Here is a 57094-nt window from a genome sequence, read left to right on the forward strand (position 1 = left end):
GGCCTACGCGGTGGTGCAGCGCACGCGAGAGCTGGGCATCCGCATGGCATTGGGGGCGAGGGCGGGCCAGCTGATGGGCATGGTGTTGAGCCACTACCTGCGGCTCACGGCGGTGGGGCTGGTGTTGGGGCTGGGACTCGCATGGGGAGCCAGCCGCGCGCTGTCGCACCTGCTCAACGGAGTGCGGCCCACGGATCCGCTCACGTATGGATTGGTGGTGGCGGTGCTCGGCGCGATGGCGTTCCTCGCGGCGCTGTTGCCAGCACGAAGGGCCGCGCACGTGCCCCCGGCGGTCGTGCTCCGGGCGGACTGAGCCCAGGACTATCGCCTTGGGTGAGACTGCACAGGCTTCCGGACAACCCGCTATCCTGCGGAACGATGGCCACTCCTCACGTCCTTCTCCTCACGCTCCTGCTGGACGGAGGCACGCCTCCCGCCTCTTCTGGCACAGCCGCGAGGGACGGGGGCAGCGTCGTGTCTCCGCCCGTGGTGACGAATGCCGACGGCGGTACCACGCCCCGCGCCCCCCTCGTCGCGGAGGGGATTGAATGGCCTGACGACCTGCGGCCCCTGGCAACGCTGGACGGACCGGCGGTTCTCGCCGCCCATGCGGCCTTGCAGCGGCTGCTGGCAGGTTTTCCCAAGGAGTATGCGAAGGACTGCTCATATACCGCCAAGGCCATGGAGGTCTCCGTGGCCCAACACGGCGGGATGTACTTCGTGGAGATCAAGCGAAACGTCGCGAAGTGTGGCTGGGCAGCACCTGGATTCAATCCCTCCGCGCACTGGTACGAATTGTATGCCGTGTCGGCGGACGGGAAGGTCCTGGCGCGCTATCCCTATCATCCCTGAAGGCGCCCCTCCGGCGTGACCTGTGAAACAACACATCTCCGCGTCATTCCATGCGCGCTTCGCTCCGGCATCCCGCCCTGCCCCCGCGCGCAGTGAACGTCAGGGAACGATGCGCTTGAAGTAGAGGACCGTGGGGTGCAGCTCACCATCGGTGTGCCGCGCCCAGTCGGGAATCTCGCCGGCGCGCTGCCACTGGAAGTGCTGGTAGACGGACTCCGCCTTCGAGCCCGCCAGCGTGTCGAGCACCAGCAGCGTGCGCCCCGCGCCCCACGCGTACTGTTCAATCTCCTGAAGCAGCAGCGACGCGAGCCCCTGCCCCCGGGCCCGCGAATGCACGAGCAGCTTCTGCACCTCCGCGCGGTGCAGCCCGTTGGGGCGCAGCGAGGGCGCGAGTTGCACGGTGCCGTCGATGCGACCGTCCACCTCCGCGACCCAGAGCACCAGCCCCGGCCCCAGCGCCGCGAGCACGCCCCGCCAGTACTCCACCGCCGCGTCCCGAGAGAGCGGCGGCAGGAAGCCCACCGACGCGCCTCCGTCGACGGAGTCGATGAGCACTTCGGCCAGCGCCTCCCGCTCCTCGGGGGTCGCCTGTTCGAGTCTCCGGATGGAAATCATCCCCACCAGTCTAGCGGCTCACGGCGTGGCGGGCTTCGGGGGCTTCGGCGCGGGGGTGACGCGGGCACCGGTGCAGCGCAGCAGCTCGTCCATGAGCAGGCGGCGGCCCCGCTCCGGCCGCTCCAGGTGCACGAAGTGCGTCGCGCCCGGGAGCACCACGGCCTTCACGCTGGCCGCGTGGTTCAGGTGCTCCTGGAGGCGCGTGACGTCCTCCGGCCGGCTCCAGAAGTCATTCTCCGCGCGCAGGATGAGCACCTTCGCGGTGATGGACGCTCCGTCCCACAGCTGCCGGCCCGTGGCCAGGTAGAAGCTGTCCTCCAGTGCCCCGGACGGCGCCCGGAAGGCGAACGGCGTGCGTGACGGCCCCAGCGGATCACTCGTGACCGCCTCGCGCTGGAACGACGCAGCCACCTCCGGGTCCCGCCACTTCACCCGCTCCTCTTCCGCCTCGGGCAACTGCCGGTCCCACACGGCCATCAGCGACGCGCCCGTGTTCCACCGGTAGGAGCCCATGCCCTCCGCGTTGAAGTGCCCCGGCCGCTTCGGGTCCTCGAAGTCCGTGCCCTTCCCCAGCATCTTGTGCTCCGCGCTGCCCGCGTACAGCGCGTTGAGCATCACCAGGTGGCTGACGTTGTCCGGGTGGAGGCTGGCGTACATGCCCGCCCAGTGACCTCCCGTGGCCCATCCCACCAACCCCACGCGGCGCTGCCCCGTGCGCGCCTTCACCCAGCCCACCACCGCGTGCACGTCCTGGACGACCTCGTGCGAGCCCACCAGGGGCCGGCCCTTCGCGGGCGTGCTCATGGCCAGGGGCCGCGTGGAGCCGCCATAGCCGCGCGCATCCATGAGGTACACCGCGTGCCCCGCGCGGGCGAGCTCCGCCGCGATGGAGCCGCCCTCGACGGGCAGGTCGAACGAGGCCCGCCCCGGCACCCGCGCGCCGTGCAGGAGGATGAGCGGCGGCAGGTTGGCCACCTGCATGCCCGTGTCCTTCACCTCGCGCACGGACACCTCGATGCCCTCCTCCGACGGCACCAGGAACTCCGCGCGCGTCACCTCCGCCCGCGCGCCGGCCCCGAACAGCGCGCCCAGCACCACCAGCGTCCGGACCACGGCCGCGCCTTCGCGATGCATGACCAACTTGCCCTCCCCGCTCCGTAGACTGATGGCGCGATCCTGCCAGGAGCCCCGCGCGGACACACCTCCCGGCCGCCCCGGCCGTGCAACTCTTGCCGTCCGTGCAAGCCTTGCCGGACCGCACGCGGGGTGGACACGCAAGGCTTGCCGTTCCCCACGCCCTCCCTCGACACGCACCCCAGGGACGCGGCGCTGGCATCCCCGTTGCTCATGTCCCGCCACGTTCCCCGCTGGCGACCCGGCCGGGACGAACCCCGGCCAGCGGACGCATCGCTGGCATTTCCAAACGACGAACGGAGAAGCGACATGCACACGAATCACTTCGCGCGGAAGCTGTTCCTGGCGGCCCCCCTTTGCCTCTTCGCGGTGGGCTGTGGCGGCGACCCCATGATGGACGAGACCCTGGCGGGCGAGGCCCCAGCGGGCGAGGCCGTCACCGAGACCGCCGCCCCCGCCGCCCCCGCCGACGCGGCCCTCGCGACGGCCGAGCAGGGTGTCAACCTGGGCGGGACCTACTGGTGGGGCACCTCCAACAACGGCCTGACCTCCACCGCCATCGGGACCTCCACGGGCCGGACCTGCTTCCTGACCGGCGTCCAGGGCAACCTGAAGGGCACCAGTTGGGCCGGCGCGGGCGTGTACCAGTACGCCGGCAACTGGCAGATCTTCGTCAACCACACCAACAGCAAGGCGCTGAGCACGGGCGTCCAGTGCCTCGACACCGCCACCAACCGCACCCCTGAGATGGCCTGGTACGACGGCCAGGCGGCGAAGCTCCTGGGCGCGGTCACCGCGTCGCGCCGCTGCTTCCTCACGCAGGTGGAGGCCGCGGGCGGCTTCACGGCCAACTCCGACTACGCCCGCGTCTGGAACGACGGCTACAACTGGTACCTGGGCGGCAGCCTGGGCGGCTCCGGCGGCGCCCGCGCCATCTGCGTGGACGTCCCCACGGCCCAGGGCGGCTGGCTGTGGATCGCGGGCAACCCGGGCACCTTCACACACAACCTGGACTACAACCCCGGCGGCGTGGCCTGCCTGCTGTCCGGCATCGGCGGCAACTTCAACACCAGCGACTTCAATGACGGCGTCTCCATCGACTACAACAGCGGCACCCGCTACTGGGAGATGACGGTCAGCAACAGCAAGCGCGGCTGGAGCAACTGCGTCAAGTAGTCCCAGCAAATGTCCGTTTCGCGCGGGGCGGAGGGGGCCCGTCGCGAAACGGATGGCGCATCGCTCGCGCGTGTGGTGTCACCCTCCTGCCGGGCGCATGCACCGCCCGCGCGGGAGGTCACCCACGCCATGCAGGACGTCGACATCAAGACCGCGGATGGAGTGATGGACGCGAAGCTGTTCCAGCCGGAGGGCTCGGGACCGTGGCCGGCGGTCATCATGATTCCGGATGCCTTTGGCATCCGGCCCGTCTTCGAGGACATGGCCCGGCGTCTGTCGAAGTCCGGCTACGTCGTGCTGATGCCCAACGTGTTCTACCGGGACGGACACACCTCGAAGCTGGACCTCCAGGGCTCCTTCGCGGACGAGGCGTTCCGCAAGCGCCTCTACGGCCTCATCGGCGCGCTGACGCCGGAGCGCCTGAAGCTGGACGCGGGCGCGGAGCTGGATTTCCTCTCCCGGCAGCCCTTCGTGAAGGGCCCGAAGGCGGGCGTGGCCGGCTACTGCTTCAGCGGCGGCATCGCCGTGCGCATGGGCGCGGACTTCCCGGAGCGCATCGGCGCGGTGGCGTCCTCCCATGGCGGCCGCCTGGCCACGGACTCGCCCGACAGCCCCCACCGCCTGGTGAACAAGGTGAAGGGCGAGCTGTACTTCGGCCACGCGGACCAGGACAACTCCATGCCCGCGGACGCCATCCACACGCTGGAGGCGGCGCTGAAGGACGCGGGCGTGAAGTACCGCTCGGAGCTCTACCCCGGCGCGCAGCACGGCTATTCGGTGGCGGGCTCGGCCGCGTTCAACGCGGAGGTCGCGGAGACGCACTGGAAGAGGCTCGAGGACCTGTTCGGCCGCACGCTGAAGGCCTGAGCCCTGAGCCCGATGTCCCCTGTGCGGCAGCGGCTGCTCTCCATCTTCGGCGGCTCGGTGGGCAACCTCATCGAGTGGTACGACTTCTACGTCTACTCGGCGTTCTCGCTGTACTTCGCGCAGGCGTTCTTCCCGGACGCGGATCCGCTGGTGCAGCAGCTCAACACCGCCGGCGTGTTCGCGCTGGGCTTCCTCATCCGGCCGGTGGGCGGCTGGTGGATGGGGCTCTACGCGGACCTCCGGGGCCGCAGGTCCGCGCTGACGTTGTCCGTCACGCTGATGTGCCTGGGCTCGCTGGTCATCGCCGTGTGCCCCACGTACGCGCGCATCGGCGTGGCGGCGCCCGTGGTGCTGATACTCGCGAGGCTGCTCCAGGGCCTCTCCCTGGGCGGCGAGTACGGCACCAGCGCCACCTACCTGAGCGAGGTGGCCACCTCCCGCCACCGCGGCTTCTACAGCTCCTTCCAGTACGTCACGCTCATCATGGGACAGCTCCTGGCCACGCTGACGCTGCTGGTGTTGCAGCGGCTGGTGTTGACGGGCCCGCAGCTGGAAGCGTGGGGCTGGCGCATCCCGTTTGGCATTGGCGCGGCGCTGGCCATCTTCGGCTTCTACATGCGCCGCAACATGGTGGAGACGGAGGCCTTCACCCGCGAGGCCGCGAAGAAGTCCGAGCACCACCCCATGCGGGAGCTCTTGCGCCACCCGAAGGAGATCGCCGTCGTGGTGGGTCTCACGATGGGCGGGACGCTGGCCTTCTACACATACACCGTCTACATGCAGAAGTTCCTGGTGAACTCCGTGGGGCTGACCCGGGATGAGGCCACGCTCATCTCCGCGGGCTCGCTGTTCCTCTACATGTTCCTCCAGCCGGTGCTGGGGTTCGTCTCCGACCACGTGGGACGCAGGCCGGTGCTGATGGGGTTCGGCGTGCTGGGCACGCTGTGCACGGTGCCGCTGCTCACGGCGCTGACGCGGACGCGGGACGCCTTCACCGCGTTCCTGCTAGTGATGGCCGCGCTGGTCATCCTCTCCGGCTACACGTCCATCAACGCCGTGGTGAAGGCGGAGCTGTTCCCCGCGCGCATCCGCGCCCTGGGCGTGGGGCTGCCCTACGCGCTGACGGTGTCCCTCTTCGGAGGCACCGCGGAGTACGTGGGCACGCGCCTGAAGCTGGCCGGGCGCGAGGAGTGGTTCTTCTGGTACGTCACGGCCTGCATCTTCTGCTCGCTGCTCGTCTACACGGTGATGCCAGACACGCGGCGCCACAGCCGCATTGACGCGTCGTCCTGAAGCGCTTGGTGGGAATGCCTGTCCCGGGCGGGACGTGATAGACGCGCGCGCCCATGACGTCTCCACTCCTGACGCTTCCCCTGCTGCTGTGCCTGGGACAGTCCCCTGAAGCCACGCCCACCGAACCGCCCTTCCAGGCGCGGCTGTCCGTCCAGGGCCTCGACGAGGACATCGATGCCGATGGCTCGGCCACGTATTTCCATGCGGCGCTGGAAGGCCATACGCCGGAGCTCGCGTCGGGCCTGCGCGCGGAAGCCACGCTGTCGTTCTTCCTCTCCACGCCGGCCACCCAGGGCATTGCCTTGCAGGACTTCGGCAGCAACCTGCGGCTGCGCTACCGGCCCCCGGGCTGGGAGTCCGGAGAGGGACTCGCAGTGGCGGTCCACCCCATCACCACGTCGCGGTTGTACATGGGCTTCACGTACCCGGTCACCTGGGAACGGCAGGCCTTTCCCCGCCGTTCGGGAAACGAGTCCGCGCTGGAACTGCGCCTGTCCCGGCGGCGATGGGATGCGTTCGTGGCCATCAAATCCGCCAACGTGCTTGATGACCTGAGCCTGGACTTCTCACGCCGTTATGCCCTGCTCGCGGGCGGATTCCTGGACGTCACGCCCGAGCTGCGCCTGGCCTTGAAGGGCACGGTGCTCGACCGGGGCCAGGTGCCCGCCGCCGCGAACTTCGGCATCGAGATGCACGTCCCCATGCGCGGCGCCTCGCTGGGCGCGGTCTGGCACCGGGGTGCCCCCATCGGGAACAACGTCGACCTGAAGCTCTACCAGGGCGACCCGACCTTCTTCGAACGCTTCTTCGAGCCGGAGACCTACCCCGGCGGCTTCGCCGCGTCGGTGTCGTTGGAGGGGAGCCTCTTGTCACAGGGACTGCTGGATCCGGATGCCTTTCTCGAACGGACCACGCAAACGGGGGGCGCGGGAGCCCTGGAGGCACGGGTGAAGCAGGGCTTCTGGCGCGCGCACGCGCTGGCCTACGTCCGCACGCTCTCCTTCATGCAGGTCGACGCGCCCGGGCTCCCTCCGTACCAGGCCTTCATGAACGACTCGGAGACGCGCGCGGAGGTATCCGGCACGCTGAGCAGCGACTACCACCTCCAGGACTGGGGCCTGACGCCCGGGCTGCTCGTGCGCCTCACCCGCCCCGCCTCGCTCCGGAACCCGCCGGTGGGCCTCCCGGGCCGCAACTACACCGCCGTGTTCCAGGCGCCCAACATGCTCACCCTTCTGCCCGAAGGCGAGGACCCGGGGCTGGTGGTGACGGTGAAGGCCACGGCCCGCTGGGACCTGGGAGCGGTTGCCGGCGTACTGGCGGAGGTCTCCTACACGCACGACCCGAACCGGACCCTCTTCGAGGATGACGTCACGGGCGTCGGAGCGCCGGTCTTCCAACCTTCGAACGCCGTGGGCTTCAACGTGCTGCTCCAGGCCCGCTTCTGACGCTGGGAGTCAGGAGGGGGGATTGGCGTCCGTGCGCGGCCGGGTGCGAGGATGCCGCTCCGCCCACCATGCGCAACGCATCCGCCCGCCCCCTCTCCGAGGCCTCCTCGGTCCCCGAGTCCCCCGTCGTCCCGCTCGTCCAGCCCGCGGTCCGGCTGATGGCCCACGCCGCGGCGTGGCTGATGCTGGTGGGCCTGCTCACCGGCGGCTACGTCTCCGCGGCGATGACGGGCAAGGTGCCAGCGGATCCGCAGATGGCGCTCGCCGCGCACCTGAACGCGCTGATGGGCACGTTCTTCCTGCTGGGCGTCGCGTGGACGCTGCCCATGCTGCGCTACGGCCCCGTGGGACAGCAGCGGCTGGCCTGGGCGGTCATCGTCGCCAACTGGGCCAACTGGGGCATCACCTGCGTGAAGGCGTGGCTGCGCGTGTCCGGCGTGGACTTCATCGGGCAGCCCACCAACGACGCCGTGTTCGGCGCGCTCACGGTGTCGGTGGTGCTGCCCGCGCTCGTCGCCGCGGGCGCATGGGTGTACGGCTTCCGCCGCGCAGAAGCCCGCTGACGTCAGAAGGCCGTGCGGGTGAGCGCGAAGTCGGAGCCCGCCCAGGCCGTCTTGAAGCGCTGCTGCACGGCGTTGGCTTCTGCCGTGCGCCCCTGCCCCTTCAACGATTGCGCGAGCCCGAAGAGGGCCCAGCCATTGCCGGGGTTGCGGCGCAGGTCCTCCCGGTAGACGGCCTCCGCGGCCTTGTACTGCTTCGCGTCCAGCAGCGCCGCGCCCTGGAAGTGACGCACGGGGTAGAACCAGTCACTGGGCTCTGAATAGGCCAGCTGATCCGCGGCGCGCACCGCGTCCTCCCAGCGCGTCAGCGCGTCAGCGCAGCCCTGGCGCTCGGAGATGGAGGCATCGAGCACGCGGGCCGCCACGTCCAGCACGTCCTTCGCCGAATTGTTTCCGGCGGTCATCGTGTCGGGAACGTTCGCGGCCAGCTTCACCAACTCCGCGTGCTCCGCACGGGCCTCCTTGAACTCCCCATTCGCCGCGAGCGCCAGCCCGTGCGCGTGCAACCACAGCCCCGTCAGCACCGGGTACTTCGGGTCCGGCCGGGGCTCCGTGAGCAGCGCGTCGTAGCGCCCGAAGCGCACCATCGCGAGCAGGGGTTCCGAGGCGAAGAAGTCCATGCCCGGCATCTCCTTCAGCATCTCCGGCGGCAGGACGTTCGCGGACTCGCGCGCGGCGCGGATGGACTCCCCCGCGCGCCCCTCCATGGACGAGGAGAACGACAGAAAGCCCCAGTTGTGGGCCAGGTACATCGGGTAGTAGCCGATGGGCTCCACCTGGCGCAGATAGTCATTGTCCGCTTGGACAGCGCGGCGGTTGCTCTCCGAGGCATCCGCGTACCGGCCTACCCGCTGGTAGATGTGCGCCGGCATGTGCACCACATGGCCCGCGCCGGGCATCAGCCCCGGCAGCCGGTCCGCTGAAGCGAGCGCGCGCTCGGGGTGATCCGAGGCCTCGACGGCGTGGATGTAATAGTGATTGGCGCCCGGGTGGTTCGGCGCGCGCGCGAGCACCGACTCCAATCGCGAGACAATCTCTCCCGTCCCTGGCGCCGGCTTGCCATCTAGCGTCCACAGCTTCCACGGGTTGAGGTTCATCAGGGACTCGGCGAAGAGCACCTGCACGTCGTTGTCGTCCGGGAAGCGCTTCGCCACGTCGCGCATGGCGTTGGCGTAGGACTGGGAGAAGGGCTTCATCTGGTCGGGCGTGCGGGGCTCCGGCCCGCCGTAGCGCTGGGACAGCGCGCCGATGAGCGCCTGCTCCGTGGGAGTCGCCGTGGGGGCGAGCGCCTGGGCCTTTTGCAGGGCCGTCCATGCGGTCCCGGCCCGGTCCGGCAGCATGGGCACGTTGTAGTTGGGCCCGAGCACCAGCGCGACGCCCCAGAAGCAACTGGCGCAGGAAGGATCCAACTGCGCGGCGCGGGCGAACGAGCGCGCGGCCTCGTCGTGGTTGAAGGCATACGTGAGCCGCATGCCCTGGTCGAAGAAGGCCTGGGCCTCGGGAGACCGGGTCGTCACCTTCCGCTGGAAGGTCCCCAGGTTGTCGAAGAGCACCGCGCCCTGGGCGAGCGAGGTCAGGCTCGACAGCGCGGATGGCTTGCCATGCGCCCCGTGCGCGGCCGCGCCAGCATCCGGCGGGCTGGCGTCCTGCGCTCCGGCATACGTCCCCGGAACAATCAAAGACGGGATGAGGATGAACAGGAGTTGCGCGCGCATGAGGTCCCCCCGGGCCTGCGATCTCCCAGGAACGGTGGGGGGACCTGGCGCATGCGGCAATCGGCTCCGGGCGGGGTGTCAATCCAACCGATGAACCCCTTGCCCGGGACGCGTCCGGCGGAACCGGAGCCAGTCATGACAACCATGTTAATTTGGCATTCCCAGGAATCCTCATGCAGTGCCGCATGGCGTCCCTGGGAGGAAAGAGCCTGCCGCCATGTCGTCCCGTCGAAGCCTGTCCTGGAGCGTCGCCGTCCTGTTGTCCTTCGCGGCCACCGCGGCCTTCGCGGAGCCATCCGCGCCAGCCTTGGAGATGGCCGCACAGGCAGTGTGCGCCGCCACCGAGGTCATGTCGTCCGAGCCTAGGCCCGAGGAGGCCGCGAGCCTGATCTGTGTCTCCGTCCGGTGCTCTTCCGAGGACGACTGTTGGAACGCGTGTCCCAACGCGCGGTCCGTGACCTGCGAGCGCAACGCCTGCTCCTACCAGCTCCCGGGCGGTGGCGGCGGTGGTGGCGGCCCGACGTGCCCGTCCACCCGCTGCATCGATGACTCGGATTGCGTCTGCGGCACGCGTCAGGGGTATTGCAACAACCGCGCTTGCACCTACTGACGCGGTCAGAAGTTCAAAGCGATGAGGGGGACGGAGGGGCGGGGCTGCCACTGCCGCGAGCGCAGGCCATCGCGGCGAGCCTGGAGGTCCCGCAGTTCCGTCTCCAATTGGGTCTTCTCTTCGACGAGCGCTGCGCGGCGGGCCTTGTTCTCCCGCGCGAAGCGCCTGGCACCGCCCCCACACGGGCCATGGCACGCGGGCCGCGCTGGCTATAGTCGGACGCCCGATGAAGAAAGCACGCACCGCGAGCCTCACCCTCGATGAGTTCCTCCCCTATCGCCTGTCGGTCGCGGACAACGTCGTGAGCCAGCGCATCGCCCGCGTGTACGCGGCCGAGGACGGCCTCTCCACGCAGGAGTGGCGGCTCATCGCCGTCCTGGGCGAGGACGGGGAGCGCTCGCAGCTGGAGCTCGTCCGGCGCACGCGGATGGAGAAGGTCCCGGTGAGCCGCGCCGCGCGCTCGCTGGAGGAGCGCGGATTGGTGCGGCGCGCCACGAGCCAGAGCGACGCCCGCTCGCGGCGCCTGACGCTGACCGCCTCCGGGCGCAGGCTCTACCAGCGGATCGCCCCCGCCGCGCTCGAAGCGGAGGCGGAGGTGCTCGCGGAGCTGTCGCCCTCTGAACGCGAGGTGCTGCGCTCGCTGCTGGAGCGCGTGGAGCGGGCCGCCATCCGCGCCCTCAAGCCCGGCCCCTGAGCCTTGCCGGATTGGTTACATCTGTTACTATTTCGGGCGCCATGGAAAACGTCCGCCATCTGACAGGCCTTGGAAACGAGCACGCATCGGAGGCTGTCGCCGGTGCGCTTCCCGTAGGCCAGAACACGCCCCAGCGCGTCGCGTTCGGCCTCTACGCCGAGCAGCTCTCCGGCACCGCGTTCACCGCGCCGCGCGGCGTGAACCGGCGCACGTGGATGTACCGGCTGCGGCCCAGCGCGGGCCACCCGGCGTACCGGCCCGTGGAGGCCCGCACGATGAAGAGCGGACCCTTCCGGGAGGTGCCTCCCTCGCCCAACCGGCTGCGCTGGAGCCCGGCGCCCATGCCCACCACGCCCACCACCTTCCTGGAGGGCCTCTTCACGCTGGGCGGCAATGGTTCCCCGGCCGAGAACGCGGGCGCGGCGGTGCACCTCTACGCGGCGACGGCGTCCATGACGGACACGGCGTTCTTCAACGCCGACGGTGAGCTGCTCATCGTCCCCCAGTCCGGGACACTGCGCATCGTCACGGAGCTGGGCGTGCTGGAGGTTCCGCCCGGCCACGTCGCGCTCATCCCTCGCGGCATGCGCATGCGGGTGGAGCTGCCCGGCGGCTCCGCGCGCGGCTACATCTGCGAGAACTACGGCGCGCAGTTCCGGCTCCCGGAGCTGGGGCCCATCGGGTCCAACGGCCTGGCGAACCCTCGCGACTTCGTGGCGCCCCACGCGGCGTATGAAGACGTGGAGCGCCCCACGCGCGTGGTGCAGAAATTCCAGGGGAACCTCTGGGAGACGACGCTGGATCACTCGCCGTTCGACGTCGTGGCGTGGCACGGCAACAACGTGCCGTACACGTACGATCTGGCGCGCTTCAACACCATCAACACGGTGAGCTACGACCACCCGGATCCGTCCATCTTCACGGTGCTCACGTCGCCCAGTGACACGCCGGGAACGGCGAACTGCGACTTCGTCATCTTCCCGCCCCGGTGGATGGTGGCGGAGAACACCTTCCGGCCGCCCTGGTTCCACCGCAACGTGATGAGCGAGCTGATGGGCCTGGTCCACGGCGTCTACGACGCCAAGGCGGACGCGTTCCTGCCCGGCGGCGCGTCGCTCCACAACTGCATGAGCGCCCACGGCCCGGACCGCAAGACGTACGAAGCCGCCGTCGCCGCGGAGCTGACGCCGAAGAAGATCGACAACACGCTCGCCTTCATGTTCGAGACCCGCTGGGTCATCGCGCCCACGCTCCAGGCCATGGAGAGCTCCGTCCTCCAGAAGGACTACGACGCCTGCTGGGCGGACCTGCCCAAGGCGAAGATGCAGTCCTCGGGAGGCGGCCAGTCGTGAAGCTCGCCTCGGTCGACGCAGGAAGAGACGGACGGCTCGTCGTCGTGACGAAGGACCTGTCCCGGCAGGCGGATGCGTCCGCCATCGCGCCCACGCTCCAGGCCGCGCTGGATGACTGGGACCGCCACGCGCCGGCCCTGCGCGCGCTGTCGGAGCGACTGGAGCGCGGGGAGGTTCCGGGAGCCCCCTTCGACCCCAGCCGGTGCGCGGCGCCCCTGCCCCGCGCCTACCAGTGGGCGGACGGCTCCGCGTACGTGAACCACGTGGAGCTGGTGCGCAAGGCACGCGGCGCGGAGCTTCCGCCCTCCTTCTGGACCGACCCCTTGATGTACCAGGGCGGCTCCGACGGCTTCCTCGGGCCGCGTCAGCCCATCCCGCTCGCCGACGAGTCGTGGGGCTGCGACATGGAGGGCGAGGTCGTGGTGGTGACGCGCGACGTACCACCAGGTGCCACGCGCGAGCAGGCCCTGGGCGCCGTCGTGCTGGTGGGATTGGTCAACGACGTGTCGCTGCGCAACCTGATTCCGAACGAGCTGGCGAAGGGCTTCGGCTTCTTCCAGTCCAAGCCCGCGTCGGCGTTCTCTCCGGTGTTCGTCACGCCAGACGAGCTGGGCACCGCGTGGCGGGAAGGCAAGCTGCACTGCCGCCTGGAGGTCTTCCTCGACGGCGAGCCCTTCGGCCGAGCGGACGCGGGCGTGGACATGACGTTCGACTTCGGAATGCTGGTGGCCCACGCGGCGAAGACACGCTCGCTCTGCGCGGGCAGCATCGTGGGCTCCGGCACGGTGTCCAACCGGGGCCCGGACGGCGGTCCCGGTAAGCCGGTGAGTGCGGGTGGGGCGGGCTACTCGTGCATCGCGGAGGTGCGCGTGGTGGAGACGCTCCGGGACGGTGCGCCGAAGACGCCGTTCCTGAAGCGCGGCAACCGGGTGCGCATCGAGATGCGGGACGACTCGGGCGCCAGCATCTTCGGCGCCATCGACCAGTCAGTCGGCGGGTAGGCGGGGAAGAAGGGGCCGCTTTCGTCAGGGCCCCTTGTTCCACCCGTCCGGCGCGCAGCAGGATTCACGCGCGCCCCCATGCTCCTGACCCTATCGACGACCCATTCGCCCGCGACGGACCTGGGCTACCTGCTGCACAAGAACCCGGAACGGCCCCAGTCCTTCGAGCTTCCCTTCGGACTGGCGCACGTCTTCTACCCGGAGGCCTCCGCCGGCCGCACCACGGCGGCGCTCCTCCTGGAGGTGGACCCCGTCGCCCTGGTGCGCGGCCGTCCGTCGTCCGGAGGCCAGGGCGGCACGTTGGACCAGTACGTCAACGACCGACCCTACGTGGCGTCGTCCTTCATGAGCGTGGCGCTGTCCCGCGTCTTCGGCACCGCGCTGTCGGGGCGCAGCAAGGACCGGCCAGAGCTGGCCGCACAACCCCTGCCCTTCTCCGCCCGCCTGTCGGTGCTGCCCTGCCGGGGCGGTGAAACCTTCCTGCGCCGCCTCTTCGAGCCGCTCGGCTACACCGTCACCGCGACCCGCCACGCGCTGGACGAGACGGTGCCCGCGTGGGGGGACAGCCGCTACTTCACCGTGACGCTGGAGGGACACGTGCGCCTGGGCGACCTGCTCTCGCATCTGTACGTCCTCATCCCGGTGCTCGACGACGACAAGCACTACTGGGTCGGCGACGAGGAGGTGGAGAAGCTGGTGCGCCACGGTGAGGGCTGGCTCGCCACGCACCCGGAGCGCGAACAGATTGCCCGCCGCTACCTGCGCCACCGCCACAGCCTGGCGCGCGAAGCCCTGGAGCGGCTCGCGGGCGACGAGGCCCCCGAGCCCGAGGAACGCCAGGAGGCGCGCAACGCCGAGGAGGCCGTGCTCGAATCACGCCTGAGCCTCAACGAGCAGCGGCTCCAGACGGTGATGACCGTCCTCCAGGAGCACGGCGCCGCGCGCGTGGTGGACCTGGGCTGCGGCGAGGGCCGGCTGCTCAAGGCCCTGCTGAAGGACCGCCGCTTCACCGAGCTCGTCGGCATGGACGTGTCCCACCGCACGCTGGAGATTGCCCACGACCGGCTCGGCATCGAACGGATGCCGGACCTGCAACGGCAGCGCGTGAAGCTGCTGCACGGCTCGCTCCTGTACCGCGACCAGCGGCTCGCGGGCTTCGACGCCGCCACCGTCATCGAGGTCATTGAACACCTGGACATGCCGCGCCTCGCGGCCTTCGAGCGCGTGCTCTTCGAGTACACGCGACCGGGCCTCATCCTCCTCACCACCCCCAACGCCGAGTACAACGTGCGCTTCACCTCGCTCCCCACCGGTACCTTCCGCCACCGCGACCACCGCTTCGAGTGGACCCGCGCCGAGTTCGAGGCGTGGGCGGCGAGCATGTGCGAGCGCTACGGCTACACCGTGAGCTTCCGGCCGGTGGGCGAGAACGACGCGGAGGTCGGCGCGCCGACGCAGATGGCGGTATTCACGCGATGAACATCCACATTCCAGAGCTGTCACTCGTCGTCCTGATTGGGCCGTCCGGCTCGGGGAAGTCGACCTTCGCGCGCCGTCACTTCAAGCCCACGGAGGTGCTCTCCTCGGACACCTACCGGGGCGTCGTGTCCGACGACGAGAACAACCAGGAGGCGACGAAGGACGCCTTCGAGACGCTGCGCTTCGTCGCGGCGAAGCGGCTGGCGCGGGGCCTGCTCACAGTGGTGGACGCCACCAACGTGCAGCCGGAGTCCCGCAAGGCCTTCGTGGAGCTGGCGCGCGAGTACCACGTGCTGCCCGTGGCGCTGGTGCTGGACGTGCCGGAGCGCACCTGCATCGAGCGCAACCAGCAGCGGCCGGACCGCGCCGCCAGCTTCCGCTTCGTGCGCAACCAGGTCTCGCAGATGCACCGCTCCATGCGCGGCCTGGAGCGCGAAGGCTTCCGCCACCTCCACGTCCTCAAGCCGGACGCCATCGAGCGCGTGGTGCTGGAGCGCCAGCCGCTCTGGTGCAACCTCAAGCGCGAGCGCGGGCCGTTCGACATCATCGGAGACATCCACGGCTGCCGCGAGGAGCTGGAGGCGCTGCTCGCGAAGCTGGGCTACCAGGTGCGTCCGCGCGCGGACGGCACGCCGGGCGTCGACGTGCGCCCACCGGAGGGTCGCAAGGCCGTCTTCCTGGGCGACCTGGTGGACCGCGGCCCGGACATCCCGGGCGTGCTGCGGCTGGTGATGGACATGGTGGAGGCCGGCACCGCGCTGTGCGTGCCGGGCAACCACGAGATGAAGCTGCTGCGCAAGCTGCGCGGCAGCAAGGTCAACGTGTCCCACGGCATGGCCCAGACGCTGGAGCAACTGGAGAAGGAGCCGCCGGAGTTCCACCAGCGCGTGGCGAAGTTCATCGACGGGCTGGTGTCCCACTACGTGCTGGACGACGGGCGCCTGGTGGTGGCGCACGCGGGCCTGAAGGAGAGCATGCAGGGCCGGGGCTCCGGCCGCGTGCGCACCTTCGCGCTCTACGGCGAGACGACGGGCGAGACGGACGAGTACGGCTTCCAGGTGCGCTTCAACTGGGCGGCGGAGTACCGGGGCCGCGCGTCGGTGGTGTACGGCCACCAGGCCGTGCTGGAGGCCGAGTGGGTCAACAACACGCTGTGCGTTGACACCGGCTGCGTCTATGGCGGCCAGCTCACCGCCCTGCGCTACCCGGAGCGGGAGCTGGTCTCCGTCCCCGCGCAGCGCGTGTACTGCGAGCCGGTGAAGCCCCTGGCCGCTCCGGCTCCGTCCGGCCTGAGCGCGCAGCAACAGGCGGATGACGTGCTGGACCTGGAGGACGTGCGGGGCAAGCGCGTCATCTCCACGCGACTGGCCGCGAACGTCACCCTGCGCGAGGAGAACACCACCGCGGCGCTGGAGGCGATGAGCCGCTTCGCCATCGATCCGCGCTGGCTCATCTACCTGCCGCCCACCATGTCGCCGTCGGAGACGAGCACCGAGCCCGGCTTCCTGGAGCATCCCCAGCAGGCGTTCGACTACTACCGCAAGGAGGGCGTGGCGCAGGTCGTCTGCGAGGAGAAGCACATGGGCTCGCGCGCCGTCGTCGTCATCGCGCGCGACGCGGACGCCGCCCGCCGCCGCTTCGGCGTCACCTCTGGCGAGACGGGCGTCTGCTACACGCGCACCGGCCGGCGCTTCTTCACCGATGAAGCCCTGGAGGCCGCGCTCCTCGCGCGCGTCCGGGCGGCGCTGGACGCGTCCGGCTTCTGGGAGGAGCTGAAGACGGACTGGGCCTGCCTGGACTGCGAGCTGATGCCCTGGTCGCTCAAGGCCCAGGAACTCTTGCGCGACCCATACGCCGCCGTGGGGGCTGCCTCCCGCGCGGCGCTGACGGACGTGGTGTCCGTGCTGGGGCAGGCCACCGCCCGGGGACTGCCGCTGGGCGAGCTGGCCGCGCGTTTCACGGACAAGGCCACCGACGTCCAGCGTTACGTGGAGGCGTACCGGCGCTACTGCTGGCCGGTGACGTCGCTGGACGACGTGCGACTGGCACCATTCCACCTGCTGGCCACGGAGGGCGCGACCCACGTGGACAAGGACCACGTCTGGCACATGGAGACGCTGGCGCGCGTGTGCCGCGCGGACCCGTCGTTCCTGGTGGCCACGCCCTACCGCGTCGTGGCGCTGGAGGACGCGGACGCGGTGGCCGGCGGCGTGCGGTGGTGGGAGGTGCTCACCGCGCGCGGCGGCGAGGGCATGGTGGTGAAGCCGTTTGGATTCGCGGTGCGCGGACGCAAGGGCGTGGTGCAGCCCGCCATCAAGTCCCGTGGCACGGAGTACCTGCGCATCATCTACGGCCCGGAGTACACCACGCCCGCGAACCTGGACCGGCTGCGCCAGCGGGGCCTGGGCACCAAGCGTTCCCTCGCGCTGCGCGAGTTCTCGCTGGGCGTGGAGGGACTGGAGCGCTTCACGAAGAAGGAGTCCCTGCGCCGCGTGCACGAGTGCGTCTTCGGCGTGCTCGCCCTGGAGAGCGAGCCCGTCGACCCGCGACTCTGACTCAGTAATTGAACTGGAGCTGGAGGCGCGTCACGTGCCCCTGCTCCTGTTCATACGGGTAGCGCGACGAGGTGCGGTCCGCGATGACGTAGGCGGCCGTCAGCTCCAGCGCCTTCCAGATCTGCCACTCCGCGCCCAGCTCCAGCTCGCGCACGTCGTAGCGGGGGGCGTTGGTCTCGAACTTCTTGCCGCCCTTGTAGAGCGTGCCGCGCACGTAGGGGATGAGCGACACGCCCACCACGCCGTCCAGCTTGTACATGAGCTGCGCGTAGCCGCCCTGCAGGTTCCGGCTGTCGATGAGCAGCGCCTCGTCAGGGAACGAGCCCAGCGACGGCCCACGCCCGATGTTGTATTCCGCCTGGAAGCCCAGGGGCTGCGGGTAGATCATCAGGCTGACGATGGCGCGGGCATCCACCATGTTGGGGCCACGCGCCAGCGCATAGGCCGCGTCATCTCGCGGGGCCGCGCTGAGGTTGAAGCGGCCGTAGTAGGCGCCGGTGCCGACCTCCACGTACTGGGAGCCGAAGAGGAAGGGGTAGCTGACGCGCGCGACGGCGTGCGGGCTGTTGTTGCGCTCGGCGCGGTTGGCCGTCTGGCCGTTGTAGACGCCCAGGCCCACCACGCCGTAGTCGCCAGAGCCCTTGAGGCCGCTGTCGACGAGGAACTTGAAGCGCTCGCGGATGTGCGAGGGCGCCCAGTAGAAGAACACGCCCACGTCGCGCTCGTCCTTCAGCGCGCTGTTGATGGCGTCGTTGCGGTCCAGCGCGAGGCGGTTCTGGCTGGACTGGAGGTTCTCGAAGCCGAACGGCACCTTCGACTGGCCCACGCGGAAGCGGAACTCCTTCTTCGCGTCCACGAAGATGTCCGCGTACCAGTCCCGCATGACGGCGACGTTGTACTGGTCACCGATGACGGAGGCGAAGTCCGGCTGCAGGTAGATGGACACGTGCGGGTGCACGTCCCCGAAGATGACGAGCCGCGCGCGGCGAATGCCGAAGCCGGTGTCCTTGCCCAGGAAGCGGTCGCCCTGGTCGTTGATGAGCGAGTCGTTCACCCGGAAGCTGGGCAGCCGGTTGTAGCGGACCTGCGTGTAGCCCCGGAGGCGGATGCTCTCGTACCAGGGCTTGCTCTTCTCCTTCTCCTTCTCCTCCGCGGGCGGCGGCAGGGCGGCGGGAGGCACGACCTCGCCCTTGGGCGCGGACTCGGGCGGAGTCTCCTGGGCCAGGGTGGAGGAGGAGAAGAAGAGCGCGGTACCAGCCAGCAGGGCCTGAAGGACGGAGCGGTGGGACGAAGCGAGGGTCATGGGTTCGTGGGAGACGGGCGGGGAGCAGGGAGGGACCCGCCCGGTCCCGTTGTGGCGCTCCCGTTACCGAAGAGCGCGGCCCTCCGCCACACACCACCCCCCGTTGTTGCCACACCGTTACCGGCGACGCGGTCCTGTCACACGAACGAGCGGCCCGTGTCACACGCCCGTGACACGGCCCTGCCCCCCACCCCTGAACGAGTCATTCCCAGGGTTTGGCTTGGAATCAGCGGCCCGAGGCAACCGCCGTCACGCTTTCGCGACAATCCCCTTCGGGCGGCATTCATCCGCTCCCCGGCAGCCGTCCGCCGGGCCCGCACCGGGTGTCTCCGTCACCCGCGAGAAGCGACATGACCTCGATTGGCAAGCCTGGTTCGCGCCCCACCTCGTCCCCCGTGAGCACGCAGCCGGTGAAGGCTCCCGTCACGGCGAAGCCCAACGTGGTGAAGGCCGCTGTCGCGCAGCGGATGAAGGACGGCTTCGACTCGGCCCCGCGCTCGGGCGCCGCTTCCCGGCCGGTGCTGTCCGCGGAGATCCGCTCCAATGAGGGCACTGGGGGCGCCCTGGGCAAGGCCGCGGGCAAGGCGGCTGGCGGCATCGGCGAAGCGCTGGGCAAGATCGCGGGCCGCGTGGGCAGCGCCCTTGCCGGGCCCCAGGTGAGCACGAACGCGGACGGCCGCACCGTGGTGGACCTGGGCGCGGGCAACAACACCGCGACGGTGTCGCAGAACAAGGACGGCGGGCTGACCATCAAGTCCGGCAGCGACACGGTGACGCTGACCGCGGAGCAGGCCAAGGGCGCCATCATCAACGGCGGTGACGGCAACGACTCCATCACCGTGGACGCGAGCGTCACGCAGGACATCACCCTGGACGGCGGCGCGGGCGACGACAAGCTCACCGGTGGCAAGGGCAACGACACGCTCATCGGAGGCGCGGGCAACGACACCCTCATCGGTGGTGACGGCAAGGACACGCTGAAGGGCCAGGACGGCGACGACTACCTGGAGGGCGGCGCGGGCGATGACCGCATCATGGGTGGCGAGGGCCGCGACGTGCTCTACGGCCTGGACGGCAACGACTACCTGTCCGGCGGCAAGGGCCGGGACTACATCGACGGCGGCGCGGGCAATGACCGGGCCTACGGCGGCGAGGGCGACGACCAGGTCATCGGCGGGCGCGGCGACGACACGTTGAGCGGCGGCGCGGGCAACGACGCGGTGGCGGGCGGCGCGGGCAAGGACACGGTCCGTGGCGGCACGGGCACGGACAAGCTCTACGTGGAGGAGGGTGAGACCACCGCCGACGCGGCCGAGGGCGAGCGCGAAATCGTCGACATGACGAACGCCGACCAGCGCGGCCGCTCGGTGACGGTGTCGGGCAGCGCGGACTTCCAGGCGCGCGTGCAGTCGGACCTGGACGCGATGCGCTCGCTGCCTTCGGGCCAGGACCTGCTGCGCACGCTGGATGACAGCGGCCACACCACGACCATCAAGGAAACGTCCAGCGGCAACTCCGCGTCCGCGCAGAACAAGGACGACGCCTGGTTCAACGCGGACGGCACGCCGGGCAAGGGCACCAACGGCACGGTGAACTACAACACCACGCGCATCTCGCTGGGCAGCGAGGACTGGATGAACCGCCCGCCCGTCGTCGCGCTGTTCCACGAGATGGTGCACGCCTCGGACTACGCCAACGGCACGCTGGCGCTCGGTGAGAAGGACGGCGTGAACAACCGCGAGACGTCCGCGGTGGGCCTGCCCATCGACCTGGACCAGAATCCGTCCACGCCGGACGTGGTGCAGGGCGGCCGCCCCGGAGAGAACGTCCTCCGCGACGACCTGAACCTGCCCACCCGTCCGCGCTACTAGGCGCTGTCCCGAGCGGCCTTCTGGATGAGCTCCAGCAGGGAGCGCAGGTGCGGCTCCGTCACCGGCTCCACCAGCCGGACCGAATGCCTCCTCCCGCCGTCATCCTCGATGGTGACGGCGTAACTCGTCCGGTCCGCGCCCGACGTGGGACCACCGCCCACGGTGGCCGGCTGTTCGAAGAAGCGGGCCTCCCGCACCCGCCGCTGGAGCGCCTCCGCCATGGTGGGAGGCAGGGCCGCCAGGTCCACGGTGCGGGGCCTGGCGAGGCCAGGGAAGAAGGCGACGCCTCCCTCCCGTTTGAGCTCGATTCGCATGTCCCGTCGACCCCAGGGCCTAGTGCTTGCGCTGCACCGGCTGCGCGGCCTGCTTCTGCATCTGCGGCGTCCAGGCCACCTCGCCCGCCCGCTCCTTGGCGATCTTGATGCCCACCTGGCCCCAGGCGTCGCGGACGATCTGCTCTTCGTCGCCGCTGCCGTAGAGCTTGGAGGCCGCCAGCACGGTGAGCCGGGCGAAGGAAAGGAACGTTGCGTTGGACTTCAGCCTCGGGTCGCGCAGCGCCTCCAGCCAGATGAGGCCAGCCTTCTCCCACGCGTAGCCCTTGAGGTTCGTGGCCGCGACGCAGAAGGCCTTGTTGGGAATGCCGGAGTTGATGTGCACGCCGCCGTTGTCCTCCGTCGTGTTCACGAAGTCCGTCATGTTGGCCGGCTGCGGGTCCTTGCCCAGCACCGGATCGTCGAACGCGGTGCCCGGGTCCTTCATGGAGCGCAGGGCCTTGCCCTGGACCTTGTCCGTGAGGAGCCCCTCGCCAATGAGCCAGTCGGCCTGATCCACCGTCTGATTCAACAGGCGCTGCTTCACGAGCGAGCCGAAGCAGTCCGACACGGACTCGTTGAGCGCGCCCGCCTGGAGGAAGTAGGCAAGAGGCCCCTCGTGCTCCGTCACGCCGTGGGTCAGCTCATGCCCGATGACGTCCACCGCGATGGTGAAGCGGTTGAAGAGCTCGCCGTCGCCATCGCCGAACACCATGCGCTGGCCGTCCCAGAAGGCGTTGTCGTAGCCGCTGCCATAGTGGACGTGCCCGAGGAGCGGCATGCCGTTGCCGTCGATGGAGTTGCGCCCGAAGACCTCCCAGTAGAGGTCATACGTCGCGCCCAGGCCGGTGTAGGCCTCGTCCACCGCCGCGTCGCCGGTGTCAGGCTTCCCCTCGCTGCGAACCTCCTCGCCCGGTAGGGCCTCGGTATTCTTCACATTGTAGATGGTGCGCTGCCTGTGGCTCTCCACGACCATGGGGCCGGGAATGAGGCGCAGCGATGCCTGGGGCGAGCCACTGATGGACAAGCGCATGGCGCGCATCGTGGTGTCGATGGAGAGCGTCCGCAGGGCCTGCGCGCGCTGTTGCGGCGAGCCGTTCTGGGCAATTTGACGGCTGACGTACGGCGGCAGGATGCAGTGGTGGGAATGCCAGATTCGGGTGTTGCAACACATCACCGTTCTCCTTCTGCAGGGGGTACCAGGAGACGATGGTGATGACGGCGGGCCGTGCTCGGGACACGGGACGGCAGGGGCCTCCCGGTCGCCAGGGCGACCTTGCGGCGACTCGCGCTCAGGCCTGCTCGCGTGGCGTCACGGCGATTCCCGCCAACGCGTCGCGCAGCCGGTCGGGGATGGCCACGGCCCTCCGCGTCCGCCGGTCCACGAAGACGTGCACGAGGTGGCCGTGCGCCGCCGCCTGCTCCTCGCCCTCCTTGAAGATGGCGATGCCGTAGGTGACCGAGCGGTTGCCCAGCCTGTCCACGCGCAGGCCCGCGCGCAGGCGGTCCGGATACGCGAGCGGGGCGCGGTAGGCGCACTTCGACTCCACCACCAGCCCGATGACCTCCCCGGTGTGGATGTCCAGGCCGCCCTCGTGGATGAGGTAGTGGTTCGCGACCGTGTCGAAGTAGCTGTAGTAGGTGACGTTGTTGATGTGGCCGTACACGTCGTTGTCCATCCACCGCGTGGTGATGGGCAGGAAGAAGCGGTAGCGGTCGGCCGTCTCTGCGTCGGACACGGGAGAAGCCCTCCAGGTTCGGGTTACCAGTAGCGCAGCGCCTGGCGGAACAGCTGCGTGAGGACGGGCCGGGTCATCTCCCGGGGCGCGTTCTGGAGCAAGCGCTGCTGCGGGAAGGCGCCCTCCGTGAGCGCGTCCACGTCCGCCACCGTGTAGCCCACGCCCGGCAGGCCGTTGGGCACGCCCACCGCGCGCATGAGCTGGACCACTCGGCCCGCCAGGACCTCGCCCGCGTCCCCGCTGCCCGCGCCGCGCACATCCGCGCCCAGGAAGCCCGCGGCCTCCAGGTGGCGCTCGGGGCTCGCTGACGCCGTGTAGCGGAACACCGCTGGCGCGTTGACGATGACGGCCAGGCCGTGCGGCACCAGCGGTTCGTCCTGGGGATAGCCGGAGGGACGGAAGTCGCGCACGCGCCCGGCCACCGCGTAGGCCATGCCATGCGGAGCGTGCACGTCCGTGAAGACGACGACGTCCAGCCCCGCGGCGAGCAACGACTGGCGCACCTTCTCGAAGTGCGGCAGCCGCGCCACGCGCGCGTCGGAGAACAGCGCCACCCGCTTCATCCCGAGCGCCCGCGCCCGGTCGCCCACCTCGGAGAGACAGCCGGGGCCGAAGGTGATGCGGGAGGTGTCCACCGTGAAGGCGCTGTCGCAGCCTTCCTTCACGGCGGGGTAGTGACAGCAGCCCATGCGCGCTCCTTGGCGGACGTGTCCCGCCCCAATCTACAGGGCGGGACCGGGATGGGAGTCCCCGCGAAGGGCCGGTGTCAGGGTTTGTGCAGGACGGCGGTGTCCCCCACCATCCACAGCTCCGACGAGGACGGCGCCCACACGCCCCGGAGGACGCGACGGGTGCCGGTGGTCTCCGCGTTCCACTTGCCGCCGTCGAAGCGCAGCAGCGTGCCGTTGTCGCCCACCGCCCAGACCTCGGTGGCGGAGCGCCCCATCAGCCCGTTGAGCTGGGACGAGGTGCCGCTGGCCACGGGGAGCCAGAGCGCGCCGTTGTAGCGCAGCAGCGTGCCCTCCGCGCCCGCGGCCCAGACGTCGGACGGCCCGCTGCCCCACACGGCCTTCAGGGCCTTGTTGGTGCCGGAGGTCATCGTGCTCCAGGTGGTGCCGTCCCAGCGCAGGAGGGTGCCGGCGTCGCCCACCGCGATGGCCAGCGAAGGCCCCTGCACCCAGACGGCGTTGAGCGTCGCCTGGACCTCCGTGGGCTTCCGCGTCCAGGTGGTGCCGTCGAAATGGACGGCCTGGCCGGACGCGCCCACCGCCCAGATGTCCGCCGCGGATACGCCGTGGATGGCGTTCAGCGCCAGCGACGACTCCGCGGTGTACTGCGTGATGAAGCGGGCTCCGTCGAACCGGTAGATGCGGTCATGGAAGGAAGACGTCACCCAGACGTCTGTCGAGGAGGCCGCGTAGACGCCCGTCACGTCGTCGACGGGGGAGAAGTCCAGCTGCGGCTCGATCCAGCCGCCGCCGTTCCAGTGCAGCACGCGGCCCGGGTCCCCCACCGCCCACACGTCCGACGGCCCCGTGCCATGGAGGGCCCGCGCCACCCTCAAGGTACGCAGCGGCGCCTGGGAGGTCCACGCCTGCCCGCTCCACTTCTGCACCTGCCCGCCCGAACCGAAGGACCACACGTTGTCAGGCCCGCTGCCGGTGATGGGCCCCACGGCGTCCTCGTCCGTGTCCGTCCACTTCGTGCCGTTGTAGACGTAGCCGAAGTCCTCTCCCCCCGACAGCACCAGCGAGGGCGACGCGGCGTACACGTAGAACAGCTGATCCGACGAGCGCAGGGACTGCTCGATGCCCGCGGGCGTGGTGCGGAACACCTGGCCGTAGTCGTCACAGAAGATGCAGGGGTCATCCGAGGCGACGGTCCAGACGTCGTTCGGACCGGTGCCCGTCACCTCGTGGAAGTCGATGTCCGTGGTGCCCGCGTCGATGCCGGAGACCGCATTGCCGTCGTACCGGCGCAGCGTCCCGGACTGCCCCACCATCCAGACATCCGAAGGCCCGCTGCCCCACACGCCGTTGAGGTTCTTCGTCGTGGACACGTCCACGCCCTGGAAGCCGCTGCCCTGGTCGCGCCGCACGGTGCCGTTGGCGCCCACGGCCCAGATGTCGCCCGGACCGGAGGCCCACACGGAGTTCAGGTCGCGCGTCGTCCCGGAGTTCACCGGAGAGAAAGCACCGCCCGCCGTGGAGTGGAGCACGGTGCCGCCCGCGCCCACCATCCACACGTTCGTCGCGGAGAGGGCGTGCACGTCGCTCAGCGACGTCAGCGTCCCACTGGCCACGCGCGTCCAGCGCGTTCCGTCCCAGTGCTGGATGAAGCCGTCCTCGCCCACGGCCCAGCCGTCATTGGCGGCGCTGAAGTGCGCGCCCTTGAAGCTGTAGCCATGGGGCAGCGGATACTCCCAGCACCAGCCGTCGCTGCACTCGCGGTTCGCGGCGGGGATGCCACACGTCTTCTCCACGCCGCGCCCGCCGCACACCTCTGGCGCCGCGCACGTCCCGCAGGAGACGGCGCCACCGCAGCCATCCGGTTCGGTGCCGCACTCGACCCCGGGGCTGCACGCCGTCTTGATGTCGGGGCAACCACAGACATTGTCTTCGCCACCGCCGCCACAGATGGCGGGCGCCGCGCAGGTGCCGCAGTCGAGTTCGTGGCCACAACCGTCCGTCGCATCGCCGCAATTGAAGCCCCGCGACTCGCACGTCCTGGGAACGCAGTTGTCATCATCGTCCCCACAGCCGGCGGCGAAGGTCGCCACGAACAGGACCACGAGCAGGCGCGAAGTCCGCACCGCACCTACCGCGAAGGAGTCGTCACGGGACATGGGCATCTCCAGACCGGACGCGGGACAGAACCCCGCGAAAACACGTGAAACGTGGCTCCGGTGCGGAAGGAAGGTTGCAAACGGCGGTCCGGTTGGATCGTCCGCACGTCCAAGTCCCTACTTTCGTGGATGCGTCATGCTCGACGTGTGGCGTCAATCCAACGTGGTACGTGAGCGCGCGAGCGCCGCGCCCGACACCGCGAGCACGAACAGCCCCAGCGCGAGCAGGTCGTTGCCCATGTCCGCGAGCACCTGGTCCTTGAGCAGCGCGCCCCGGACGATGCGCAGGAAGTGCGTGACGGGGATGATTTCGCCCAGCACCCGCGCCCACGGCGGCAGGCCCAGGAAGGGGAAGGCGAAGCCGGAGAGGAAGATGGACGGCAGCATGTAGAACATGGACATCTGCATCGCCTGCAGCTGGCTGCGCGCCACGGTGGAGATGAGGTAGCCCAGCGACAGGTTGCCCACGATGAACAGCACGATGCCGCACGCCAATGCCAGCCACCCCGCGGGCGTGCGCGCCATGGGCACCGAGAACAACCCCCGCGCCATGCCCAGGACGACAACGGTCTGCACCAGCCCCACGACGACGTACGGCGTGAGCTTGCCCACCATGATCTCCGCCGGGGTGGCGGGCGTGGACAGCAGCGTCTCCATGGTGCCGCGCTCGCGCTCGCGGGTGACGGCCATGGCGGTCATCATCACCAGCGTCATGGACAGGATGATGCCCAGCAGGCCCGGAACGATGTGGAACGGGGAGCGGCTCTCCGGGTTGTAGCGCCGGTGCACCACCACCTCGAAGGCGGGCGCGGTGGACCGGGGCGTCCCCAGCCCCAGCCGTTCGTTCCGCAGCGCCTCCGTGGGCAGCACGCTCACCGCGGCGAGCGCCCCCGCCGCGGCCTGCGGGTCGGATGCGTCCGCCTCCGCGAGGATTTGAGCGCGCTCGCCCTTGAGCACCCGCCGGCTGAAGTCCGGTGGGATGGTGATGCCGAGCATCACCTGTCCCCGGCGGATGAGCTGATCCAACTCCTCGTCGGAGCGCGGCAGGTAGCGCACGTCCACGTAGCCGGTGCGCTCCAGCGCGGCGACGACGGAGTTCGCCAGGGTGCTGGTGTCGTGGGACAGCACCGCGGCCGGCAGGTGCCGGGGATCCATGTTGATGGCGTAGCCGAAGATGAGCAGTTGCATCACCGGCATGAGGAGGATCATCGCGTAGGTGATGCGGTCGCGCCGCAGCTGCGTGAACTCCTTGAGCAGCACGGCCAGGATGCGCGGAAGCGAGCCCGTCATGACGTGTACCGTTCGTCGCGCTCGCGACCCATGAGTTGGATGAAGACGTCCTCCAGGGAGGGCGTCACCTCGCTCCACCGGTAGGGCTCCTTGCGCCAGGGGACGAGCGCGGCCTCCAGGGCTTCACGCTTCAGCCCGCTGACGTGCACGGCGGCGCCGAACGCGGAGGCGCTGAGCACGCCGTCCGCCTGGGCCAGCAGGTGCGCCGCGCGGTCGATGCCCGGCCCCTCCCCCAGGAACGTCACCAGTCCGGAGTCGCGGATGAGCGCGTCCGCCGTGCCCCGCGCGATGAGGCGCCCGTACAGGATGTAGCCGATGTCGTGGCAGCGCTCCGCCTCGTCCATGTAGTGCGTGGACACCAGCACCGTGAGCCCGCCCGCGGCGAGCGTGTGGATTTCGTCCCAGAACTCACGGCGGGCCTTGGGGTCCACGCCCGCGGTGGGCTCGTCCAGGAGCAGCAGGCGGGGCTCGTGCATCGTCGCGGCCGCCAGGGCCAGACGCTGCTTCCATCCTCCGGAGAGCGCTCCCGCGAGCTGACGGCGGCGGTCGAAGAGGCCCAGCCGGTGGAGCGTGTCCTCCACCCGCTCGCGCCGCTGTTGCAAGCCGTGGACGCGCGCGACGAAGGACAGGTTCTCCTCCAGCGTCATGTCCTCGTAGAGGGAGAACTTCTGCGTCATGTAGCCCGTCTGGCGCTTGATGGCGTCGCCCCGGGCGCGAAAGTCCAGGCCCAGCACGGTGCCCTCGCCGCTGTCGGGCGTGAGCAGCCCGCACAGGAGCCGCAGCGTCGTCGTCTTGCCGGAGCCGTTGGGTCCCAGGAAGCCGGTGATGCGTCCTGCGTCCACGGCGATGGAGACGTCCCGCACGACGTGCCGGTCGCCAAAGGACTTGTTGAGCCCGCGCACGTCGATGGCCCGCTCGTTCATCGGTCCGCCTCCACGGGTGCCTGCTTCAGCGGTGTCACGTCGATGGGCTGCCCGGGCAGGAGGCGCGTGGGCGCGGAGGGCACCGCCTCCAGCAGGAACACCAGCTTCTGCCGCGTCTCCAGGCTGTAGATGATGGGCGGCGTGTACTCCGGGCGCGAGGCGACGTAGTCCACGCGCGCCGTCATCCCGGTGTCGCAGCCGTCGCAGGCGATGGCCACGGTGGTGCCCGGTGGGAAGGACGCCACCCTCCCCTGCGGCACGTAGAAGCGCACCTTCAGCTGCGCGTCCGGGATGATGCTGACGACGGGGGCGTTGGGCACGGCCCACTCGCCCTGCTGGAAGAGGACGTCCTCCACACGGCCCACGACAGGGGACACGGGCGCGAGCTCCACGACCTGTTGCTCCGCGGCGGTGACACCCGCGCGTCCACTGGCGAGCTGGGCGCGGACGACCTCCAGCTGCGCGCCCGCCGCCGCCACGTCCGTGCGGGCCGCGTCTCGCTGGGCATGAGCGCGCGTCGCCGTCGCGCGCAGCAGGTCCAGTTGCTGGGGCGTCACGGCGCCCTCCACGGCCTTCTGGACGGCGACGAGCCGGGCCAGATCCGCGTCCGCGCGGTCCGCCTCCGCCTGCGCCGCGGCGAGCGAGGCACGCGCGCGGGCCACATCCGACTGGCGTGCGAGGAGCTGTGCTTCGACTTGCCCCACCTGCGCCCGAGCCTGGTCCGCCCGCGCCACCAGCGACGTGGGCTCCATGCGGAACAGCGGCGTTCCCACCTCCACGCGCTGTCCGCGCACCACCGCCACGGACGCCACCATGCCGGCCACCGGCGAGGACAGGTAGACGTTGTCGCTGACGACGAAGCCGGTGAAGCGCGGCGGCGGTTCCGGGGCCGGCCGCCGCAGCCACAGGATGCCGCTGACGATGACGGCGACCAGCACCGCCCCCGCGACGATGCCTCGCTTCGAGTGTTTCTTCATCCTGCCCGGTCCCGACACCCGTGCCTCCTGGCGCGGCCTCGCCGCGATTGGAGCGCCCCCCGAGCGCGGCACTTCCACGCTACGCCTGCCTCGCCCAGGGGGTCCGCGTCCAGCTCACGGGCAGCTCCTGAACCCGTGTCCTGGCGTCACCTTGAGCACCAGGCGTGCCAACACTGAACGCCAGGGAGCCCCCGGGGGCAGGGCCCTCACCTGTTCGGAGTTCCGGCGCCGGACGCCGGGTCGCCGGAATGCCAGACGCTCAGCGCGTCAAAACATACCATGCGGATTGTCATTATTTACAGGGAAGTCGTGTAAAGAGCCTTTTCATCCACTGCACATGTTTCGCGGTGTCATGCGGCCATTGGCTGCGAGGGAGAGGTATGCGGAAGCTGTCCATGATGGGCGTGATGCTGTTCGGCGCACTGATGTCAGGGTGTCAGGGTGAGGACTGGGAGCCGCCCGCGCACGAGCAGCCCGGCGGGGCGACCACACGGCAGGCGGTCGTCTCCCCGGAGCTCGCGGCGTCGCTCGCGTGCGTCGAGACGTATGTCGGCGCGGGGACCTGCGACTGGGCACACTGGAGCGAGCTGTGGGAGACGTGCCAGACCTACGAGCACGCGGAGCTCGAGGACGGCCTCTTCCTGGATGAGGTGCAGGCCGAGAACTGCACGGCGGCCAACTGGACCGCGCTGCGCGAGCAGCTCATCGCCCCGCGCGCGCCGCTCGTCCGCGTGCGTGAAAGCTGTAACGGTGTCTCCCAGGTGATTCAGGAAGCCGCATCCAACGGCTGCCACACCCTCCCGCAGGCCGCGGGCGCCTCCTTCGTCGACGTGCCCATCGGCAAGGCCGTGACGCTCCATGCCGCTGGGGACTGCACCGGCGACTCGGTCACGGTCGACACCGACACGAACCTCTGTGAGACCTCGTTCGGGAGCGGCGCGAGCGCGAACGACCAGGTGCGTTCGTTCCGCGTCCAGGACGTCGAGGTGCTCCCTTCGGCGCACCGCTATGACTGCGCTGGCAATGAGTCGACCTGCGTCAGGAACTACAACGGCGTCAGCAGACTGGGCGCCATCAACACGAAGCACACCGTCAAGGTCGTCCGCATCACCCTGGATGGCAGGACGACGCCCGCCCTCAGCACCATCCAGAACACCATCCGGGGTGTGTACCGCGACTTCGCCGTCGCGTCTCGCGGCCAGGTGAGCCTGGAGTTCACTGGCTCCCAGACCGTGCAGGTGACGAGCAGCAACTGCACCACCGCGAAGAACCAGGCCCGCCAGAAGGCCAACTCGAGCGCGTTCCTCACGGTCTTCGTGCTGCCCGGCGGGATGTGCTCCACCTCGAACGCCGGCTCGCGCAGCGTCTTCCTCAAGGGCACCCTGGCGCGGGACTATGCCCACGAGATCGGGCACGTCCTCGGCCTCGCGCACAGCAACGTGCGAGACCCCTCCACCGGCCAGGTCCGCTCGTCCGCGGACTCGAGCAGCTTCATGAGCACCTTCTCGGCGGACAACTACAACCTCCCGCAGCTTCACTGGCTGGGGTGGACGAAGAAGGAGGAGCTCGTCGGCATCAACCCGGCCATCGACAGCAGTGGCTCCACCGAGGTGACCCTCCGTCCGGTGGGCACCAACGCGGACAGCACCAGCAGCCTCCCGCTGGGCGCGGTCTGGGAGATTCCTGGCACCGATCAGCGGCTGTTCATCGCCGTCCCGAAGCCGCGCCTCAATGGCACGAATCAAATCGAGGGCGGCACGGTGTTCGCGTACCGGGCCCCCAAGTGCGTGGGCTGCACGGGCATGGCCATGGGCACGATGCAGATGGCGCGGTTCGGTCCCAAGTCCGTCAATGAGCACGAAGCGAGCGGCCTCTTCCTCAAGCCGGTGGGCTACACGAGCAGCTTCGTCCAGGAGGGCGGGAAGAGCGTCGAGGTGTTCACCTCCGTCACGCTGCGCATCCGGAAGTAGAGGCCGTCCTCGGCACCGGGAGTGTTCGGATTTCCGACGCCCGGTGCCGGGTCTCCGAACACGAAGGGGGCGGAGAGGAGGAGGCCCCAGGGCACACGGGCTGGGGCATCCGCCTTGCTTGGGCATAGCGTAGCGCCCACGGTCCAGGAGGACGCGCCTTGCATTCCCTACCCCCGCCCACGTCCGCCGGAGTCGAGCAGGTCCAACGCGAGGCGTTCTCGCGGATGTTCCGGCAGGTGACGAAGGTGCTGTCGTTCCTGAGTCCCCTGCCGGTGGTGATGGTGTCGCTGGGGCTCATCGGGGACACGTCCGCCTGGCGCCGGTGGTGTGTGGCGTTGGCGTTGGCGCTCGTGGGGGTGGGGGTGGGGGCCATCGTGGTGTGGCGGCGGCAGCCGGTGGTGTCGCATGAGCCGGGCAGGCTGTTGCCGGTGGTGGCGTTCCCCCTGTTCACGGTGGTGAACCTGTCGCTGGGAGGGCTGGAGAGCCCCCTCATTCCGCTGATGCTGCCGGCGTCCCTGGCCACGGCCATCCTCTTCACGCCCGCGCGGGCTCGCAGGTGGGCGGGCTACCTGCTCGCGCTGGTGGGCGTGCAGGCGGCGGTGACGTTGACGGGCGCGGTGGAGGACCTGGTGCCCGCGCTCTTCGGCGGAGGTCCGCGCGCGGGACACAACAACGCGCTGCTGCTGACGATGCTCGCGGTGACGGTGTTCCTCGTCATGTGGACGAACTTCATTGGCATCCACCTGCGGCGCACGTACCGCGGAATGGTGCGCACGGCGCTGGATGCGCGGGATGAAGCACTGAGCGCGCACGAGGAACGGGTGCGCTCGCTCACCACGCTGTCGGGAGAGATTGCCCACGAATTGAAGAACCCGCTGGCGAGCGTGAAGGGCCTGGCCGCGATGATTGCCCGCGAGGTGGAGGGCCGGCCCGCGGAGCGGCTCGCGGTGCTGCGCCGGGAGGTGGACCGGATGCAGGAGATCCTCGAAGGGTTCCTCAACTTCTCCCGGCCGTTGCTCCCACTCAACGAAGCGCATGTGCCGCTGGATGGCCTGTGCCGGCAGGTGGCGGAGCTGCATGAGGGCATGGCGGGAGAACGTGGCGTGGCATTGAGGGTCACGGAGGGGCCGCCGGTGGAGGCGTGGTGCGACGCGCGTAAGGTGCGGCAGGTGTTGATCGACGTGGTGCAGAACGCGCTGGACGCCGCGCCCCGAGGCACCACGGTGGAGCTCCAGGCCTGGACGGCCCCGGAAGGAGGAGTCCGCGTGGAGGTGCGGGACCTGGGTCCCGGGCTCGCGGCGGAGGTGCGCGAGCGGGTCTTCGAGCCGGGCATCACCACGAAGCCCCACGGCTCCGGTCTGGGACTGGCCCTGTCACGAGCCCTGATGCGTCAGCACGGCGGAGAGTTGAGCCTGCGCGCCCGTGAGGGCGGAGGCTGCGTGGCGGAGCTGAGCCTCCCGGCCGCGCCCCAGCCGGTCGAAGCGCAGCGAAAGGAGGCCGTGCCATGAAGGCCCGCGTACTTGTGGCGGATGATGACGCGGGCGTGCGCTACACGCTGCGCGGTTTGCTGGAGGACGACGGGCTCACCGTGGAAGAAGCCGTGGACGGAGAGGCCGCGCTCGCGCGCCTGGAGCAGGAGCCGCCCGTGGACCTGGTGCTCAGCGACCTGCGCATGCCGCGAGTGGATGGCATGGAGTTGCTCCGCCGCGTCGCCGCGCGCCCGCATGCGCCCCGGGTCATCCTCATCACCGCGCACGGCTCGGAACGCCACGCCGTGGAGGCCATGAAGCTGGGCGCGCTGGACTACTTCCGCAAACCGTTCGACGTGGACGACGTGCTGGCCGTCGTGCGCCGGGCGCTCGGGATGGTCCGGCTGGAGGCGGAGAACGAGCGGCTGTCCGGCGAGGTGAACCTGCTGCGCTCGCTGGTCTTCGTGTCACCGTCGATGGCGCAATTGGCACTGCTCATCCAGCGCGTGGGCCCCCGCGACGTCACCGTGCTGATCACAGGAGAGAGCGGCACCGGCAAGGAGCGCGTCGCCGAGGCCCTGGTGCGCGCCTCTCCGCGCGCGGACAAGCCCTACGTGCGCTTCAACTGTGCCGCCCTCACGCCGGAGCTCGCGGAGGCGGAGCTCTTCGGCCATTCGAGGGGCGCGTTCACCGGAGCCGTGCGTGCCCGGCCCGGCCTCTTCCGCGAAGCCTCCGGTGGCACCCTGCTCCTGGACGAAGTGGGAGAGCTCGCCCTGCCGCTCCAGGCGAAGCTCCTGCGCGTCTTGCAGGAGGGCGAAGTGCGCCCCGTGGGCGAGGACCGCTCCTTCCCGGTGGACGTCCGCGTCCTGGCCGCCACCCACCGCGACCTGCCCCAGCGCGTGGCGGAGGGCCGCTTCCGCGAGGACCTCTACTACCGCCTCAAGGTCGTGACGCTCCAGGTGCCCCCGCTGCGAAGCCGCCCGGAGGACATCGCCGCGCTCGCAAGGCACTTCCTCGCTCGCCACACCGAGCGCTTCCACATGCCACCGGTGACCCTGACGCCCGCCCTCCTGGAGCGCCTCATGGCCCACCCCTGGCCCGGCAACGTGCGCGAGTTGGAGAACGCCCTGGAGAGCGCCGTGGTGCTGTCCGCCGACGGAACCCTGGACCTGGAGCTGTTGCCCGGAGGCGCCAGCGCGCCCGCGTCCCAGGCTCCGGCCAACACCGGCGCCACCCTGCGCGAGAAAATGGATGCACACGAGCGCGAGCTCATCCTCGCGGCGCTCGCGGCGTCCAAGGGCCAGCGCACGGAGGCCGCGAAGGCGCTGGGCATCGGCCGCGCGACGCTGCACGACAAGCTCCGCAAGCACTGCATCCTGGACGCTGCCGAAGAGACGGAGCGCTGATGGCTCACGGCTCCAGAGGGACGGGCTCCGGTGCCGTCTTCACTTCACAGGCGTAGTTACCGGAGCGGGCTCCGGGTGTCCGGGGATGGCAGGCGAGGACAGGCAACGGCGGGGCGCCCGCGGGAAAGGGGAAGCGGCCTTCGGCCAACTCACACGCGGGCGCGGAGGGGTTGAACCAATCGCACGCCCTGGCCGGCAGACGCTCCATCGGCCACCACTCCGACTGCCGGCTCCGGCGCTCGTCGCAGACCTCCTGTGGCTCGCCAGGGTCGACACAGTGGAAGTCAGACACCTTTGGCGTCCTCGGGCGAAGTTCCAATCGTTTGCACCAGCGGAGCTGGACCCGCCGCTCGCATGCCCTTCGCACGCGGGAGCACCCAGGGGCTTCGGTCAACTCGAACGCGCGTCCCTCCCGCGACACCCCGAGCATCACCCGGTGCCCCGCGTACCCCTCCGTGAAGAACGGTAGGCCCGCCTTCCACAGCGCCTCCGCTTCTGGATGAAAAGCAGGTTTGGCGGGAGGCATCTCAGGAGGAGCCAGCAGACGTCCCCCCACCGCATTGATGTCACACACCTCGCAGCTCACGGTCTCACTCTGGAGCGCCACCGGCACCGGCGGAAGGACACCCGTGCGGAGCCAGGTCAGTTCGCTGTCATTGGACGAAAGGACCCTGCGGCTTCGCATGCAGATCCAGGCCTCCTCCGGGCTGGTGTCGCCGGCATAAAGCAACCATGTCTCGCCCCGGGGCAGGTTCAGGACACAGTCACCGCCCCTCCCGTAAGGGAGCTGCAACACCTCACCTGCCTTGACGCTGCCCTTGAAGGTCTCCAGGACATCCACGGTGGCGAAGCGTTCGGACGGGTCTTTCGAGTCCCGGACCCGCCCCAGGTAGATGAACCCGGCCTGTGCCCGAGCCTCCTCCAGCGCGCCGGAGAGTCCCTGCGTGCGACGGATACATGAGCAGGCCCATCCCGCCGCCGGCACTACCAGCCATCCCACCAGCACCGCGATCCACCACGCGTTCCTGACCATGGAAGGAAGTTTAGCCATACATTGACCTGAGAGGCAGGAATGACAGTGAATACGCAAGAGTGTGACGCCGGGAGGCGCGGAGCATGGAGCTCGACAGGTCCGACCACGAGTGCCTGGCCCGTTGGGCCGCCGACTGCGCCGAGCACGTCCTCACCTTCTTCGAACAGGAGTTCCCGGAGGACCACCGTCCCCGCCAGGCCATCGAAGCAGTACGCACGTGGCAGCAGGGACATCTGATGCTCACCGACGCAATCGTCGCCGGCTTCGCCGCGCACGCCGCTGCCTCGGATGCCACCTCGCACGCCGCTGCATGCGCCGCGGCCCGCGCCGCTGGACACGCCGCCGCCACCGCCCACGTCGCCAGCCACGCGGCACAGGCCGCCACCTTCGCGGCCACCGCTGCCGCCCATGGCGCGGCCGAAGTCTCGGACGCCGCCGAAGCCACCGCCCGGGAACGCGCCTGGCAGCGCCAGCAGCTGCCGGAGCACCTCCACGCCCTGGCGCTTCCTGCCCGGAACAATCGCTGAACGCACTGCGCGTGCGCGACGCAACCCGGCCATGCCTCCCACCCGGCATTGGCTCGGCCGCGCCATTTGACAAAACCTGCAAAATCCGTTTTCCATTTTTACCATGAACTTCAAAAAGTCAGTGTTGTGCACGGTGGTGCTGGCCTCTGTCGCCTGTGGCGGCGAGGCCTTCGAGGGTGAATCGGTCGCGGCGGAGGACCTGTCCACCACGCGGCAGGCGGCCTTCTCCGGCGTGAACGGGACGGTGTGCGAGGAGAGCCCGTACAACTGCAAGCTGCGGCCCTCCGGCGGCAACCGCGTGCAGACCAATGACCCGGACGACAATGACGCCTGGGGCATCACCACGGGCGTGCCCATCCGCGACGGCAACGGCACCGTGGTGGGCACGTCCACCCGGACGAGCTCCCTCTTCAACTACGGCCAGACGCGCACGTTCGCCGGCGAGCTGCACGCGTTCGCGACGTCGACGTCCAACTCCAGCTCCGGCTGGCTGCCCATGTCCGCCATCCTCGGCCGCACCTCCTTCGAGGACAAGGTCGGCCACGTCTCCGCGCTGAGCTCCGGGCTGAGCAAGATGGCGTGCTACGCCGTGCGCAACTCGCACGACCCGGCGCTCGAAGTGAAGAAGGTGGTCTACGACACGACGTCGTCCAACGAGCGCGCGGGAGACTATCTGCCGCTCGTGCGCGCCAATGGTCTGCGCTCCGCGAACCTCACCTTCAACGTGCCGGGCTTCGGCCTGGGCGGCGTCGCGGTGGACCACTTCCCCGCGGGCACGAAGTTCCAGCGCCTGGACGTGCCGACGAACTCGGGCGCCCCCTCCATCGACATCCCGCTCTGGGTGCTGGACAGCGCGGGGCGCTACCGCCAGCAGTCCGGCACCATGAAGTTCATCTACGGCTATGTCATCGCCGCCACCAGCACCCGCCGCAACGGCTGGATGGCCTATGACGCGCTCGAGGTCAGCTCCGGCTGTCCTTGAGTCACGGCGCCCTTCAGCGAGGGTACGCCTCCAACCACGCGACGCCCCGGCGCAGCAGCCCGCGGGCGTCGAAGAGATGTGACACGGCCTGGGCAACGCTTCCGGAGCGGCCGATTCCCTCCGCCAGGCATTGCTCTCCAATGCGCGTGAAGGGGTCCACGCTGGACGCGCGCAGGGCGTCGGTCACCGGCTCGCTGGTATCGAACTCCTCGAAGTCCACCCAGCGCCGCTCGCCGTCGACCTGGAGCGGCCGCTGGTAGCGGACCACGCGCTTGCCGGGGAGGTCCGCCAGGTGCTCCGCGTGGTGCAGAATCGTGAGTGTCTCCAGCGGAGCCCCGAGCATCAGCACCTTGCCCTCCGCCTCCACCAACCGGGCCAGCGGCGAACGGGGGCCATAGCCATAGTGGAAGGCGTGGTCCGCGCAGAGCCACTCCGCCCGCGGGCCGATGGCGACCATCCCTGCGTCCGGATGGTCACTGCGGACCGCGCTGGGCCAGGTCCTGAGTGTCTCCGCGAGGATGCCATGGTCGCGGGTGGCCCTCGCGGTGCGCTTGTCGAAGGTGGGGATTTCGTCACGCAGGCGCGCGTCCTCGAAGTCCTCCGGCTCCACGCCCATCTCCCAGTCCAGGTAGGCCATGAGCGTGCCCCGGCTTCCCACCGTGTCGAGCAGCGCCTGCACCACGGTGTTCACCCCACCCAGCACGGGACCGAGGCTCCGGAGACCGGCATGGACCATCACGAGGTCGCCCTCCTCCAGGCCCAACCGCCGCAATGAATCCCTCAAGTCGGTCCGGGTGGCGGGGGTCGCCATGGCTCCATCCTTCCTGTCGCAGGGCTCTGGAGGATAGCAACCGCCCCGCCCCGTGGGACGCTGTAGGTCTGTGCTTCTGCTCGCAATCGCCTGACACCGACAGACGGACTGGGGGGCACGAGTCGGTGTGAGCAGCCTCCCCGCTCGGGGGCGGACGTCCTCCGGCGAGGGGGAAGCAGCGTGAGAAGAATTCGGAATGGGATCGTGACGTGGCCCCTGGCGCTGCTGCTCCTCGCGGCCACCACCGCGAAGGCCAGCACCCAGGAGAAGTCGGAAGCCTTCGAGGCCCGCGCCGTCCGGTGCGGAGAGGTCCTCACCCGGAACACGCGGCTCACGCGCGACCTCGTCTGTGCGGGCACGCCCATTCCCGCCCTGCGGATCGCCGCTCCCGGCGTCGTGCTCGACCTGGGAGGACACACCGTCCGCCGGGCCGGGAGCGGGCCGGGCGACACGGTGGGCATCGCGGCCGAAAGTGACAGCACCGTGCGCAACGGCACGATCCGAGGCTTCAACCGGGGCTACGCGTACGACGCCACCGTGCACCTGCACCAGGTCGCGCTCGTCGACAACAGGACCGCCATCTTCCACACGAACGGTGGCGGAGGGTTCCTGTTCACGGACTCGAGCATGCGTGGAAACCGGCTGGGCTTCGGCAGCGAGTTCGACGCGACGTCCGGTTCCATCGACATTCGCGGGTCCCAGTTCACCGGAAACGGGCTCGTGTTGTACGTGGACTTCCACGACACCCGCATCTCCGGTTCGACCTTCACGGCGAACGAGAACGTCCTGTTCTGCTACTCCGGCAATGTCCTCATCCGGTCGAGCACGTTCACGGAGAACGCTTCCGTGGCGGAACTGACGTGGAGCAACGGCCGCTTCGACAACTGCTACGAGTTGGTGTTCGAAAACTCCATCCTCGCGAACAACACCGCGTTCGGGACGCCTGAGAGTCCCGACTGGCAGGCGTTCGACTTCCAGATGCGCAACACGTGGATCCTGAACAATGGCGAGGGACTGCGCCTGGCGGCCCAGACGCTCGACGTGCGCGGCAACCTCTGGTGGGACAACGCCGGAGGACTGACGCTGTCCAACCTGCCGGACTTCGAACCCGTCCCGCAGGAGGGCCCGGTGCGCAACAACCGCTTCATGTCGAACCGCGGGGACGGCCTGCGCGTCCTCCCGGGCAGCACGCCCACCCTCTCCAACAACGTCTGCCAGGGCAACACGGGCTGGGGCATCCACGCGCCCACGGCCATTGACGGAGGAGGCAACGTCGCGCGCGGCAACGGAGCGGGCGGCTGCGTAGGGGTCGCCTGTACCCCGTAAGGCATTGAAGGGGTCTCCGGGGACCACGAGGCTTTCCCGGAGACACCTGCCCATTGTCCTGCTTTGTGCCCGTGATGGCATGAGCCGAAGCGGCGTGCCGGAGTTGGGGCACGCCGCACGGCGGCCCGCGCGAGCGGACCTTACGGTGAGGGCTGCGCCGTCACGTGCTCCTTCGACGCCACCAGCTCCTCGCGCCGCAACAACAGACGCGCGTTCGTGTTGGGTAGGATGCGCACCTGGAAGCGCCGCTGGGCCATGTCCTCGGCCGTGAAGACGTTCCGGTCGCTCACGAGCAGCAGCGCGGTGGGCACCACGTACCGCGACGAGCGGTTGCCGTAGTAGTGCACCAGCACGTGGTAGGGCCCCGGCGCCGCCTTCCGTGCGTGGTACAGCTCCGGCCCCAGGCCGTCCGTGATGTCCCAGTACAGCTGCCCGCCCAGCGACGTCTCCTTGTGCTGGTAGAAGCACTTCTCCCCGTCCGGCTCGATGACCCACAGGTCGATGTCCGTGCTGTCCGAGTTCCAGTGCGTGGTGAGCTGGTAGTCGATGGGCCGGGCGTCCGCGAACATCCCCTCGCCGGCAGGCCCCCGCAGCCCGGCGCGGCGCTCCTTGAGCACGGAGGCCACCTCCGCGAGCCGGGACTGCCTCTCCAGCCCCGCCAGCATCCGGGCGTAGTGGAAGCTCGCCACCGTCCGCATCTCGTCGCCATGACGCTTCCAGGGCCGCGCCAGGACGATCTCGTAGTTCCGGGCGGCCTCCGAATAGCGTCCGGCCGCGTCCAGCGCGAGCGCCTCCTCCAGGAAGGCCTGCGCCTCGAAGGGACGGCTGAGCCGCACGTGCTCGAAGAGCTCCGCCGCCGCCGGGTACTGCCCCAGCGCCAGCAGGCCGTACCCCACCAGCCGCAGCGCCTCCGCGTCGCGAGGCCGCAGCTCCACGGGCGACGACAGCGCACGCACCGCGCCCCAGGTGTCCCCGGAGAAGGCACGCCTGCGCGCCACGGCCTCGTAGATCATCACGTCGTCCCGGTTCTCTTGCCGCGCCTTTCGATAGGCCACCTCGGCCTGGAGCCGCTCGTCACCGCCCGCGTAGGGCGCGTCCTTCAGTGGCTGGCGCCGCAGGAGCGCGGGCATCCCCTTCTGCTCCGCGAGCCGGGCCACCACCGCGCGGCCTTCGGCGGGCACTTCGTCCAGCGCGATGCCCAGGAGCTTGTCGCGGCGCTGGTCCTCTTCCCTGCGCCGCAGCGACTCCAGGTTCGCCAGGTCCACCTGCTCGTCGCGGACGGCGTAGCGCGTGTAGTCGCCCTCGGACTCCAGGACGAGCATGGACGCGCGGGCGTTGGCCAGCCGGTAGTGCTGGCTGAGCGCCACGATCATCCGGTCCAATCGCTCATCATCCAGGGACACCAGCTGGGACACGAAGAGCTCCGCCCACGCCCGGGGCGCGAACGCGCTGTCCTCGTCCACCGGCAGGGGAATGCGCAGCGTGCGCTCGGACCCGGTGCCCGCCTGGGTCACCACCTCCAGCGCCGCTTCGCCCTTGCCCGGCAGCCGCCCCGCCACCTGCAACTCCTGCCCGGGGAAGACGAGCCGGGGCCGGCCCGCCACCACCAGGTCCTTCACGTCCGCGCCCACCACCGACACGCGGGACAGCACCACGGACGCCGCGCGGTGCGCCTTCGCGGCGGCATCCACCTCCGCCGCGGACAGGACGGTCACGACACGTCCGCCGCTGGAGCGAGCCAGCGCGTCGAAGAGCTCCGTGTTCACCGCAGCCTCGCCGAAGCGGTACGTCACCCAGCGCAGGGACTCCACGCACGGGTGCCGGGAGAGGAGCGCGTCCACGCGGCTCTGCCCCCACGTGATGTTGCCGTCGGACAGCAGGAAGGCCGTCACGCGCTCTCCGGCGGCGGCGGGCTTGAGCCACTCACGCCCGGCCCGGTCCAGTTCCTCCAACGCGCCGTCCACGTGGGATGCGCCCTCCAGGAAGACGCGCTCCAGCTCCGCGAAGCTGGCCTGGCGGTTCGCCGCGTCATTCGGGCGGAAGCCCGGCCCGTGCAGCCAGCGCGGGCGCACGTCGAAGAGGAGCACCGCGTACTCCTTCAACGTCGCGTCCTTCTCCAGGAGGGCGCGCAGCGTGGCCGCCTGGATGGCCCAGGCGTTGCCGTCCTCGGCGGACAGCGAGGTGTCCACCACCAGCACCGCGCGGCCCGTGGGAGGCCCCTCCGCGCCGGAGGTGAGCCGCTCCGGCAGCCGCACCCGCGCGTGGAAGGCGCGGCCCGGAAGTCCCGCGTCGTCCGCGCCCACCAGCACGTCCGCGTCCTCACCGCGAGGCTTCAGGGCCACGCCCAGCGCGCCGTCCCCGGCGAGCTTGGGGAAGTCGTAGACCTGCCAGGCCTCCACCTTGCGGCCCTTCGCGCCCGCATCCGGCTGCACGGTGATCTCCGACGCCTGACGGGGATCCACGTGGATGCGAGCGGTGACGCGCAACTCCTTGCCCGCGTCCGGAGGCAGCGGCCACGTGTAGCGCAGGCGGGTTCCGTCGAAGAGGAGCGTCTGCTCATACGCGATGACGACGCGCTTGAGGGACTTCGGAGGCAGGGGGAAGACGCGGGCGCTGAAGGTGGACGCGCCCGACCATTCGAGCAGCGCGGGGTCCACGTTGCGGCGCACGACGTCCTCGTACACCTCCCGCGCGCGCTTCTGCTCCACGACGCGGGCCTCCTGGATGTCGCCCCAGGAGCGCTTCGCGCCACGGGCCGAAGGCGGAGCGGAGGCCACGAGCCGCTCCGACTCCGTCGAGTCATCGCCCAGGGGAGGCAGCAGGTCCGACGACTGGAACAGCGAGGGCGAGTCCACCGCCACCGCCCCCGAGTACAGCGCGAAGCCCGCCACCGTCGCGCCGCCGGGCAGCGGGTAATAGAACGTGCCTTCGAGGCTGCGGCCGGAGTCGTTTTCGAAGAGGTGATCGACCACGGTCCGCGCGCGGGAGCCCTGGATGTACGTGACGACGCGCACGGAGCGGGTCTTGAGGGGCTGATAGCGGCCGTCATCGCCCATCACCAGCACCTTGGCGGCGCGAGGCGCGGCCTCCACACGAGGCAGCACGGGCTTCGGAGCATCCTCCGCCTTGGCGGCCTGCTTCTTCGCGGGCATCGCTCCAGAGTCGGTGCCGAAGAGTCCACCGAGGGCTCGGCCGCCGCCACCACCGCTGCCGCTGCCCTTGATGATCTGGATGATCTCACGGCGGCGCTGCTCCGAAGGAGGGGGCATTCCCGAGGGAGCTGGCACTCCGAGCTGGCCGCCAACGACGCCTCCGACGACACCGCCCTCGACGCCATCCGCTTCCGGCTCCGCGGGAGCCCGCGCGGCGGGCGCGGACGCGGGCCGTTCACGCTCCTCCGAGCGCCGACGCAGCTGGAGACGCGCCATGTCCTCGCCCGTCGTGGCATCCAACGCCTCCGATTCCCCCAGCCCGGGGGCCTCGGCGGGACGCGGTCGCGGCGGAGATGAGGGGGCCATGAGCTCGCGAGCGTCCGGTGAGCGTTCGCGCCGCGGCGAGAGCGCCGCGACCTCCTCCTCGGACAGCACCTTCGGATCCGCCACGGAGTCGCGCAGCGCCGCGAGGTCCACCTCGCCCGTGTCCGGCTGTCCCGCGAGGGTGGCGGGGGCTACCAGCCCCGCCTGGAGGAAGGGCGCGGGTGTTTCACTCGGGGCGGCGGCCTTGGGAGGAGGAGGAGGAACGTCCGCGTCCCGTTTGCATCCCGAGGCGAGGACCCCCATCAGCAACACGACGGCGGAAGCACGATAAAGGCGCATGATCGAACGCTAACCCATCCGCGAATGGCAGGCTCATGCCCACCAGGACATGGACAACCCATGACACCGCCATGACGCGGTAGGTTCCCAAGAAAAAAGGGGATGCCCATGGACTGGTCAGCCGCGCAGTACACGCGCTTCGAGGACGAACGGAACCGCCCCATCCGGGACCTGCTCGCGCGGGTTCCCACGGCCGACGTGAAGCGCGCGGCGGACATCGGCTGCGGCCCCGGCAACTCCACGGAGCTGCTGCGCGCCCGCTTCCCCAAGGCCGCCGTCACCGGAATGGACAGCTCCCCGGACATGCTCGCCGCGGCGCGCAAGCGCCTGCCGGACGTGCGGTTCGACCTGGGAGACGTCGCGACCTGGAGCGACCCGGGCCCCTACGACGTCATCCTGGCGAACGCGGTGCTGCAGTGGGTGCCGGACCACGCCACCCTGATGCCCGCGCTCCTCCACAAGCTGGCGCCGGGTGGAAGCCTCGCGGTGCAGATGCCGGACAACCTGGACGAGCCATCCCACCGGCTGATGCGGGAGACCGCCAGCGCGGGTCCCTGGGCGGACACGCTGAAGGGGGCCGCGAGCGCCCGGACGGAGCGCCATGATGCCGACTGGTACTTCCGCACGCTGCGCGACGCCGGAGCCACGGTGGACGTCTGGCGCACGACCTACTTCCACCCGCTGACCGGAGGCGCTGGCGCGGTGGTGGAGTGGTTCAAGGGTTCAGGGCTCCGGCCCTTCCTCGACCCGCTCGACGCGGGGGAGAAGACCGGCTTCCTCGGCCGATATCAGGCAGGGATTGAACAGGCCTACCCGACCCTGCCCGACGGGACGGTCCTGCTGCCCTTCCCCCGGCTGTTCATCGTCGCGACGCGCTAGCAAGCCCGGAGGCGATGCTCCCCAGCGTGGCGACAGCGGCCTCGATGCGCGGCGTCCAGGGTTGGCCACAGCTCAGCCGGATGAAGTTCCGGTAGGAGTCCGGCCGCGCGGAGAAGATGGAGCCTGGCGCGATGCTGATGCCCATCTCCAGGGCCCGCGCGTTGAGCACGTGGGCATCCACCGAAGGAGGCAACTGCACCCAGAGCAGCAGCCCTCCCGAGGGCAGGGCCACGCGCGTGCCTGGGGGAAAGTGCTCGGCGACGGCGCGGGCCACGTGCTCCACCTGCGACGCGAGGTTGCGGCGCAGGGCGCGCAGGTGTCTGTCATAGCCGCCGTTCTCCAGGAAGCGCGCGACCGCCTCCTGGGTCAGCAGCGGCGAGGCCACGGTGTGCGCGAACTTGAGCAGCTCCACGCGCTCCCGGAACCGGCCCGGGGCCACGTAGCCCACGCGGAAGCCCGGGGCGATCGTCTTGGAGAACGAACCGCACAGCAGCACCTGCCCGCGCGTATCGAAGGCCTTGCAGGGACGGGGACGCTCCGGACCGAAGTGCAGGTCGCCGTAGATGTCGTCTTCGATGAGTGGCACGTCGTGCGCGGTCACCAGGTCCACCAGCCGGCGCCGGTGAGCCTCCGGCATGCAGCTGCCCACCGGGTTGCTGAAGCTGGGGACCACCAGCACCGCGGCCACGCGCCGCCGCTCCAGCGCGGCCTCCAACGCGTCCAGCTCCATGCCGTGGCGAGGGTGGCAGGGAATCTCCAGGGCCTTGAGGCCCAGCGACTCGATGGTGTGGCTCACGCTCGAAGGCGACCCGCACGACCACGTGCTCGGCGCGGGCGACACGCGGGAGGTACACGCGGGGCACGTGGTGGTGCAGGCCCTGCGCGCGTCACGCTTCAACTTGTCCGACTGTCGGACAGGTTCAGCGCGGGAGGCGGGGACGCCGTCGCGCAAGCCCTGGGTTGACAGCACTCGCGGGCTCGACTACCTCCATCGCTGATGCTCGTTCGCGCCGCCACGTTCAGGACCTGTTGTCACGGCATGTGTTGCCGTGTCGCGGCCGGTCCGTCCGTTCGCATGCGCTGAGCCTCCCTCCGCGCATCCGCGCCCTGTCGGTCTGGCCTGTTCCCGTCATCCGGGGACGGGCCTTTTTCATTTTCCCCCACCCTTCTCTTTCCCATCCGGTGCCCGCGCTCCCGTGAGCGCGAGCGCCCCAGGAGCTCCCGATGTCTCACCGTCGAGTCACAGCCCACGCGCCCCCAGGCGCACTCCCCGGAGCCGCGCGTGATTGAGCTGCGAGGCGTGGGCAAGGTGTTCGGACAGGGCGACCAGAAGGTGACGGCCCTGCACGACGTGTCGCTGCACGTGGCACAGGGAGAGGTGTTCGGCGTGCTGGGGCGCAGCGGCGCCGGCAAGTCCACCCTCCTGCGCTGCGCCAACCTCCTGGAGCGGCCCACGCGCGGCGAGGTGCGGGTGGCGGGACAGGACCTGCTGTCGCTGAGCCCCCGGGAGCTGCGGCAGGCGCGACAGGGCATCGGGATGATCTTCCAGCACTTCAACCTCTTCGCCTCGCGCACGGTGGAGGACAACGTCGCCTATCCCCTGGAGGTGATGGGCCTCCCGCGCGAAGCCATCCGCGCGCGCGTGGCGGAGCTGCTGTCCCTGGTGGGCCTGACCGACAAGGCGCGGGCGTATCCCGCGCAGCTGTCAGGCGGTCAGAAGCAGCGAGTGGGCATTGCCCGGGCCCTGGCGCCCCGGCCGCGCGTCCTGCTGTCGGATGAAGCCACGTCCGCGTTGGATCCGGAGACGACCCGTTCGGTGCTCGGACTGCTGAAAGACCTTCAGCAGCAGCTCGGGCTGACGCTGCTGCTCATCACCCACCAACTGGAGGTGGTGAAGTCGCTGTGCGGTTCGGTGGCCGTGCTGGAAGGAGGAAGGCTCGTCGAGCAGGGACGCGTGCAGGAATTGCTCGCGCGTCCGGAGTCGCGGCTGCTCGCGCTGTGCTTTCCGCCCCTGTCGGCACGGGAGGACCCCGCTCACGCTGGAGGTCAGCGCGTGGAACTGTCGCTGACGGACGCGCATGCGCGGAGTCCGTTGATCAGCACCCTGGCCCGCCGCTTCGACGTGGACGTCCTGCTGCTGGAGGGCGCGGTGGAGCGCGTGGGCGAGTCACGCGTGGGACGGCTGCTCGTGGAGCTGCATGGCGCGCCGGGTGCGGTGGCGGAAGCCCGGACCTTCCTGCGCGACCAGGGCCTGACCTCCGCGGAAGCCGCCCATGGGTGACCTGCCAAGAGCGCTGGGCGTGGCCACGCTGGAGACGCTCTACATGACGTCGGTGGCGTCGGTGCTGGTGGCGCTCGCGGGCCTGCCACTGGGCGTGTTGCTGGTGGCGACGGACCGGGGCGGGCTCTGGCCGGTGCCCGCGCTGAACCGGACGCTGGGGACGCTCGTGAACGTGGGGCGCTCCATTCCGTTCATCATCCTGATGGTGGCCATCGTCCCGCTCACCCGCCTGGTGGTGGGGACCACCATTGGAACGACAGCGGCCATCGTTCCCCTGGTGGTGGCGGCCATTCCCTTCATGGGCCGCGTGGTGGAGCAGGCCTTGAGGGAAGTGGACGCCGGCCGCGTCGAAGCGGCCGTGGCGATGGGCTCCACGCCCCTGCGCATCATCCTCCGCGTGCTGCTTCCGGAGTCCCTGCCGTCGCTCGTGCGAGGCACGGCGCTCGTCGTCATCAGCCTGCTTGGCTACAGCGCCATGGCGGGCGCGGTCGGCGGCGGCGGCCTGGGCGACCTGGCGGTGAAGTACGGCTACATGCGCTTCCGCGTCGACGTCATGTGGGGCTGTCTCGCGGTGCTGCTGGTGCTCGTGCAGCTCCTGCAATGGCTGGGAGAGCGCCTGGCCTCCCGCTTCGACCACTCCCGCTCCCCTGTCCTCCCTCCTGATCACCCCTGAGTTCCATGCGCACTTCATTCCGAGTCCTGTCCGCCTCCCTCCTGTTCCTCGCGACGTCCTTGCTGGGAGCATGCAAGCCCGCGCCCTCCGAGTCCGCGAATGCGCCCCGTCCCCTGAAGGTCGGCGTCAATCCCGTGCCGCACGGAGAGATCCTCCGCGTCGCCGCCAAGGTCGCGGAGCGCGCAGGCGTGCGGGTGGAGGTGGTGGAGTTCACCGACTACATCCAACCGAACCTCGCGCTGGCGGACGGGCAGCTCGACGCCAACTACTTCCAGCACGAGCCCTACCTGGAGCGCTTCGCCGGGGAGCGCCACCTCGCGTTGAAGAGCGTGGGCGCGGTGCACCTGGAGCCGCTGGCGCTCTACTCCCTGCGATTCCGGCAGCTCGCGGAGCTTCCCGCGGGCGCGAAGCTCAGCCTGCCGGCGGACCCCAGCAATGCCGCGCGGGCCCTGCACCTGCTCGCGAAGCAGGGGCTGCTGACCCTGCGTGAAGGCGCGGGAGCGGACGCCACGCTCCAGGACGTGGTGGGCAATCCGCGCAAGCTGGACCTGAAGGAGATCGACGCCGAGCAGCAGCCCCGCACGCTGGAGGACGTGGACGGCGCCGTCATCAATGGGAACTACTTCCTGGAGGCCCAGAAGCAGCTGCACCTGAACGCCCATGTCCTGGCCCGCGAGTCCGCGACGCGCAATCCGCATGCGAACGTACTCGCGGTCCGGACGGGCGACGAAGCCCGTCCGGAGATCCGGGCACTGGTGAAGGCGCTCCAGTCCGACGAGGTGCGCCGCTACATCGACACCACCTACAGCGGCGCGGTCATCCCCGCCTTCTGAGATGCGGAGTGCGCAGAGCAAGATTCCCCAAGTCTTCGTGTCCCCCTCCTGCTAGCCAGCGCGGATGCGCACCACCCTCCTGCACCGTTCGCGCTCCCTCTCCGTCGTGGACTGCCGGTGCGACGCGAAGCCGGGCGAACGCCAGTTCGAGGAGCGGCATGGGGCCTTCTCCGTGTCGTACGTCCGGTGGGGGAGCTTTGGCTACCACTCCCGCGGCGCGGAGCATGAGCTCGTGGCCGGAGCAACGCTCGTCGGGTACGCGGGTGACGCCTTCCACTGCACCCACGAGCACCATCTCGCGGGCGATGAGTGTCTGTCATTCCAGCTCTCGGACGCACTCGTGGATTCGCTCGGAGCCGCCCTGGACGTGTGGCGCGTGGGCGCCCTGCCCCCGGTCCCCTCCCTGGTGATGCTCGGCGAGCTCGCGCAGCAGACCGCCGAGGGCAGGACGAACCTGGGCCTGGATGAGGTGGCGCTCGCGTTCGCGGCGCGCTTCGTGGGCACCGTCTCCGGGAAGCGCGAGTCACCCTTGAGGATGCATGCGCGGGATCGGCGGCGGGCCGTCGAGGCCGCGCTCCTCCTCGATGCACAGGCAGAGGAGCCGCTGACGCTCGAGGGGCTCGCGGCGAAGGTCGGCTTGAGCCCGTTCCACTTCCTCCGCGTCTTCCGCGGCGTGCTGGGCGTCACGCCGCACCAATACCTGGTGCGCATGCGCCTTCGTCAGGCGGCGCGCCTGCTCGCGACGGATGCCCCCATCGCGCGCATCGCGTACGACGTGGGCTTCGGGGACCTGTCGAACTTCGTGCGCACGTTCGGCCGCGCGGCCGGCGTTTCGCCACGCGCGTTCCGGAAGGCATCTCGCGGGGACCGCAAGATTCTCCAAGAGAAGATGGCGGCCAACTCCTAGAAGTGAGCCTCACTTCAGGAGGCATTCGTGTTCGACCACATCGGTCTGCGTGTGAAGGATCTCCCCCGGAGCATCCAGTTCTACCAAGCGGTGCTCGTCCCCCTGGGCTACGTGCTCTGCCACCAGGACGCGACGAGCGCGGGCTTCGGCCCCAAGGGTCAGCCAGCGCTGTGGCTCTATCCCGCGAGCGACGCCCGGAGCACCGGACATGTCGCCTTCCGGGCCAGCGAGCGCGGCGCCGTGGACCGGTTCCACGCAGCGGGCATCTCAGCGGGAGGGAGCGACCATGGCGCGCCGGGCATTCGCGCGGACTACGCGGACAACTACTACGCCGCGTTCCTCCTCGACCCGGATGGGAACAACGTCGAGGCCGTTTGCCTCACGTAGAAGCCACCAGCCGCATGCACACGCATTCAACCCTGGCGCCAACACAACACGAGCACACACACCATGGCTTCAATTCGCAAGGACATCACGACGAGCGCCACGCCCGAGTGGGTATGGGATGCAATCCGCGACATTGGCGCGCTTCACACGCGACTGGTTCCTGGCTTCGTTGTCGACACACGTCTTGAGCCAGGAGGCCGCGTGGTCACCTTCGGCAACGGGATGGTGGTCAGGGAGCCCATCGTGACGGTCGATGACGAGGGACGGCGTCTCGTCTGGGGCGCGGAAGGCGGACCGATGACCCACTACAACGGAGCGGTCCAGGTCCACGCGGAGGGCACGGGGAGCCGGGTCGTCTGGACCGCCGATTTCCTTCCTCACGAGGCGAGCGCCATCGTCGGACCGATGATCGACGAAGGCCTGGCCGCGATGAAGAAGGCACTGGACGGAGGCGCGTAGAACAGCCGCCCGGCAGGTCCGGCTCCCGAGTCAGACGATGTCGAGCCCGTACTGCGCCGCCGTCAGGTACTGGAGCATGACGAAGTAGACACTGGAGGAGGCCTTGTGCCCCGAGGCCCCCTGGTAGGACTTGATCATCTCGTTGCGCAGGGCCCGCAGCTGCGTCTTGTTCTGTGAGCGGTTGTCCGTGAAGGGATTGCTCAACTCCGCCACCAGGCCACACGCATCAGCGAAAGCGTCGAACGAGGCTCCATCCGTGTCGTCCACGACCTCGTAGTCGCCCTTCTTCTTCCCGCTGCCCTTGACCACGTCCGCCCAGAGCTGCGCGCGCACCCGCGCCCGCGACTCCGAGACACTGGTGACGAGCGCGAACTTCAGATGCTCCGCGAGCGCATCCGCGGCCCAATCCCCTCCAGGCCGCACCGAAGCACCCCACGTGCCGGTGGGGTTGAAGGAGAACGTGGGCCAGAAGCCCGGATCCGCGGGCAGGCCCATCCTGCTCTCCTTCCGGATGAGCCCGACGAGCCCCCTGCGCACCTCCTCGGGCTCATGCGCGTCCGGGAAGGCCAGCGTGCAATCCTTCAGGGGAATCTCCTCGCCCAGGTGGACCGGTGACGTGAGCGGATGCGTGAACACGCCCACGACCGAGTTCACGGCCGTCACCCCGGAGGTCTTCACCTTCTTGCTGTTGTGCACGGCGTCGTACGGCGAGAAGTGGTGGAACACCTGCGCGGGCCCACCGATGTGCAGCTCCAGCTTCTCCTTCGACGACTCCCCCAGCACGACGGGCGGCGCGGAGATGGCGTAGCAGCAGACGCTCACCCGGCTCTTGATCTTCGCGTAGACCTTCTCCAGGAGCTCGCCGCCCGCCAGGTCCAGATACGCGCACTGCGCGAGCGCGCCTCCCAGGCTGTGGCCGGTGAAGATGATCTCCCGGGGAACACGGCCGTGCATTGCCTCCAGGCAGGCCGCCGCCAGGGACTCCTGACAGCTCTCGTAGGCGTACCAGAAGCCAGCGGACAGCTTCGCGTTGCTGAACCGGCCGACCTTCGCCTCCTTCAGGTGATTCATGTCGGTGACCCAGTCCGGGCTCCCCGCGCTGCTGACCAGCGCCTGCCCCAGCGCGCGTCCGCCGCTCCCGCTCCGGCTGCCACGAAAGACCACCGTCAGCCGCTCAAGGTCGGGGTCGTAGATGGCGGCGCCCATCCAGCTGGCCCAGCCGGCCTTCGGGTGCGTCTGCGTCATCCCCGTCTTGCCCTGGAAGTAGCAGCACCGCTTCGTACCGGTCGCTCCGGAGTGCTCCAGGCCCAGCAGCGTCCTCTCCCCGAAGATGTCGGGGACCTTGATGGTGATGTCCTCCCCTTCCAGGTCCACGCCCTTGGAGAAGGAGATGGAGCGGTCCAGGTCCCGCGGTTGGAACAGGATGTACGGAGCGTCTCCCGTGCCGCCCCGGTACACGACCCCGTTCTGGGGGTTCGGAGGAGTCTTCAGGTCGTATTCGATGGGGTCGAACTTGTGGCTGTCCGCTTCGCTGCCGAGCAGCCTGTGCACCTGCGCCAGGACCCGGTCCCTCGCGCCCTGCCACATCCCGGCCCCGTGGGACTCGTAGAACGGATCCATCGGGTAGACACAGCCCTGGGCGTACGCCTTGTAGGCGAAGCGGCAGTACTCCAGCATGTCCAGGGCCGTCTGGGCATTGGGATGAGGCATGGGGGCACTCCTGGGGAGCAGCAGCGAACGTCGAGAATCAAACGGGCGCTGGCGACAAGGAGTCAATGGAGCGGGGCTGACCCACACGGGCCAGTTGCTCCATGAGCGCGGCACCCACCGCGTCAGGCGCTTCGAGTTGCGGGAAGTGGCCCACGTCCTCCAGCTCCAGCACCCGTACTCCGGGCACGGCCTGCTTCCACCGCGACAGGTGCTCGGGCTTCACGAGCTTGTCCGCCTTGCCCCAGACGACCAGCGCCGGAATGTCCGCGAGCCGGCCCAGGCCCTGCCCCTGTTCGTCCATCCAAGGGCCTTCGTGGGAGATGGAGCGCGCGAAGCCCCAGGTGCCCATCCGGGACGCCCGGTCCGGGAACTGTGACAGGAAGGACTGGTGCAACTCCCGCGTCAGCTTCGTGCGGCGGCCCCAGGACATCTTCACCAGCATCCGCGCGGAGAAGTTCCAGGACAGGTAGAGCCACCGCATCAGCGCGTTGTCGACATTGGGGCCCTTCAGGTCCCACAACCAGCTCTGCACCACGGTGAGGCTCAGCACCCGCTCCGGCGCAGCGATGGCGAGCGGCAACGCGATGGGCCCCCCGAAGTCATGCACCACCAGGTGGAACGGTCCCAGCGACATCTGGTCGAACCACGCGCGCAGGTTCTCCACGTGCCAGGGCAGTGAATACGTGCGCCAGTCCCCGGGCCTATCGCTGTCACCGAAGCCCAGGTGCTCAGGCGCGAGCACGCGGTACGACGGCGAGAGACGCCGGGCCACGTCCCTCCACTCACGCGAGGACGACGGCGTCCCGTGCACCAACACCACCGGCGTGCCCTGCCCTTCCTCATGCCACGCCATCTCACCGCCGGGGACCTTCAGCCGCTTCATGGGGTGTCTGCCTTTCGCTTGCGGGAGGGAGTCGCGGGCCACCTTCGGGCCGCGGCACGAATCACCTCGGCGACGGGGTAGCCGCCGTCGTGCTGCAAGTACTGTTGGGAAATGCCCTCCACCATGGCGAAGAGCACCCGCGCTTCAATGTCAGACTCGGGCACCGCGCGCGCCGCCAACGCCTGCGACAACCGCTGGTGCGTGGCACCCAGGAAGTGCTCCAGCGGCAGCTTCAGCCGCGCCAGCACCTCCGGCTGGTGACGCAGGCCATGGCTCAGCCGCCAGAGGTCCCGGTGCGCGTCCATCATCTCCACGGCGGACGTGAGCAGGACCGTGACGAAACCCCGCGCGGAGGGTTCGCGGTCCGCGGCCTCCAGCGTGTGCGCGACATCCAGCATCGACGACTGCATCAGCGCCGCGAGCACCGCCTCCTTCGATTCGAAGTGCGAATAGAGCAGCCCCACGGCGATGTCCGCCTCCTGCGCGAGCCCGCGGACACTGCTCCCGTCGAAGCCGTGCCGGGAGAAGAGCCGCACCGCGGCCTGGAGCACGCGCTCCCGCGTCTTCTCCCGGAGGACTGCATTGGCGTCAGCCGTACGAGGCATGCCCCGCATCATTGAGTGAACGTTCGCTCAATGTAAAGGACTTCAGGCGGGCACTCCGCCCCGCCCCCTACAGCAGGGGTCGCAGGTCCGGCTCGACGAACCGGGTCCTCGCCTCGGCTCCGAGGAGGACCTCGCGGGTGTAGTAGTCCTCGAGGAGGTCCTTGCGCAGGAACCGTGGGTTGTCATTGATGAACGCGGCGAAGTCGCGCCCTGGCTCCGCCGCCGCCCGCGCACTGACGAGCCGGACCCACGCGACCGTCATGGTCTCGTGGTACTTCTCCGGGACTCCAAGCCGCCCCGTCAGCGCCCTCAGGCCCGCGCGGGTGAGCTCGACGGCCGCATCACGCCCCGCCCTGAGCGTGTAGAGGTAGACCACTCGCACATGGTCGAGATGGGCGAATCCGCTCAGCTCCCCCCGTGAGAATCCTTCGAGCAACACGTCGTCATCCATGGCCCTGCCTCCTTCATCTACTACGAAAATGTACTACACTTTCGTAGTAGGCGAAAGATTCAGGTGAGGCCAGAGAGCTGCTTCATCAGCGCGGTGTGTCCCCGGACGGCGTCACGGCCTGCTTCCGCGAGCTTCGCGTCGACCTTCGCGAAAGCGGCCTCCGCCGCCTCGCACTGAACAGCTCCGGAGTCGGTGATCGCGACCAGCAGGGAGCGTCCGTCCTCGGGGTTGCGGGAGCGCCGCACGTAGCCGTGCTTCTCCAACCGCGACACCAGGCTGGTCGCCGTGGACGCGCCAATGTGCAGCACGGACATGACACCGGTCATCGTCATGGCGCCAGACGCCAGCACGGACAGCAGGACCGCTTCACCGGCGCTGAGACCGGTGGCCTCCAGCTCGGCCTCCAAGAGCCTGGCCGCCTTGTGTCCGCCCACCAGGAGCCCCGCGGTCAATCCCACCATCGACTTCGATGCAGCCACCGTTCATCCACCTCCGTCCGGCTGACAGTGTGTCAGCTTGTGCTCCCATGCGGGGCACCACGGGATTGACCGTTTATTCACGAAAATATAATTTCTCTGCTTGTGCGAGGGCATCCGTCCCGGTGCCCGCACGTTCCCTGAGAGGCCGAATGAAACTGAAACTGACCCAGGCGGTGAGCGCCATCTCCCTTCTGGCCGCGGCGTGCGGCCCGATGCCGGAGGGCCCGGAGTCCGACAGCGAGCAGATCGGCCAGACGGCGCAGATGATCCGCCGCGAGCGGGCCATCCCCAACGAGTACATCGTGGTCCTGCGCGACTCGACGCAGGAGGTCCGGCAGCAGGGAGCGTCGAACATCGCCCGGGAGCTGGTGTCCCTCACCAGCGGCCGGGTGCTGCGGACCTATGAGCACTCCATCCACGGCTTCCTGGCGAACATGAGCGAGGCCGAGGCCCGCCGCCTCCTGTCCGACCCGCGCGTGGCGTACGTGCAGGAGAACGGCCTCATCCACGTGTCCGCGACGCAGACCGGCGCGACCTGGGGCATCGACCGCATCGACCAGCGGGACCTGCCGCGCAACAGCTCCTACACGTACAACGTCGACGGCACCGGCGTGCACGCGTACGTCATCGACACCGGCATCCGGCAGACCCACACCGAGTTCACCGGCCGCATCGGCAACGGCTACGACTTCATCGACAACGACAGCGACCCGTCTGACTGCCATGGCCACGGCACGCACGTGTCGGGCACGGTGGGCGGCACGACCTGGGGCGTGGCGAAGAAGGTCACCCTCCACGGCGTGCGCGTGCTGGACTGCACGGGCTACGGCAACGACGCGCAGGTCATCGGCGGTATCGACTGGGTGGCGGCCAACCACGTCAAGCCGGCGGTCGCCAACATGAGCCTGGGCGATGTCGGCATCCAGGCCATCGATGATGCGACGGAGCGGTTGATCGCCGCGGGCGTCACGACGGTGGTCGCCGCCGGCAACGACAGCGACAACGCCTGCAACTACTCGCCGGCCCGCGCGCCCAACGCCATCACCGTGGGCTCCACCACCAGCACGGATGCCCGCTCGTCGTTCTCCAACTACGGGACGTGCGTGGACATCTTCGCGCCGGGCTCGAGCATCACCTCGGCGTCCAACTCCGGCAACTCGTCCAGCACGTCCATGAGCGGCACGTCCATGGCGTCGCCGCACGTGGCCGGCGCCGCGGCGCTCTACCTGAGCGCCAACCCCACCGCGACGCCCGCGCAGGTGCGCGACGCGCTGGTGAACAACTCCACGCCGAACAAGGTCACCAGCCCGGGGACCGGCTCGCCCAACAAGCTGCTGTACACGCTCTTCATCACCGGCGGCGGCGGCAGCGACACCACCCCGCCCACCACGTCCATCACCTCGCCCGCGGGCGGCGCCACGCTGAGCGGCACCGCGAGCCTGAGCGCCAGCGCCACCGACAACGTGGGCGTGTCTCGCGTGGAGTTCTTCGCGGGCACCACGCTGCTGGGCACGGCGACGGCCTCGCCGTACAGCTTCTCGTGGAACACGGCGACGGTGGCCAACGGCACCTACGCGCTGACCACGAAGGCCTATGACGCGGCGAACAACGTGGGCACGTCCGCCACCGTGTCCGTGACGGTGAACAACGGCACGGGCAGCTGCTCCATCACCGAGCAGCTCCTCGCCAACGCGGGCTTCGAGAGCGGCAACACGGGTTGGACGACGTCGTCCGGCGTCATCGACGGCACCACGTCCGGCAGCGCGCCGCGCACGGGCACGTACAAGGCCTACCTGAACGGCTACGGCAGCACGCGTACCGAGTTCGCCTACCAGGACGTCACCATCCCCGCCACGGCGTGCAGCGCCACGTTCACCTTCTGGGCGCGCATCACCACGGCGGAGACGACCACCACCACGGCCTACGACAAGCTGGCCGTCCAGGTCCGCAACAGCGCGGGCACGGTGCTGGCGACGCTGGCCACGTACAGCAACCTGGACAAGGGCACGGCCTACGTTCAGCGGACGTTCAGCCTGGACGCGTACAAGGGCCAGACCGTCCGCATCTACTTCAACGGCACGGAGGACTCGTCGCTGCAGACGAGCTTCTTCATCGACGACACGGCCCTGACCGTCGTCCGGTAGTCCGCCAACGGGAAGTCGATGTCCAGAGGCCCAGCAACCCCACCGGGTTGCTGGGCTTCTCTTTTCGGTGTCCGTCGTCCCTGGAGTCACGCACATGACGTGGTGGATCTACGCTCTGGCTTCCGCGGGTTTCGCCGCGCTGACCGCCATTCTTGGGAAGGTGGGTGTGGAGGGCGTGCCTTCCACACTCGCCACCGCCCTGCGCACCGTGGTGGTGCTCGTCTTCGCCTGGACCATCGCGCTGGCCCGGGGAGAAGGCGCCGCCCTTCCCACCCTCAGCCGCCGCACGCTCCTCTTCCTCGCGCTCTCCGGCGTGGCCACGGGCCTGTCCTGGCTGGCCTACTTCCGGGCGCTCCAGCTCGCTCCCGCCTCGCGGGTGGCGCCCATCGACAAGCTCAGCCTGGCCCTCACGCTCGTCCTGGCGTGGGGCCTGCTGGGCGAGCCCATGTCGTGGAAGCTCGTCGTGGGCGTGGGGCTGATGGTCTGCGGCGCGCTGCTGACGCTGGGCTGACGGCCAGCGTCAGGCACCGGGGGCGCCGCGCCGCGAGGGGCGCAGGTGCACCGGGGGCCCTTCCGGCGCGGGGAGGATCCACGCCTTGGGTCCCAGGCTGTCCTCCTCCTTCGCCAGGTCCACGTGCGGATCCACCAGCGGCTCCGACATCCGGCCGTTCAAGGACACCCGCACGTCGGCCCGGACCTCCATGGGGTGGTGCGTGTTCGCCTCGAAGTCCCGGGCAATCCAGTGGGCCAGCTGCAGGATGAGGTCCGGCTGTACCGCCATCTCCCGCTCCTGCAACCGCGTGAGGTACTGGCTGGGCGGAACGTGCCACTCCCGGCCGGTGACGCTGTCACGCACCAGGAACGTCGCGCTCCCGTTCTTCTCCCGCGTCATCACCCGCCACGAGAAGCGCATCCCCTGTTCGTGCCAGAGCACGTTGCCGCCATACGCGTGCGTGCGCAGCGGCAGCGCCACCTGGAGGACCGCGTAGGTCAACGCCGCTCCCAGCGCCAGGCGGCCCTTCCAACCCGGCACCACCAGGGTCGCGCCTTCGCCCACCCCGGAAGGACGCACGGCCGAAGGAAGGCGCCGCACCCGGGCCGCGAGCACGCGCGGCCACGACGGGTCGAAGAACACCAGCGCCGCCGTCACCATGATGAAAGGGAACATCCCGATGGGGAACAGCGCGAACGTCACCGCGTGGAAGCCCAGCACCACGACGTACGCGAACGGCCGCGTGCGGCGCCACATGAGGAACAGCACGATGGTGGTGTCGAACAGCATCCCGCCCCAGGCCGCCGCGTACGCCATCCAGCGCTGCTCCAGGAGCGGCCCCACCCACGGCAGCCCCGTGCGGGCGGCCAGCCAGATGTTGAGCGGCTGCGCGTGCACCAGCCAGTCCGTGGTGACCTTCGCCAGCCCCGCGAACACGTAGACGACGGACACCTGGAAGCGCAGCAGCACCGTGCACCACGCCGGCAGCCAGTCCCTCCGCAGCGCCGGCTTGCGCCACGCGTCCACGGAGAAGGCCCGGTGCGCGGGCACGAAGCACATCAGCCCCAGCAGCAGGCTCACCAGGTAGTAGTGGTTGAGGTAGTTCGTCACGTCGAGCAACTGCACGTAGGCGAACACCCCGAACAGCAGCACCACCGTCACCCGGTAGAACAACCCCACCATCAACAGCGCGCCCAGCACGCCCATCGCCATGAAGAGCGCGGGCATCCAGTCACCCGGGAGGACCGGCACCCAGCCGAACCCCCAATAGGTGAAGCGGAAGCGGGGCTGCGCGAACAACACGCCCACCCAGCCGTAGGCCAGGAAGCGCACTGCCGATACGGTGATGAGCAGCCCCAGCGCCACCCGGAACGCCGCCAGCGCGGCGATGTCCCGGGGCGCCAGCAGCCACGCCCACACCCGTGCCAGCGGCCTGCTCCCGCCGCCAGCCACGTCAGTCATTGTCTCCCTCGAGGCCCGCGGGCGGCTCCAGGTCCAGCGTGGTGATGAAGTCCGTCTTGAGCGTGTCCGTGATGCCCTTGAAGTCGTTGTAGACCGTCATCACCGACGGCTTGTCCTGCACCAGCGCCTGAGCGAGGTCTGCTTCTTCCACCGCGACCAGCGCCGCGTCGGCCTCCACCACCTCCTGGCGGATCCGCGTGGCCACGCCTTCCGCGCCCACCGCCGCCAGCACGTCGTCGAAGCCCGGGCCCGTGAAGTCCGGGCCGCAGCCGTCCATGAGGCGGCGGAAGCCCACCAGGTTCTGACGCAGGTTCTGCTTCGAGCGACCCGCGAACTGCGACTCCAGCAGCTCCGGGCAGATGGACGACGAGCAGTCGCGCAGCGCCAGCGGCCGCGCCAGCTTCTGGTCCTTGCCCTCGCGCTCCACGTAGAAGAGCGCGTCGCTCATCGCGTTGAGCGCCACCTGCGTCGAGGGGAACACCGCGTTGCCGGAGCCCGCC

52 protein-coding genes and 1 pseudogene (1 of these 53 cut by a window edge) are annotated in these 57094 nt (G+C 69.7%); 30 read left to right on the forward strand and 23 right to left on the reverse strand.

Annotated features, from left to right (window positions below; all coding sequences use genetic code 11):
* Together D7X99_RS11910 and D7X99_RS11915 are read left to right on the forward strand one after the other, a co-directional pair.
* Positions 1 to 313, forward strand: a 313-nt coding sequence (locus D7X99_RS11910; RefSeq protein ID WP_121777891.1) for an FtsX-like permease family protein, incomplete at its 5' end; no start/stop codon positions are given.
* A gap of 173 nt (positions 314 to 486) precedes the next feature.
* On the forward strand, positions 487 to 852 hold the full coding sequence (locus tag D7X99_RS11915) for a hypothetical protein (RefSeq protein WP_233613310.1): 366 nt from the start codon (positions 487 to 489) through the stop codon (positions 850 to 852).
* Positions 853 to 951: 99 nt separating this feature from the next.
* On the opposite strand, the gene D7X99_RS11920 is transcribed toward D7X99_RS11915, so the two are convergent.
* A complete protein-coding gene (locus tag D7X99_RS11920) occupies positions 952 to 1467 on the reverse strand; it encodes a GNAT family N-acetyltransferase (protein WP_121777892.1) in 516 nt (171 codons plus the stop codon).
* 18 nt (positions 1468 to 1485) lie between these two features.
* Positions 1486 to 2601: an alpha/beta fold hydrolase gene (locus D7X99_RS11925; RefSeq protein WP_121777893.1), complete on the reverse strand. Its 1116-nt coding sequence runs from the start codon at positions 2599 to 2601 to the stop codon at positions 1486 to 1488.
* A gap of 309 nt (positions 2602 to 2910) precedes the next feature.
* Between D7X99_RS11925 and D7X99_RS11930 the strand changes: the two genes are divergently transcribed.
* From D7X99_RS11930 to D7X99_RS11950, 5 genes are all read left to right on the forward strand, one after another.
* Positions 2911 to 3777 carry a hypothetical protein gene (locus D7X99_RS11930; RefSeq protein WP_121777894.1) on the forward strand — a complete coding sequence of 289 codons (867 nt, stop codon included), beginning with the start codon at positions 2911 to 2913 and terminating at the stop codon, positions 3775 to 3777.
* Positions 3778 to 3906: 129 nt separating this feature from the next.
* A complete protein-coding gene (locus tag D7X99_RS11935; RefSeq protein ID WP_121777895.1) occupies positions 3907 to 4644 on the forward strand; it encodes a dienelactone hydrolase family protein in 738 nt (245 codons plus the stop codon).
* A gap of 12 nt (positions 4645 to 4656) precedes the next feature.
* A complete protein-coding gene (locus D7X99_RS11940) occupies positions 4657 to 5937 on the forward strand; it encodes an MFS transporter (RefSeq protein WP_121777896.1) in 1281 nt (426 codons plus the stop codon).
* A 53-nt stretch (positions 5938 to 5990) separates the two neighbouring features.
* The gene (locus tag D7X99_RS11945; RefSeq protein WP_121777897.1) at positions 5991 to 7385 is read left to right on the forward strand and encodes a hypothetical protein; all 1395 of its coding nucleotides are present in this window, start codon (positions 5991 to 5993) and stop codon (positions 7383 to 7385) included.
* 68 nt (positions 7386 to 7453) lie between these two features.
* Positions 7454 to 7948: a hypothetical protein gene (locus tag D7X99_RS11950; protein ID WP_233613313.1), complete on the forward strand. Its 495-nt coding sequence runs from the start codon at positions 7454 to 7456 to the stop codon at positions 7946 to 7948.
* A 2-nt stretch (positions 7949 to 7950) separates the two neighbouring features.
* Here the strand turns inward: D7X99_RS11950 and D7X99_RS11955 are convergent, their stop codons facing one another.
* Entirely contained in the window at positions 7951 to 9660 is a 1710-nt protein-coding gene (locus tag D7X99_RS11955) for a hypothetical protein (protein WP_121777898.1), read from the reverse strand.
* A 217-nt stretch (positions 9661 to 9877) separates the two neighbouring features.
* On the opposite strand from D7X99_RS11955, the gene D7X99_RS11960 reads away from it, so the two are divergent.
* From D7X99_RS11960 to D7X99_RS11985, 6 genes are all read left to right on the forward strand, one after another.
* On the forward strand, positions 9878 to 10270 hold the full coding sequence (locus tag D7X99_RS11960) for a hypothetical protein (protein WP_121777899.1): 393 nt from the start codon (positions 9878 to 9880) through the stop codon (positions 10268 to 10270).
* Positions 10271 to 10496: 226 nt separating this feature from the next.
* Positions 10497 to 10964, forward strand: a complete 468-nt coding sequence (locus D7X99_RS11965) for a MarR family winged helix-turn-helix transcriptional regulator (RefSeq protein WP_121777900.1) — start codon at positions 10497 to 10499, stop codon at positions 10962 to 10964.
* A gap of 41 nt (positions 10965 to 11005) precedes the next feature.
* Positions 11006 to 12316: a homogentisate 1,2-dioxygenase gene (gene hmgA / locus D7X99_RS11970; protein WP_121777901.1), complete on the forward strand. Its 1311-nt coding sequence runs from the start codon at positions 11006 to 11008 to the stop codon at positions 12314 to 12316.
* On the forward strand, positions 12313 to 13317 hold the full coding sequence (locus D7X99_RS11975; protein ID WP_121777902.1) for a fumarylacetoacetate hydrolase family protein: 1005 nt from the start codon (positions 12313 to 12315) through the stop codon (positions 13315 to 13317). The genes hmgA and D7X99_RS11975 overlap by 4 nt, the downstream gene beginning before the upstream one ends.
* A 78-nt stretch (positions 13318 to 13395) precedes the next feature.
* The gene (locus tag D7X99_RS11980; protein WP_121777903.1) at positions 13396 to 14796 is read left to right on the forward strand and encodes a 3' terminal RNA ribose 2'-O-methyltransferase Hen1; all 1401 of its coding nucleotides are present in this window, start codon (positions 13396 to 13398) and stop codon (positions 14794 to 14796) included.
* Complete coding sequence (locus D7X99_RS11985) at positions 14793 to 17351, forward strand: polynucleotide kinase-phosphatase (RefSeq protein ID WP_121777904.1); 2559 nt, start codon at positions 14793 to 14795, stop codon at positions 17349 to 17351. Before D7X99_RS11980 ends, D7X99_RS11985 begins: the two co-directional genes overlap by 4 nt.
* 1 nt (position 17352) lies before the next feature.
* Here D7X99_RS11985 and D7X99_RS11990 read toward each other — a convergent pair whose 3' ends face one another.
* Complete coding sequence (locus D7X99_RS11990; RefSeq protein ID WP_121777905.1) at positions 17353 to 18654, reverse strand: porin; 1302 nt, start codon at positions 18652 to 18654, stop codon at positions 17353 to 17355.
* Positions 18655 to 19004: 350 nt separating this feature from the next.
* On the opposite strand from D7X99_RS11990, the gene D7X99_RS11995 reads away from it, so the two are divergent.
* Complete coding sequence (locus D7X99_RS11995) at positions 19005 to 20525, forward strand: M91 family zinc metallopeptidase (protein WP_121777906.1); 1521 nt, start codon at positions 19005 to 19007, stop codon at positions 20523 to 20525.
* Here D7X99_RS11995 and D7X99_RS12000 read toward each other — a convergent pair.
* The 8 genes from D7X99_RS12000 to D7X99_RS12035 form a co-directional block, all read right to left on the reverse strand.
* On the reverse strand, positions 20522 to 20839 hold the full coding sequence (locus D7X99_RS12000; protein WP_121777907.1) for a protealysin inhibitor emfourin: 318 nt from the start codon (positions 20837 to 20839) through the stop codon (positions 20522 to 20524). The two genes, D7X99_RS11995 and D7X99_RS12000, sit on opposite strands and share 4 nt — an antisense overlap.
* 19 nt (positions 20840 to 20858) lie before the next feature.
* Positions 20859 to 22010, reverse strand: coding sequence for a M4 family metallopeptidase (locus D7X99_RS12005; RefSeq protein ID WP_121777908.1), 1152 nt, complete (start codon positions 22008 to 22010; stop codon positions 20859 to 20861).
* Positions 22011 to 22128: 118 nt separating this feature from the next.
* Positions 22129 to 22575 carry a thioesterase family protein gene (locus D7X99_RS12010; protein ID WP_169826010.1) on the reverse strand — a complete coding sequence of 149 codons (447 nt, stop codon included), beginning with the start codon at positions 22573 to 22575 and terminating at the stop codon, positions 22129 to 22131.
* 23 nt (positions 22576 to 22598) lie between these two features.
* Complete coding sequence (locus tag D7X99_RS12015; protein ID WP_121777909.1) at positions 22599 to 23264, reverse strand: iron-containing alcohol dehydrogenase; 666 nt, start codon at positions 23262 to 23264, stop codon at positions 22599 to 22601.
* 77 nt (positions 23265 to 23341) lie between these two features.
* A complete protein-coding gene (locus D7X99_RS12020; protein WP_121777910.1) occupies positions 23342 to 25420 on the reverse strand; it encodes a hypothetical protein in 2079 nt (692 codons plus the stop codon).
* 153 nt (positions 25421 to 25573) lie between these two features.
* A complete protein-coding gene (locus D7X99_RS12025) occupies positions 25574 to 26710 on the reverse strand; it encodes an ABC transporter permease (protein ID WP_121777911.1) in 1137 nt (378 codons plus the stop codon).
* Entirely contained in the window at positions 26707 to 27633 is a 927-nt protein-coding gene (locus D7X99_RS12030) for an ABC transporter ATP-binding protein (protein WP_121777912.1), read from the reverse strand. Before D7X99_RS12030 ends, D7X99_RS12025 begins: the two co-directional genes overlap by 4 nt.
* Positions 27630 to 28610 (reverse strand): HlyD family secretion protein, encoded by a 981-nt coding sequence (locus D7X99_RS12035; RefSeq protein WP_121777913.1) that lies wholly within the window; start codon positions 28608 to 28610, stop codon positions 27630 to 27632. Before D7X99_RS12035 ends, D7X99_RS12030 begins: the two co-directional genes overlap by 4 nt.
* 380 nt (positions 28611 to 28990) lie before the next feature.
* Here D7X99_RS12035 and D7X99_RS12040 point away from each other — a divergent pair, with 380 nt between their 5' ends.
* The 3 genes from D7X99_RS12040 to D7X99_RS12050 all read left to right on the forward strand — a co-directional run bounded on the left by D7X99_RS12040 (position 28991) and on the right by D7X99_RS12050 (position 33455).
* Positions 28991 to 30580, forward strand: coding sequence for a hypothetical protein (locus D7X99_RS12040; protein WP_233613314.1), 1590 nt, complete (start codon positions 28991 to 28993; stop codon positions 30578 to 30580).
* 158 nt (positions 30581 to 30738) lie between these two features.
* On the forward strand, positions 30739 to 32088 hold the full coding sequence (locus D7X99_RS12045; protein ID WP_147476132.1) for a PAS domain-containing sensor histidine kinase: 1350 nt from the start codon (positions 30739 to 30741) through the stop codon (positions 32086 to 32088).
* Positions 32085 to 33455 (forward strand): sigma-54 dependent transcriptional regulator, encoded by a 1371-nt coding sequence (locus D7X99_RS12050; protein ID WP_121777915.1) that lies wholly within the window; start codon positions 32085 to 32087, stop codon positions 33453 to 33455. The genes D7X99_RS12045 and D7X99_RS12050 overlap by 4 nt, the downstream gene beginning before the upstream one ends.
* Positions 33456 to 33459: 4 nt before the next feature.
* Here D7X99_RS12050 and D7X99_RS12055 read toward each other — a convergent pair whose 3' ends face one another.
* A complete protein-coding gene (locus tag D7X99_RS12055) occupies positions 33460 to 34488 on the reverse strand; it encodes a hypothetical protein (protein WP_147476133.1) in 1029 nt (342 codons plus the stop codon).
* Between the two features lie 83 nt (positions 34489 to 34571).
* Between D7X99_RS12055 and D7X99_RS12060 the strand changes: the two genes are divergently transcribed.
* Positions 34572 to 35015 carry a putative immunity protein gene (locus tag D7X99_RS12060; protein WP_121777917.1) on the forward strand — a complete coding sequence of 148 codons (444 nt, stop codon included), beginning with the start codon at positions 34572 to 34574 and terminating at the stop codon, positions 35013 to 35015.
* Between the two features lie 103 nt (positions 35016 to 35118).
* On the forward strand, positions 35119 to 35997 hold the full coding sequence (locus D7X99_RS12065) for a hypothetical protein (RefSeq protein WP_121777918.1): 879 nt from the start codon (positions 35119 to 35121) through the stop codon (positions 35995 to 35997).
* 13 nt (positions 35998 to 36010) lie between these two features.
* Here the strand turns inward: D7X99_RS12065 and aac(3) are convergent, their stop codons facing one another.
* Complete coding sequence (gene aac(3), locus D7X99_RS12070) at positions 36011 to 36808, reverse strand: aminoglycoside 3-N-acetyltransferase (protein ID WP_121777919.1); 798 nt, start codon at positions 36806 to 36808, stop codon at positions 36011 to 36013.
* A gap of 204 nt (positions 36809 to 37012) precedes the next feature.
* Here aac(3) and D7X99_RS12075 point away from each other — a divergent pair, with 204 nt between their 5' ends.
* Complete coding sequence (locus D7X99_RS12075) at positions 37013 to 38134, forward strand: NosD domain-containing protein (RefSeq protein ID WP_121777920.1); 1122 nt, start codon at positions 37013 to 37015, stop codon at positions 38132 to 38134.
* A 140-nt stretch (positions 38135 to 38274) separates the two neighbouring features.
* On the opposite strand, the gene D7X99_RS12080 is transcribed toward D7X99_RS12075, so the two are convergent.
* Positions 38275 to 41949 (reverse strand): VIT domain-containing protein, encoded by a 3675-nt coding sequence (locus D7X99_RS12080; protein ID WP_121777921.1) that lies wholly within the window; start codon positions 41947 to 41949, stop codon positions 38275 to 38277.
* Positions 41950 to 42057: 108 nt separating this feature from the next.
* On the opposite strand from D7X99_RS12080, the gene tam reads away from it, so the two are divergent.
* The gene (gene tam / locus D7X99_RS12085; protein ID WP_121777982.1) at positions 42058 to 42828 is read left to right on the forward strand and encodes a trans-aconitate 2-methyltransferase; all 771 of its coding nucleotides are present in this window, start codon (positions 42058 to 42060) and stop codon (positions 42826 to 42828) included.
* Here the strand turns inward: tam and D7X99_RS12090 are convergent.
* Positions 42809 to 43612 (reverse strand): annotated as a pseudogene (locus tag D7X99_RS12090) (PLP-dependent aminotransferase family protein); the annotation flags it as partial. The gene tam and the pseudogene D7X99_RS12090 overlap by 20 nt on opposite strands.
* A gap of 1 nt (position 43613) precedes the next feature.
* On the opposite strand from D7X99_RS12090, the gene D7X99_RS12095 reads away from it, so the two are divergent.
* From D7X99_RS12095 to D7X99_RS12125, 7 genes are all read left to right on the forward strand, one after another.
* Positions 43614 to 43826, forward strand: a complete 213-nt coding sequence (locus D7X99_RS12095) for a DUF2917 domain-containing protein (RefSeq protein ID WP_233613319.1) — start codon at positions 43614 to 43616, stop codon at positions 43824 to 43826.
* A 284-nt stretch (positions 43827 to 44110) separates the two neighbouring features.
* Positions 44111 to 45109 carry a methionine ABC transporter ATP-binding protein gene (locus D7X99_RS12100; RefSeq protein ID WP_121777923.1) on the forward strand — a complete coding sequence of 333 codons (999 nt, stop codon included), beginning with the start codon at positions 44111 to 44113 and terminating at the stop codon, positions 45107 to 45109.
* Positions 45102 to 45782 (forward strand): methionine ABC transporter permease, encoded by a 681-nt coding sequence (locus tag D7X99_RS12105; protein WP_121777924.1) that lies wholly within the window; start codon positions 45102 to 45104, stop codon positions 45780 to 45782. The genes D7X99_RS12100 and D7X99_RS12105 overlap by 8 nt, the downstream gene beginning before the upstream one ends.
* Positions 45783 to 45787: 5 nt before the next feature.
* Positions 45788 to 46615, forward strand: a complete 828-nt coding sequence (locus D7X99_RS12110; RefSeq protein ID WP_121777925.1) for a MetQ/NlpA family ABC transporter substrate-binding protein — start codon at positions 45788 to 45790, stop codon at positions 46613 to 46615.
* 64 nt (positions 46616 to 46679) lie between these two features.
* A complete protein-coding gene (locus D7X99_RS12115) occupies positions 46680 to 47522 on the forward strand; it encodes a helix-turn-helix domain-containing protein (protein WP_121777926.1) in 843 nt (280 codons plus the stop codon).
* 27 nt (positions 47523 to 47549) lie between these two features.
* A complete protein-coding gene (locus tag D7X99_RS12120; RefSeq protein ID WP_121777927.1) occupies positions 47550 to 47909 on the forward strand; it encodes a VOC family protein in 360 nt (119 codons plus the stop codon).
* A 63-nt stretch (positions 47910 to 47972) separates the two neighbouring features.
* Positions 47973 to 48368 carry an SRPBCC family protein gene (locus tag D7X99_RS12125; protein ID WP_121777928.1) on the forward strand — a complete coding sequence of 132 codons (396 nt, stop codon included), beginning with the start codon at positions 47973 to 47975 and terminating at the stop codon, positions 48366 to 48368.
* 30 nt (positions 48369 to 48398) lie between these two features.
* Here the strand turns inward: D7X99_RS12125 and D7X99_RS12130 are convergent, their stop codons facing one another.
* From D7X99_RS12130 to D7X99_RS12150, 5 genes are all read right to left on the reverse strand, one after another.
* A complete protein-coding gene (locus D7X99_RS12130; RefSeq protein ID WP_121777929.1) occupies positions 48399 to 50078 on the reverse strand; it encodes a hypothetical protein in 1680 nt (559 codons plus the stop codon).
* Positions 50079 to 50115: 37 nt separating this feature from the next.
* Positions 50116 to 50961, reverse strand: a complete 846-nt coding sequence (locus tag D7X99_RS12135) for an alpha/beta fold hydrolase (protein WP_121777930.1) — start codon at positions 50959 to 50961, stop codon at positions 50116 to 50118.
* The gene (locus tag D7X99_RS12140; RefSeq protein WP_158626990.1) at positions 50958 to 51566 is read right to left on the reverse strand and encodes a TetR/AcrR family transcriptional regulator; all 609 of its coding nucleotides are present in this window, start codon (positions 51564 to 51566) and stop codon (positions 50958 to 50960) included. Before D7X99_RS12140 ends, D7X99_RS12135 begins: the two co-directional genes overlap by 4 nt.
* 67 nt (positions 51567 to 51633) lie before the next feature.
* On the reverse strand, positions 51634 to 52017 hold the full coding sequence (locus D7X99_RS12145) for a hypothetical protein (protein ID WP_121777932.1): 384 nt from the start codon (positions 52015 to 52017) through the stop codon (positions 51634 to 51636).
* Positions 52018 to 52076: 59 nt separating this feature from the next.
* Positions 52077 to 52496, reverse strand: coding sequence for a MarR family transcriptional regulator (locus D7X99_RS12150; RefSeq protein ID WP_147476134.1), 420 nt, complete (start codon positions 52494 to 52496; stop codon positions 52077 to 52079).
* A 149-nt stretch (positions 52497 to 52645) separates the two neighbouring features.
* Here D7X99_RS12150 and D7X99_RS12155 point away from each other — a divergent pair, with 149 nt between their 5' ends.
* Both D7X99_RS12155 and D7X99_RS12160 read left to right on the forward strand, forming a co-directional pair.
* Positions 52646 to 54640 (forward strand): S8 family serine peptidase, encoded by a 1995-nt coding sequence (locus D7X99_RS12155; RefSeq protein ID WP_121777934.1) that lies wholly within the window; start codon positions 52646 to 52648, stop codon positions 54638 to 54640.
* 94 nt (positions 54641 to 54734) lie between these two features.
* Entirely contained in the window at positions 54735 to 55151 is a 417-nt protein-coding gene (locus tag D7X99_RS12160) for an EamA family transporter (protein WP_120575235.1), read from the forward strand.
* Positions 55152 to 55160: 9 nt separating this feature from the next.
* Here the strand turns inward: D7X99_RS12160 and D7X99_RS12165 are convergent, their stop codons facing one another.
* On the reverse strand, positions 55161 to 56594 hold the full coding sequence (locus tag D7X99_RS12165; RefSeq protein WP_121777935.1) for an HTTM domain-containing protein: 1434 nt from the start codon (positions 56592 to 56594) through the stop codon (positions 55161 to 55163).
* Positions 56587 to 57094 carry the end of an imelysin family protein gene (locus tag D7X99_RS12170; protein ID WP_121777936.1) on the reverse strand. It continues 719 nt past the right edge of the window, so the window shows 508 of its 1227 coding nt (coding positions 720–1227); its start codon lies beyond the right edge, outside the window — the gene reads right to left on this strand; it ends in the stop codon at positions 56587 to 56589. The genes D7X99_RS12165 and D7X99_RS12170 overlap by 8 nt, the downstream gene beginning before the upstream one ends.

The sequence above is a fragment of the Corallococcus sp. AB032C genome, from assembly GCF_003668935.1.
Lineage (GTDB): Bacteria > Myxococcota > Myxococcia > Myxococcales > Myxococcaceae > Corallococcus > Corallococcus exiguus.

Coding starts and splice junctions, on each gene's coding strand:
- D7X99_RS11920 (WP_121777892.1), bottom strand. CDS start 1,467: ATGATTTCCATCCGGAGACTCGAACAGGCGACCCCCGAGGAGCGGGAG.
- D7X99_RS11925 (WP_121777893.1), bottom strand. CDS start 2,601: ATGCATCGCGAAGGCGCGGCCGTGGTCCGGACGCTGGTGGTGCTGGGC.
- D7X99_RS11930 (WP_121777894.1), top strand. CDS start 2,911: ATGCACACGAATCACTTCGCGCGGAAGCTGTTCCTGGCGGCCCCCCTT.
- D7X99_RS11935 (WP_121777895.1), top strand. CDS start 3,907: ATGCAGGACGTCGACATCAAGACCGCGGATGGAGTGATGGACGCGAAG.
- D7X99_RS11940 (WP_121777896.1), top strand. CDS start 4,657: ATGTCCCCTGTGCGGCAGCGGCTGCTCTCCATCTTCGGCGGCTCGGTG.
- D7X99_RS11945 (WP_121777897.1), top strand. CDS start 5,991: ATGACGTCTCCACTCCTGACGCTTCCCCTGCTGCTGTGCCTGGGACAG.
- D7X99_RS11950 (WP_233613313.1), top strand. CDS start 7,454: ATGCGCAACGCATCCGCCCGCCCCCTCTCCGAGGCCTCCTCGGTCCCC.
- D7X99_RS11955 (WP_121777898.1), bottom strand. CDS start 9,660: ATGCGCGCGCAACTCCTGTTCATCCTCATCCCGTCTTTGATTGTTCCG.
- D7X99_RS11960 (WP_121777899.1), top strand. CDS start 9,878: ATGTCGTCCCGTCGAAGCCTGTCCTGGAGCGTCGCCGTCCTGTTGTCC.
- D7X99_RS11965 (WP_121777900.1), top strand. CDS start 10,497: ATGAAGAAAGCACGCACCGCGAGCCTCACCCTCGATGAGTTCCTCCCC.
- hmgA (WP_121777901.1), top strand. CDS start 11,006: ATGGAAAACGTCCGCCATCTGACAGGCCTTGGAAACGAGCACGCATCG.
- D7X99_RS11980 (WP_121777903.1), top strand. CDS start 13,396: ATGCTCCTGACCCTATCGACGACCCATTCGCCCGCGACGGACCTGGGC.
- D7X99_RS11985 (WP_121777904.1), top strand. CDS start 14,793: ATGAACATCCACATTCCAGAGCTGTCACTCGTCGTCCTGATTGGGCCG.
- D7X99_RS11990 (WP_121777905.1), bottom strand. CDS start 18,654: ATGACCCTCGCTTCGTCCCACCGCTCCGTCCTTCAGGCCCTGCTGGCT.
- D7X99_RS11995 (WP_121777906.1), top strand. CDS start 19,005: ATGACCTCGATTGGCAAGCCTGGTTCGCGCCCCACCTCGTCCCCCGTG.
- D7X99_RS12000 (WP_121777907.1), bottom strand. CDS start 20,839: ATGCGAATCGAGCTCAAACGGGAGGGAGGCGTCGCCTTCTTCCCTGGC.
- D7X99_RS12005 (WP_121777908.1), bottom strand. CDS start 22,010: ATGTGTTGCAACACCCGAATCTGGCATTCCCACCACTGCATCCTGCCG.
- D7X99_RS12015 (WP_121777909.1), bottom strand. CDS start 23,264: ATGGGCTGCTGTCACTACCCCGCCGTGAAGGAAGGCTGCGACAGCGCC.
- D7X99_RS12020 (WP_121777910.1), bottom strand. CDS start 25,420: ATGTCCCGTGACGACTCCTTCGCGGTAGGTGCGGTGCGGACTTCGCGC.
- D7X99_RS12025 (WP_121777911.1), bottom strand. CDS start 26,710: ATGACGGGCTCGCTTCCGCGCATCCTGGCCGTGCTGCTCAAGGAGTTC.
- D7X99_RS12030 (WP_121777912.1), bottom strand. CDS start 27,633: ATGAACGAGCGGGCCATCGACGTGCGCGGGCTCAACAAGTCCTTTGGC.
- D7X99_RS12035 (WP_121777913.1), bottom strand. CDS start 28,610: ATGAAGAAACACTCGAAGCGAGGCATCGTCGCGGGGGCGGTGCTGGTC.
- D7X99_RS12040 (WP_233613314.1), top strand. CDS start 28,991: ATGCGGAAGCTGTCCATGATGGGCGTGATGCTGTTCGGCGCACTGATG.
- D7X99_RS12050 (WP_121777915.1), top strand. CDS start 32,085: ATGAAGGCCCGCGTACTTGTGGCGGATGATGACGCGGGCGTGCGCTAC.
- D7X99_RS12055 (WP_147476133.1), bottom strand. CDS start 34,488: ATGGTCAGGAACGCGTGGTGGATCGCGGTGCTGGTGGGATGGCTGGTA.
- D7X99_RS12060 (WP_121777917.1), top strand. CDS start 34,572: ATGGAGCTCGACAGGTCCGACCACGAGTGCCTGGCCCGTTGGGCCGCC.
- D7X99_RS12065 (WP_121777918.1), top strand. CDS start 35,119: ATGAACTTCAAAAAGTCAGTGTTGTGCACGGTGGTGCTGGCCTCTGTC.
- D7X99_RS12080 (WP_121777921.1), bottom strand. CDS start 41,949: ATGCGCCTTTATCGTGCTTCCGCCGTCGTGTTGCTGATGGGGGTCCTC.
- tam (WP_121777982.1), top strand. CDS start 42,058: ATGGACTGGTCAGCCGCGCAGTACACGCGCTTCGAGGACGAACGGAAC.
- D7X99_RS12105 (WP_121777924.1), top strand. CDS start 45,102: ATGGGTGACCTGCCAAGAGCGCTGGGCGTGGCCACGCTGGAGACGCTC.
- D7X99_RS12110 (WP_121777925.1), top strand. CDS start 45,788: ATGCGCACTTCATTCCGAGTCCTGTCCGCCTCCCTCCTGTTCCTCGCG.
- D7X99_RS12115 (WP_121777926.1), top strand. CDS start 46,680: ATGCGCACCACCCTCCTGCACCGTTCGCGCTCCCTCTCCGTCGTGGAC.
- D7X99_RS12125 (WP_121777928.1), top strand. CDS start 47,973: ATGGCTTCAATTCGCAAGGACATCACGACGAGCGCCACGCCCGAGTGG.
- D7X99_RS12130 (WP_121777929.1), bottom strand. CDS start 50,078: ATGCCTCATCCCAATGCCCAGACGGCCCTGGACATGCTGGAGTACTGC.
- D7X99_RS12135 (WP_121777930.1), bottom strand. CDS start 50,961: ATGAAGCGGCTGAAGGTCCCCGGCGGTGAGATGGCGTGGCATGAGGAA.
- D7X99_RS12140 (WP_158626990.1), bottom strand. CDS start 51,566: ATGCCTCGTACGGCTGACGCCAATGCAGTCCTCCGGGAGAAGACGCGG.
- D7X99_RS12145 (WP_121777932.1), bottom strand. CDS start 52,017: ATGGATGACGACGTGTTGCTCGAAGGATTCTCACGGGGGGAGCTGAGC.
- D7X99_RS12155 (WP_121777934.1), top strand. CDS start 52,646: ATGAAACTGAAACTGACCCAGGCGGTGAGCGCCATCTCCCTTCTGGCC.
- D7X99_RS12160 (WP_120575235.1), top strand. CDS start 54,735: ATGACGTGGTGGATCTACGCTCTGGCTTCCGCGGGTTTCGCCGCGCTG.
- D7X99_RS12165 (WP_121777935.1), bottom strand. CDS start 56,594: ATGACTGACGTGGCTGGCGGCGGGAGCAGGCCGCTGGCACGGGTGTGG.